Raw genomic sequence first — 57,671 nt, forward strand, 5'->3', positions numbered from 1 at the left:
TGATCGTCTTTGTCTTCGTTTAGAGAACGACCGACTTACTGAATAATTCTAGTTCAACTTATATAGATAGTATGGGACGTAAGAGAGCTTACTACACTGTAGCAGGTGAGCACAGCGCTTATATATTAAATCAAAAGGATGCTGTTGGAAGGTTAACTCAGATTAATGATTATTTTTTGAACTTTTATACAAACTACCAATACGATAAGCAACGGATTAGTAAAATCCAGATCAATGGTAATCAAGCTATTGACAGTTCAAGTTCTGCTAATGTTGTGTACAATTATTTTCCAAACGGATTAGTTCAATCTATCACATTTCCAACATTGACTGACAATACGACCTTAAAGACGGAATGTACTTATAATAAGGCTTTAAATTGGGTTGAAAGTGTGACTAATAAAAAGGGAGAGCAGATTTTATCTCAATTTCAGTACACATATGATAATAATGGTAACATTATTTCAATAACGGAAACGAAATCTGATGGAACGAAACAGATTAGCAATTATTCATATGATGCATTAAATCGGATAATTACATCAAATCGTAATGGGTTGTCTAATAAAATAATTTATACCTATGATTTAAAGGGAAACCGTAAAACTATAGAGACAAGTGATGAGATAGAAAAGGAATTTACAGATTCCAGCCATGTTTACGATCTCCAAAATGTCTTAACATCGGTGACAAAGGGAACCAGTAAAACTGATTACTACTACTATGCCGATGGTTTAAGATTCAAGAAAATAAATGGGAATAATGAGACACAATATAATTATAACTTCAATGCTGAAGTCATTTCTGAAGAAAAAAATAATGGCCAGCAAGCTAATTATGTTCGTGGAGACCGTGTACTCGTTAAGAAAGAGAAAAAAGACAACCATTACTTAAAGGACTATTATTATCTTTATAACGGTCATGGTGATGTTATACAGATTGTGGATACCAGTGGTACGATTGTTAACAGTTATTCATATGATGAATGGGGAAATATTAGTAACCAAATTGAAAGAATCTCCAATCCATTCAAATATACGGGAGAAGTATATGATGAAGAGACTGGATATTACTATTTAAGAGCAAGGTATTACGATCCTAGTGTAGGGCGCTTTTTGAATGAGGATACGCATGAGGGGCAGATTGATAATCCTCTGAGTTTGAATTTGTATACTTATGTGCATAATAATCCTTTATTCTACACAGATCCAACGGGACATGAGGCATTACCCAAAACGGTTGAGCAAATAATAAGAGACTTTAAAGTTATCACTGGTGGAGCAGCTTCTGGAGCAAAAAAAGGTTCAAGAACGGGAATAGTAGGTACAGTAATTTCAGTATTTATGAGTGCATTACTAGCAGCAACGCCTGCTGGTGAAGATCAGCAATATATTAACAAAAAAATTGCAGAAAGTTTAAATATGCCTATACTTAGTGTACAACAGGCAGAAAAATTTAGAGAAGATGGTAGTAAAAATATTGTTTTCAGGGCTCTTAGTAAATATGATGTTGGTAATTTAGTTGCTGGAAGAGGAATAGTTTCCAAGCATACTCCACCGCACAGAGAATGGTCATTACTTGAACATATACTTGATGGTAATAAGAAGTCCGAAGATGGGGAGGATATTTCTATGGGATTTGATCCTTGGATTGCAACAACTAGAGATATTCAGATAGCACTTAAACGGTTTAATAGTGGTCATGGAATAGTTGTTATTGACTTGAATAAAGTTCAATCTATAAAAAAATCTGCACAATATGAATTTATGGGTGTTTACGAACCATTTGGTGCTGAATATGCAGCAGAAATGGCAGAAAGTGATAGTGAGGTTTCAGTATATAAGTATATTCCAATAAATGCGATAGTGGGGTTGATACCATGAAAAATGAAATTCAATTAATCAATGATATTTCTATGAATGTTCATAAAATTGTAGTTTTAATGAGAAAAGAAAGGATCATACCTAAAGATCAATTATTAATTCTACTGAGTGATTTAGAAGATTATAGAATAATATCAAGAGAGCAAGAAGTTATATCAAAAAAAATAGCTTACGAATTATTTTATTTATACAACTGTGTAATTAGTCAACTGTCATTTCAAGAAAATAAGGAAACCAGTCTAGTCACTGAACTATACATGAAAATTTCTTCGGTGTTCAATAAGGGACTTTATCAATAAACTTTTCACATCTGCATTGTTCGTAAATAGTTTTGAGAACATGAATCTTGTTAAGGGTGCTTGCAGCAGAGTTGCTAATTGGATGCCTCATCCAAGGTATGTAATTGTATAAGGCAAAGGGCTCAAAATGTTTGAAGCAATTTCTTATTGAAGCCTTCGTACTGAACCACATGTGAGTATTTATTCCATGTGGTTTTTTTAATGTAAATAAAGGATTCCCTTCCTAAAAGGATTTGTTTATATCTAAATGTGACTAAAACATTACACAATCGACAAAGAACAATCTTTCTTAGCGTAGGTCAACTGCCTTATGATGGGTGAGGAAGTTAATGTGGGAGAGTGATCGATTTGAAAAACGTTAAAAAGTCCTTACGTCTACGATGCGCTAAACCGGCTAATCTCATTTAACCGCCCAGATGGCGGCCAAGCGACGTATACGTATGATGTTCGAGGCAATCGCTTAACGTTGTCCAATACGAGCACCGGAAGCCTGGACTACCGATACCAGATTCAGCTATAATCAGCAGAATACATTGGCAAGCGTCACCAAGGGCGGAATCAGTACCAGCTTCCAGTTCTATGCGGATGGAATGCGGTCCATGAAGACCAACGGCAACACTCAGACTCAGGTCAACTACAAATTTCAGGGTCAAGTCATCTCAGAAGAGAAAATTGTGAACGGTCAGTTTGTCGAGCAAGCGAATTTCGTGCGCGGTGACCGGGTATTAGTGAAGAAAGATAAAAAAGCGGCTAAGGATTATTACTACTTGTACAACGACCATGGAGACGTGGTGCAGATTGTCGATACTAGCGGAACAGTAGTGAACAACTACGCCTATGATGAGGAAACGGGACTGTATTACTGGCGGGCACGGTACTATGATCCGAGCATTAGGCGCTTTCTTAATGAGGATACGCATGAAGTGCAGATTGATAATCCTCTAAGTCTGAATCTTTATACGTATGTGCATAATAATCCGTTGATTTATAATGATCCGACCCGGACAACGTATTGATGAGTATTAGTATTGGAGCAAAGCGGACCAGAAGTTGATTGATCAGTATACGACTGAGTTTAATAAGGCTAAATCAGCAGGTAATACTGCTGCTATGCAAGCCGCACACGATAAAGCAATTGCAATAAGAGTAGCAAAGGGTGCTGAAGTTATTGCAAAAACTGACTATTCAACTGGTAAGACTGCATCCATACGCACACAAAACGAAGGAGTTCATGAGGACTATCTTTCACAAGCCCTCGCTGTTCCTGCCCTAGCTGCTGGAATATTCTACGCACCTATTATAGCTCCCACAGCCCTAGCCGTTTCGGATGTTGCAACAATGGGAACAACATTTTCAACAGGCACAGTTATAGCAGCGCAATCACTTAATGCAGGGGCCAAAATGGTCACTCTGTAGGGGAAATGGTTTGCCACTACACTTAAGGATGCAAAAGCATGGTCGAAAATGCCTGGTAATTCACGAATTGTATCTACAACTGTTAATGAAAATATTTTAAATGGAGCGTTTTCCATGCCAAATCTTGATAATATTGGTCCTGGATACTATTTTGAGCTAGAAGTTCTAAACGCTAATTTTGGAAAGGTGACATTGGTGCAATGATATGGACAACAAAGTTTTTGCTAGGATTAACTGGGTTCCAACAGAAAAAGGTGGGAAAAAGAGGTTTCCTTTAACGAAATATTCAACAGCTGCGCATTTCCAGGATGATTTGGAAGGACAGGATTGGAGCGTTGTACTGAGTATTATTTCAAATCATGATAATTATGAAACACTTTGTAGTGTGGAATTTTTGTTTCCTGAAAAAGTACCTGGAAATTTGCTTTTCGTAGGAAGCAAATTTGTACTTTATGAATTTGGAAAAGTTGCAGATGGAGAAATAATTGAATCATTATCATAAGAGAAAGACTTTGTGCCACATGGTAGAACAATAACTCCATGTGGTATTTCTCTAAAACCACCGCCCAGTGTCTAATGGAACACATGGCATATTTCCGATAATAAACGATGATCAAGAAGTAATCACATTAAAGTGTTAAATCTAAAAAATTAAGAACAAAGCCCCTTCGCTTCCTTAGCAGGAAGTGAAGGGGCTAATTTCCTTACTTGAAGCTTCTACTCGATCAATCCAGTCTTGTTCAGCAGTTCGTAAAGAGCAGCGGCCGCTGTCTCACGGGTTGCCGGAGCGGTTGGATTGAAGGCAATTGCTGATTCGCTGGCGAAGATGCCGGCTTTGGTCAGGGCTTGCAGGCTGTCCTTGGCGTAAGGGGCTACCTTAGCGCTGTCGGTGTAGGTCGTGAACGAAGGATTGGCCACAGCCTTCAGTTCCGTTCCGGTCAGCTTCAGGGCTCTGTCCAGAATGACGGCCAGCTCCTGACGGGTTACCTTCTGGGTTGGGGCAAACTTGCCATTGCCGATACCCAGAATCAGACCGGCCTTGGAAGCGGCAGCTACATCCTTGGCATACCAGTCAGATGCCTTCACATCCGAGAAGGTTACAGCAGCATCGGTGCGCAGACCCAGTGCGCGGGTCAGCAGTGCTGTGAACTCAGCGCGGGTCAGATTGCTCTGCGGCGCGAAGGTTGTTGCTGAGGTTCCTTGGATAATCAGCTTGTCGGCCAAGGTCTGAATAGCGGCAGCCGACTTGGAGTTAGCGATGTCCGTGAAGGCGGCAGCCGGTTTGCTGACTGCGGCATATACGGAGAAGCCTGGACGGCTAACGGTAACCAATGTTGTTTCATCGGCCTGTGGTGTGAAGACCGAAGCAACCGGAGTCACCAGTCCGTCTTTTTCAAACAGTACGCCAGCAGTTTTCGATTCAATCTTGCCAGGTACAGTGAAGGAACGCTTGATGAACACGTTGGTTGGAACGTTCAAGTATGTGCTGCCCGTTGCTGTAGTCCAAGAAGCTTCATAGGATACCGGGGTTCCAATCACCTTGGCACCCGGAGTACCTGCAATCAGCTTGCTTGCTGCATCCGGCTCTTGCTTGATTACAAGCTTGAGGCTCTGGCCCGCAGGAGAAGCGGCCAGCAGGGATATCGGCAAGGATACAGCTGATCCGGCGATATTCACAATAACGGTGCTGCCTGCTTGAGCACCCGCCAGCAATTTGAGCTGCTCAGCCGTCAGGCTCAGCTCAGCCGACTTGTCGGCGATACTGCCCAGAGAGATCACAATGGCTGTCTTGGCCTTAGCGGCTTTGTCCAGAGCAGCCTTCAGATCGCTGTCACTGACTGTTACAGTGGTTACTCCATCCTTCGAGGCGGTTAGAGGTGTTACAGATACCTGTTGAACGCCATCTTCCACAAGAGATTTAACCGCGGCAGGTACTGTCACTGGAGTCGGCGTTACTACTGTACCGCCACCGCCGCCGCCGCCGCTTCCGCCACTACCATTGTCAGAAGCAGTGATAAAGCGGAATGAAGTATAGGCGCTGTAGTATTCATCTTTGTAATAGTCGATCTTAATTGGTGTCTTCGTATTATCTTTGGCTTTAATGCCGAGAATCTCAAGCTTGTAGACCCCATCGGTCAGGCTGGCTACTGCGGGGTTGCCGCTGGCATCCAGAATTGGATCACCGTTGTGGTCATACGGATGGTAAGTAGATGATATAACCGTGCTGTAATTCCCAGGCTCGAAGAACTTATCCGGTGCTCCGGTTGTGGATACCTGGAAGGAACCTTTCTTGATATCATCAAGGCCAACCAGATTCACTTCATAGTAGTTAATATCTTTGGCTTTCAGTTTGTAGTTCAGAACGGCACCTGAATTGGTGTAGACAATTGGCTGGCTCAGCGTTGCCTCTTGAATGCCTGTACCCCAGCTAGGCTGTTCTGTAGTCTTATCTACACTAATTGCGAATGGCAAGTGCAGAGTAGGCTGCCCGTCTGCTTTCAGTACAACATTGCCTTGCAGCGACTGCGGCTCAGTATCACCTGCAACGTTAACCTTCAGGTTGAAGGTGGAAGCACCTTTCGCAGCAGCAGTTACCGATGATTTGTCTAGTGTCACAGATACTTGATCTGGATCCCCAGAGTTCAACTCCACCGAAGCAGAATAGGTGAGAGTGCTATCGCTCATATTCTTCAATTGCAGCACTTGGCTAGCTTCAGAACCGGGAAGCAGGGTGCCAAAGCTTGTAGACGGATTGTAGTTAATCACATTCTGCGGGACAAAGTTCTTGTCCAGAATAGTGATCGGCTCTATCGATTGCAATAGCGCTGGAGTAATGATCGCATTCTCTACATTAGCGCGTCCAGGGCCTTGAAGATATAAATCTTCAGGAGCACCCTGGTAGAACACAGGATCTGCCGTGTTCGCCAGGGCGGCACGAATGTCTAAAGGTGTATAGGTTGGATGTGCCTCTTTGATCAGCAGTGCCAAGCCTGCTACATGCGGTGTTGCCATACTTGTACCGCTGCTGCGAGCATAGGCCTTGGAATAATCCGTTTCGGGATGGTCTTTGCCATAAGCAGGGTAGGTAGAGAGCACTCCATAGCCAGGAGCAACGATATCCGGCTTGATGCTAAGTTTGCCGTCGAAGTTTGGACCCGCTGAGGAGAAATAGGTAACTTCATCGCCTAGTGTCATTTCTACCGGGTAATCAGAGCCAAATGTAAATGTTGCAGTTTTATCCGCAGTGGCATCGATGGCTCGTGCCAATTGACGTCCGAACATACCTTGAATATCTAATGTTGGGACATTCTGATATCCATCACCGAAATTCGATCCGATAAAACCATCCCGGTCTTTGATGCTATCACTAAGGTCTGGAACAATCTTGCCATCAATCTCTTTTGCATTACCATTGAATATGGCTAGTGCTTTTACATTACGGGCTTTGGCATTGGCGATCTTAACATCAAAAGTCAGATCACCACGCGACACCAGAACAATGGTATCACTAAGATCGCCTTCAGGGTAATCCTCAGGTTTTCCTAGTTTAGCATAGGCGACCTTAACAGGTCCTGTGCCAAAAATAGAAGCGAAGTCAGATTTGCCTAACTCATAGGCCATAACGTGGAACGGTTGATAAGTGTCATAAGTCACTGAAGTGACTGAGTTCGGGATTTCTGCCCGGAATTCACCTGAGAAGGCTTTGATAGGGCTGTCAACGGCACCTACCGAGATTCCGAGTTGGGAGGCAGCAGGGGAACCCATAGAGAAATAACCTGCTTCTCCATTATTCCCATTGGCAATTACAGCAGTTACTCCAGAGAGTACGGCGTTGTTTATCGCAATGACATCCGGAGAATTGACATCCTTCTCGGAATCGGAGCCGAGCGACAAGTTGATAACATCCATGCCGTCCTTCACCGCGTGTTCGATACCATCAATAACTTGAGCAGATGAACCGGAGGCTCTGCTTGGATTCTCAAGATTACGTCCCAATACTTTGTAGACGTACAGCTTGGCTCCAGGCGCTACACCCTTTTGGGCCACGTCTCCCTTAGCTGCGTATTGTCCAATAATGGTGCCGGATACGTGTGTACCATGGGAGGTCCCTTCATATCCTACACCGTAAGGATCTTTCTCCGGAGTCAACGGCACTTCTTCATAAGGATCATTATCCTGATAGAAGGAGTCATAACCGCCTTTATAGGCATCAGCAATATCAGGATGCGTATAGTCAACACCGGTGTCGATTACGCCGACCTTCAGTCCCTTACCGGTAAGGCCATGATCGGCAGCCCAGTTCGCACGGATCTGTTTTAGGGGAGCATTATCGTTTCTGTACGTTGCTTCGGTCACTGTCTCATCAGGAAGCGCGTACCAGGTGCTGTTCGGATAGATGGAAGTAACGCCGGGGATCTTGGCCAGATCAGGAATCTTGTCTGCCGGAACCGTGACCTCGAAGCCGTTCAATACCGTGTCGTATTTGTAATTGACGGACAGGTCAATGCCCTTCGCTTCGGCCTGGTCCAGCACATCAGTCTGCTGGCTCTTCACCGCTGCTTCAGTCGCTGTTCTGGCGAGTGCACTGATCCCTTGTCTGGCCGCATATTTGCCGACCGCTGCAGGCTGGCTGCTCAGCTGGACGATAACCCGGACCTGATTCGAGGATTTGGTATTGATCTGAGGAGAAATGTAAGGCTGATTGGCTTGAATTAAGGTTGGCAGCTGTTTGCCTGCCACAGGTGTCTTCAAGCTGCTGGCGGCGGAGGCCGCGCCCGGAATCATACTTGCAGCTACACCTAAGGATAAAGTTAGTAATGATAGCTTACGAGGTAATTTTGACCACTCCAAATGTAATCCCCTCCACAATATGATGTTGGTTCTGGCTCACATCTCTCCTGCTTCACGGGCAGTCAGCGGATTCTCCTTTTCTATTAATCCGGTTTATTTCCGTCAAGATTACTAGGAAAAATATTAAGAAGATTTTACCACTGGTTATTTGTAAAATCCACACAAAATTTTAGAAGGTTTCGGGGAAATTCTTGGTTTCAATGGAATGTTATATGACGCAATAATACTAGAGAATCAATGGTGTAGAGAATAAAAGACAAAAAAATACAAAATGACAGATGATAAAACAAAATTCGTCATATATTTCGTTATATATTATGACATGAAATTTAATCGAAAACAGAAAGATAGTTTACAAATTCCGCTCCTGATTTCCTCCATTTAAAGGGATTGATATGTAAGAAATGTATAAAATCCAGCTCTGAAATCCAAAATAGCCAAGAAAGCCAGTGTGTAATGCAAACGAGGCAGAAAGCGGGGAAATCCGATGTCTGAACAAAGCATTTTGGCCTATTTCAAAACCCCCGAGGAAGCAGAAGGTGTATCGCGCAAGCTGCAGGCGCTGCGTGCAGAGGAAATCACGATCAGCCGGTTCAGCCGGTTCGGCGGGGGCGGGCAGCAGGCGGGCGTGAATCCGGTCACCGGCAATTTGGCCAGTATGGATTCCATGACGGCCGTAAGTGACCATACAGGTATTCTGTCCGCCGCGCATACGAGCGGCAGCGGAATGAGCCACGGCGGGGATGGCGGACCGACCGGCAGGGATATTCTGCTGACAGTCATTGTGGATTCGGCGGTTCACGGACAGGCGCTGGCACTTATTGAAGAAGCCGGCGGAATGATCTAAACGTCTGGTTAAATACAAGGAAAGGCAGTGACAGGCATGGACAGAGAGAACTCGAAGATTTTCTCCAAAACCGAAAAAATGAAAATGCTCTATGAAGCAAAGCTGGAGGATGTTGAATTCTCGGCTGCTGAAGCGGATCAGGATGATCTTGAGGCGATGGACCGTTCACGGGAGGCGGACAAACGGCAGCTCGATGAAATCATGAAGAAGGAGTAGCGCCCCCTGTCAGAAGCAGGAAGAGATTGGCAGGGAAAAAGGTTGGCGATGCCCCGCGCGAGCGGGGTGTTTTTGTGCATTGGCGTGTATAATAGAGGAATACAAAAATCGAGATTCATAGGGAGCAGTCAACATGGAGAATCCAGCAGGCCAAGTAGTAGTTACAGATGCACTGGTTGTCAAAGCTTTGGAGAAAAACCTCGCCCTGATCCGCTTCGATCTTGACCGGCGTGTTGCTTATGTCAATGAGATCTTCGCGAGCTCTATGAAATACAACGTGGAGGAAATGTACGGTATGGAGCACCGGCAGTTGTGCCTTCCTGCATTCGTGAACAGCCCGGACTATGAGATCTTCTGGCAGAATCTCTTCGCCGGACAGAGCTTTCAGGATAAAATTGAACGGATGGACGCCGAGGGGAACTCGGTCTGGCTGGAAGCTACATATATGCCGGTTTTCGATGAGACTAATAGCCATGTCATTGGCGTGTCCAAGGTCGCAACCAATATTACAGCCAGACAGAACAATATGACCCACGTCGTTGAGCTGCTGCAAGGAATGGCCTACAGTCTTAATCAGCGTTCGGACAAAGGCATAGATCGGAGCCAGGAGCTGCTGCAGAGCATTGATAGAATAGCAGAGGTATCGAGCGAAAATACCGAAACGCTGCAGAGCCTGCAAAAGCAGGCGGCCGCGATCCGCGGTGTGGTGCAGACGATCCGTGATATTGCCTCCCAGACCCACCTGCTGGCTCTGAATGCAGCAATTGAGGCGGCTCATGCCGGAGAATTCGGCCGTGGCTTCGACGTTGTCGCCAAGGAGGTCAGGAAGCTGTCGGCGATGGTGCAGGATCAGATTATCGAGGTTCGGGATAGTGTTCAGGCTATTACTGAAGAAGTAGGGAGAATATCGAACGGCCTGAATCTGGTGCAGGAGAATGTCGAGATAAGCCAGCAGCAGATCCAGGTTGCCCTGGATGAATTCACGCGGATTGCCAGCTCTGCACAGGAGCTGGACAGCCAGGCGCGCGAAGTTATGAATATGATCTGAAGGCTCGCTGCCGGGGAATGATCCTGATCATACAATAATTATGCTATGTAAGCAGCATGTAGCCGTTAGATCCGGCAGACGTGCTGCTTTTTTTGGAATCGCACAGGATGCTTAGGCTATAAATGAACCTTTTGCCGCCCGGGATTGTTATAAGCATTAGATTCTACAAGAAAGGAGGGCGATCCAGTGGACAACAGGGAATTGTTCCAGACCTACAGCAAGGAGGTATACCGTACCTGCTATTATATGGTGCACGATGCTGCCGATGCCGAGGACCTGTGCCAGGAGGTGTTTATCACTCTTTTCCGCAGCGAATGGCAGAGCATTGAATACCTGAAGGCCTGGATTATGAAAATTACCGTCAACACCTGCCTGAACCATCTGAAGCGCCGGAGCAGCCTGCAGCAGAAGCTGGCAGACCACCTTCATATGTTCAGGGAGAGTCCGCAGCCGCCGGTTGACAAGCTGGTGGAGCAGAAGGAGACGAAGCTGGAGTGGGCGGGATATATGTCCCGTCTGCCAATAAAGCTCAGAGCGGTACTGACTCTGCGGTACATGCATGATTTCAGTCTGGAGGAGATCCGCCGGATGCTGGACATCCCGCTGGGAACCGTCAAATCGAGGCAGCACAAAGGGCTGCGCATGATGAAGAAGATTCTGGAAGAAGAGGGTATTGAGCCGATCACGAGGGAGGATGAAGAATATGGACAGAACCGAAGCGCAGTTAAAGCGTCGCTTAAATGAGGATCAGGAGCTGATCTATCCGGATTTTGAGCAGATGTGGGGCAGGATTGAGCAGGCGGGATATGCTTCATCCAAGAGCAGCAGCCGTGCCGGAGCAGGGAGTGCGGTCCGCCACCGCAATTGGCGCAAGGTCACAGTGATTGCCTCATTCAGCGTAGTCCTGATGGCGGTTCCCGTATATGCTGCTGTGCAAGTTGATTGGGGCAGCCTGCTTAATGACCGTAGCGGGGTAGAGGCGGCGCTGTCGCAGAACCTGGGCCAGCCGCTGGGCCAGACGATTACCAAGGATGGGGTAACGCTGACACTGCATACGGCGCTCTCTGATGAGAACCGTACAGTGATTCTCTACAGCCTGGATGTCGGGGGAGACAAGGGCAACGCCATGTGGAATGTAAATGGAATGTCCCTTAAGGATGCCAATGGCAACGGCAATGACATGGAATCCAACTACCAGCAGTGGGACGAGACAAACAAGCGGTACAACGGTTATTTCGAGACAGACTGGAGTCCGGACCAGGATACGGTCAAAGTAAGCCTGACTGCAAAAGGGATTCAGTCCTACTCCCAGCAGGAGGTAGACTTGAAGCTGGATACGGAATCACCGGAGCGGCAGAGCTTCCCGGTCAACCGGGATGGACTGGAGTCCTTCAGTGTTCAACCCTTTAAGCAAGGGAATGAGCGTCTGATGCTGTCCACGGATACTATTTTTTCCGATCCTGAAGCGAGAAAGCTGGCATTCCCGCAAATTATAGCTTACCGGGGCGGACAGCAAGTCAAGAACTCTCAGGCAGGCGTAATGGGCAAGCCGGGAGATCACGGAGAATATACTTCCCTTGAGTACTTCAAGCCTGCTGATGTACCGAAGGACGAAACCACGTATAAACTCAGTTACACCAAGCTTGAACGCAATATTGATGGTCCCTGGACGTTCGACTTCGAGCTGAGCAAGAAGCAAATGGCTGGTGCTACGATGAAGACCGCTCTGAATCTGCCGCTGGAGGCAGGAGACTCGTTGAACACGATTGAGCAGATGGTGGTAACGCCGACACAGATTCGTGTGACTGCCCGGAGCCAAGATAAGTTTCCTCAATTGCCGTATGTTAAATATGCACTTGAGGTGAACGGCCAGAAGCTGGAAGGCGGATTATGGTATACGGGATCTAAGGACCCTAAGCAGGTCACACTGCGTTTTGAGCGGCCGGCGGATCTTGAGATTACCAGAGACACACCAATAACGCTTGTGGGAAAATATAAAGTAACCTTGCATGAGGATGACAAGGCGCCGCTTGAATTAAAGAACATCTCCAGCGAGAAGCAGACGCTAATCCGGCAGACCGGCGGTTACCCTGTGCAATGGACCTATTATATGCAGGGGGCAGACCTCTATGTGGAGACAAAGAGTGATGATCCGAATTTTGGCGGCGTGAATCAGACCTACATCGGTAAGGGCAAAGACCGGCTCATCGGCAGCATTGTAACCACAAATTTCAGAGGTGAAGGAAAAAACCACAGTATCGATAAGTACAAGGATTTCAAAGGCACAGAAGCTTCGATATACATGTTCTTTTACTCCACCAATGAGCCGGACAAAGAGACGCGGGTACAGCTGCAAGGCCAATAGTGACATTATTTTAACGGGAAGAACCTTGTGTTCTTCTCTTTTTTTCGTATACAGTTAGAAGATACGGCTATAGAAATGATGAAGGAACATAAGGCAGAGGAGAGAGACATGGTGGAACTAAAGCGCTGCGATTGGGTGAACTCGGACCCGGTATACATAGCTTATCATGATGAAGAATGGGGCAAACCGCTGACTGATGACTTGAAGCTGTTCGAGCTGCTGATGCTGGAGGGGATGCAGGCAGGGCTAAGCTGGTATACGGTGCTGAAGAAGCGGGAGGGCTTCCGTGAGGCCTTTGACGGCTTCGATCCGGAGAAGATAGTGCTGTACGGGGAGGACAAGGTCGAAGAGCTGATGCAAAATGAGGGAATTGTCCGCAACCGCCTGAAGATTAATGGAGTCATTACCAATGCACAGGTGTACCGGCAGATCTGCCGCGAGGAAGAGGGAGGCTTCTCCGGTTATCTGTGGAGCTTCATCGGCGGAAAGCCGGTTGTCAACCAGTGGAAGAACAGGGCGGAGGTCCCTGCAACCACTCCTGAGTCCGATCAGATGAGCAAGGCGCTGAAGCGCAAAGGGATGAAGTTCGTCGGCTCAACGATCTGCTATGCGTTTATGCAGGCCTCCGGGATGGTGGATGACCATGCGCTGGATTGTTTTTGCCGGACCAGTGGGGCTGTGCAGGAGAGCTGAACCGGAGTTTGGCGCTGCATGGGGTAGAAATGCTATACTATCCTAGATATGCTTCATATTTGTTGTTAACACCTTTAGGAGGATCTATTAATATGTTATGGCACGAACTGACGGTACATACAACCGAGGAAGCGCAGGAGATGATCTCCAATCTGCTGTATGAGGCAGGAGCGGGCGGAGTATCTATTGAAGAATCGGGTACGCTGAATAAAATACGGGACACCCGTTATGGTGAGTTATACGATGAGCCGCTCAATGACATCCCCGAGGGCGAGGCGGTCATCAAAGGTTATTATGCTGAATCTGAAAATATGGAGGAGATTGCGGCAGCGCTGGCGCCCAGGCTTGCGGAGCTGAAGGATTTCGGCATCGATCCCGGCAAAGCGCAGATCTCCTGGCAGACGGTGGATGAAGAGGACTGGGCCCATGCCTGGAAGCAATACTTCAAGCCGCTGCGGGTCTCGAACCGGCTGACTATTAAGCCCGTTTGGGAAGAGTACACCCCTGTCTCTGCGGAGGAAAAGATTATTGAGATCGATCCCGGCATGGCCTTCGGAACGGGTACGCACCCTACAACGGCGCTGTGCCTGCGTGCATTAGAGAAGCATGTCGCCCCTGGCGATGAAGTGATTGATGTCGGCACAGGCTCCGGTATCCTGGCGGTGGGTGCAGTGCTGCTGGGGGCGAAGTCAGTACTGGCACTGGATCTGGACCCGGTGGCCGTGGTCAGTGCCCGCCAGAATGTGACCCTGAACCGGCAGGAAGACGCGGTGACCGTGAAGGAGAGCGACCTGCTCTCCCTGCTGGGGGGCGAGGGAGCGGCGGATACCGCAGCCGGAGAGATGTGGCCTTCGGCGAGGTCCGGCCAGCCTGCGGAACCGGCTGACGGACCATCGGCTGACGGACTGGGCGTTACTCTGCCGGTGCGGATCGTCGTAGCGAACATTCTGGCCGAGATTATTGTACTGTTCACGGATGATGTCTACCGTGCGCTTCAGCCGGAGGGGCTGTATATCACCTCCGGGATTTATAAGGACAAGGAAGAGCTTGTGGCAAAGGCGCTTGAAGCTTCCGGTTTCGAAATCTTAGAAATAACCCGTGAAGAAGACTGGGTGGCGTTTACAGCCGGAAAGAGGTAGAGATGGGTTCCCTGGATCAAATTTTAGTATATCCCTTGCAGCAGCTTCCCTTTTTCCTGATTACGATTGTTATTGCGTTTACAGTACATGAATTTGCCCACGCTTATTTCGCCAATAAGTTCGGTGATCCCACTGCGCGCCTGCTGGGCCGCATGACCCTGAATCCGGCGGTGCATTTCGATCTCTTCGGCATTATTCTGCTGCTGATTGCCGGCTTCGGCTGGGCGCGTCCGGTTCCGGTGAACCGCGACAACTTCAGCCGTCCCCGTCTGATGGGTGTAATTGTATCGGCGGCCGGCCCGGTCAGCAATCTGCTGCTCGGTATTCTGGGGGCGCTGATTTATGCGATCCTGCTGGGCACCGGCACGATGGATTCGATTAAGAATGAGCAGCTCCTCCGGGCGCTGATCTGGTTCTTCGGCATGTTCATTCACTTCAACTTCTTCCTCTTCGTATTCAATCTGATCCCTCTGCCGCCGCTGGACGGCTACCGGATCGTAGAGGATATCGCGCCGCGTCCGATCCGGGGCAGACTGCAGCAATATGAGCAGTGGACCGTGTTTCTGTTCCTGCTGATTATCTTCATTCCAGGCTTGCGCGCTTATACGATTGAACCGCTTAGCATCTGGGCGACCCAGACAGGCAATGATTTCATCCGGCTCTTCCTGAGAATGTTCGGGGTCTAAAGGGACTTGGGACTGGTCAGTGCAGGACAAACGTTGTAGAATGTAATGAGGTTATTAATAGGATGAATCAAGTGTGAAGCGGCGGCCGGAACCTGAGTTTGACGGGAACGGCGCCGCTTTTACGCTGAATAACGGATTAGGATGATGAAGAGATGCAGCGTTATTTCGTAGCTCCGGCACAGTTCGGGGCAGAGAAGGTTACCATAGAAGGCGAAGATGCCCGCCACATTGCCAGAGTGATGCGCGGCAAGGCCGGCGACAAGCTGATCGTCAGCGACGGGGTATCCCGCGAAGCGCTGGCCGAGATTGCTGAGATTGAGACCGGTCTTGTGACCGTGAGCATACTGGAGCTTCTGCCCATGACCCATGAGGCACGCATCCGGGTGACGGTGGCGCAGAGTCTGCCCAAGGGGGACAAGCTGGAGACCGTTATCCAGAAATGCACCGAGATCGGGGCAGCAGCCTTCATACCGTTCCTCTCCGAACGGACCATCGTGCAGTACGATGAGCGCAAGGAGGGCAAGCGTGTAGAGCGCTGGCGCAAAATCTGCAAGGAGGCTGCCGAGCAGGCCCACCGGAACATCGTACCGGAGGTGCACACGCCGCTGAGCTGGAAGCAGCTGCTTCAGAGCTTCAGCGGGTATGATGCGGTCTACTTCTGCTATGAGAAGGAAGAGGGCTTGCAGCTCCGGAGCGCAGCCGCGCCGTGGCTGGCATCGCTTCCGCAGGAGGCCGCCGCCAAGGTACTGATCGTTGTCGGACCGGAAGGCGGCTTCAGCCCGGAGGAATGCCGGCTGGCTGAGGAAGCCGGAGCAGTCTCTGTCGGGCTGGGACCGCGGATTCTGCGCTGTGAAACTGCAGGTATGGTCGCCGCCGCCTGCATCCTATATGAATCCGGAGAAATGGGGGGAGCTTGAACAATGCCATCCGTAGCTTTTTATACGTTAGGCTGCAAAGTCAATTTCTATGATACTGAAGCCATCTGGCAGCTATTTAAGAATGAGGGGTATGAGCAGGTCGATTTCGAGGGCAACGCCGATGTCTATCTGATTAATACCTGCACAGTAACCAATACAGGCGATAAAAAAAGCCGGCAGATGATCCGCCGGGCGGTACGCCGCAATCCTGACGCCATCGTAGCGGTTACCGGCTGCTACGCGCAGACCTCTCCCGGCGAGATTCTGGATATTCCCGGAGTCGATCTGGTAATCGGTAACCAGGACCGCGAGCAGATTATGACCCACGTGAAGAACATCCAAGAATCCCGCCAGCCGGTGAATGCGGTCCGCAACATTATGAAGACACGCGAGTTCGAGGAAATGGATGTGCCCGGCTTCGCCGACCGCACGCGGGCGTTCATGAAGATTCAGGACGGCTGCAACAACTTCTGCACCTTCTGCATCATTCCGTGGTCGCGCGGCCTCTCGCGCAGCCGTGATCCGAAATCAATCGTCGCCCAGGCCCATCAGCTGGTGGAGGCCGGATACAAGGAATTCGTCCTGACCGGCATTCATACCGGCGGATACGGGGATGATCTGGAGAACTACCGCCTCTCCGACCTGCTCTGGGAGCTGGATAAGGTGGACGGGCTGGAACGGGTGCGGATCAGCTCGATTGAAGCGAGCCAGATTGACGGGAAGCTGCTGGAGGTGCTGAACCGCAGCACGAAGATGTGCCGTCATCTTCATATTCCGCTGCAGGCCGGACATAACGAGGTGCTGAAGGCGATGCGCCGGAAGTATACGACCGAGGAGTATTACGCCAAAATGCAACTGATCCGCCAGGCCATGCCGGATGTGGGGATTACCACAGACGTGATCGTCGGCTTCCCGGGCGAGACGGACGAGATGTTCCGGGCCGGTTATGAGTTCATGAAGGCGGTCAACTATTCCGAGATGCATGTCTTCCCGTATTCCAAGCGGACCGGAACACCGGCAGCGCGGATGCTGAACCAGGTCGATGAAGAGATCAAGAATGCCCGTGTCCAGGAGCTGATCGACCTCTCCGAAGAGATGCAGCTGGCATATGCCCGGCGGTTCGTTGGACAGACCCTGACTGTCATTCCTGAGCGGGCGGCTAAGAGTTCGCCGGGACGCAGTGTGCAGCACGGCTTCAGCGACAATTATCTGCAGATTCTGTTTAATGGAGAGGATTCGCTGCAGGGCGAGCTCTGCCAGGTCAAGGTAACCGAAGCCGGCGTCAATGAATGCCGAGGCGAGCTGGTGAGTGTCGGCCGTGCGGTAGCGTCGGTCTGACCGGTTAAGTTGTTGCAGGATGTCTTCCGGGCCTTTCAGGGCGGGAGACATCTTTTTTCATAATTATATAGATTGAACTAAAAATTTAAGTTAAAGGAAAAGTGGCGGAGGGGAATTGTGTATAGTCACAAAGACCCGAATTTAACCGATTGCCGAAATGGGGTAAAGACTTGGGCTGTATTTGTCGATATAGTGGAAGAGAGTGGCAAAAGTCCACCGATAATCAAACCGTCTAAGGAGAGAACAGATGACCGTGTACAGGAAAATGACCAAAACGCTCCTCATTATGATATTGCTCGTGGCTGCAGCTTTTCCGGTAAACGTCTTCGCGGCTAACGGGGACACGATCTCGATTGAATTCGACAGCTCAGCCAAAGTTGAGCTTACCGTCGGCCAGTCGCCGAAGCAGCTCAAGGTATATGCCAATGTCGAGGGCTCCGCGTCCAAACGGGATGTGACGGCCGCCGCCACATGGACCTCTTCCAAGAATGAAGTAGTTACAGTACTGAACGGCCAGCTTAGACCTGTGGATACCGGGACGGCAATGATTACAGCGACCTATAATAATGCTGTAGCTTCTGTGGAGGTATCCGTAACCTATCCTTTTAAAGAATTGAAGCTCAAACGCAGCACAGAAGGCAACTACAAGCTGGGCGATAAGGATGAATTGCTCCAGATTACCGCAACTGCTATCGGCGGGGCTTCGGCCACATCCGAGAAGGATGTCACGAAGGATGCGGAATGGAGCAGCTCGAACACAGGCGTGCTGACAGTAGCCGCAGGCAAGATTACGCTGGTAGGCGAAGGGAAGGCCACCATAACAGCCAAGTACAAAGGATTAACCGAGACCTTCAAGGCGGTTGTAGAGCTGCCTTATTCCGCCATTGTCCTTAAAGATAAGAACGGCACTGCCGTCAAGGAAATGGAAATGCTGGTCGGGGACAGCCCGGTGCAGTTGACCGCCAAGACGAAGACGGGATCGGAAGGACAGGAGATTACGCTGAGTGACGGTGTAGAATGGAGCAGCTCCAGCGAGAGCGTGGCTACAGTCAAGAACGGTGAAATCACCATTCTTGCCGTAGGCAAGGCAGTTATTACAGCCAGCTACCTGGGTGTAACCAAGTCCGTTGATGTCTACGTGCGCGCCCCTTACGAAGCGCTTCTGCTGACGCCTTCCGGCGATCAGTCGCTGTTCCTGGGCGAGAGCCTGAATGTAACGGCAGAGATGCGCAATGCGGTCAATTCAACCTCGAACGAGACAGCGTCTGCTACCTGGACCTCCGACAACATTATGAATGCTACAGTAACCGCGAATAAGGCTGACGCCGGCAATGCATTCGCAACTGTAACAGGTAAAGCGGTTGGAACCTCCATCATTAAGGCCGATTATCTTGGGATTAGCAAAAGCTTCAAAGTCACGGTGCTCCCAACCCTGACAGAGTTGAAGCTGGACAAGACAGAACTGGAATTATATACGGCCGATTCGGTAAGTCTGCCGAAGGTCAACGGAACTAAGTATGATGCAAGCAAGCTGGATATCAGCGAGGAGATCGAGTGGACCTCCGCGAATGAGGATATTGCCTCCATTAAGGACGGTAAGATTACAGGCGGAAAAGCCGGTACCGTGGTGCTGACCGGAAAGATTAAATCAGGCAGTGTAAGCCCGGCGTCCGCCTCCGCCATCCGCTCCAAGACGGTTCAGCTTAATGTTACCGTTCAGAATAAAGTGCTTGTCCTGCTGGGACCGGATATGCCTCTGAACGTAGTGATCGGGGAGGAGCTTAAGCTGCCCGCTGTCCAAGCTGTGCTGGAGAACGGCGATGAGCTGGATGTATCGGATAGCATCAAGTGGGAGCTGAGCGGCAGCAACGCCGTGCTTAAGCAGACCGCTGCGTCCAAGACGATCAAAGGGCTGCTCAAAGGCACAGCCTCTCTGAAAGGCACTTATTCCAACAAGACCATCACTATTCCGGTTACAATAGAGCAGAAGGTTGTGAAGCTGGTAGTGGAGCCGGCTGCGCTGGATATGAACATCAAGGCGTCGAAGTCCATCAAGGTGACCGGATATTTCTCGAACGGCAAATCGGCGAATTTCTCAAGCGCCATGAATTGGGAATCATCCAACCCTGCAGTAGCCTCGGTCAACAAGACTTCTGTTAAAGCGCTGGCTGAAGGCACAACCATACTGAGCGGCTCGTACCAGGGGATTCAGGCGACCGTTAAGATCAATGTTGTTCCCAAGCTCCTGAAGATCACCGTCAGTGAGAACCGGCTGAGCCTTGCACCCGGTGCAGGCAAGGGCGTCGTTGTTACCGCGCTCTATGATACCGGCCAGACTGCAGTGGTCACAGGCAGCATGGTGTGGACCAGCTCCAAGACCTCTGTAGCCAAAGTCAATGCTTCCGGGGTGATTACTGCGGTAAGCAAGGGCAACGCGTCTATCAAAGGGAAGCTGGGCACGAAGACAGTGACGGTATCTGTCAGCGTGAAGTAGTTCAATGCCTGTGGTAAGGCATTCTATAGTGTATTCAGACCTGCACATTCGTCTTTAGGACGGGGTGCAGGTTTTTTATCATTAGGGGAATACAAGGATTGGCGCTGGAGTGGAGGATAAGCACATCTTGATACGAATGTATGTTCCTTTCATCATATGAAATTCCAGTTTGATGGAATATAATTACACACATGAAGTCTGATACTTGACCTGGGAGGCGACAGAGATTTCTATACCGCATGATGAGGCTTTTAAGAAGCTGCTGGAGACATTTTTTCAGGAATTCATTGAGCTGTTCTTTCCTGAGCTGGATGCTATGCTCAACTATAGTGAGACCCGGTTTCTGATGCAGGAATTGCTGGTGGACATTGTCGGCGAAGAGGCGCGAGAGCTGGATCTGCTGCTGGAGACGCGCTACAAAGGGCTGGACGGCTATATTCTGATTCACCTGGAGCCGCAATCATACAAGGATCATGAATTTCGCGAAAGAATGTTTATCTACTTCAGCCACCTGTTTGAGCGCTACCGCAAAGATCATAAGCTGATTATCCCTATTGCCATCTTTACTTCAGATGTGGTTAGAGAGGAACAGGATACGCTGGAGATGTCCATTCCAGAACACAATATTCTGCGCTTCCAGTTTCTTTAGGTGGAGCTGCGCAAGCAGAACTGGCGGCGGTTCATCGATTCGGATAATGCGGTGGCTGCTGCGTTATTGGCCAAGATGGGGTATACTACAAGAGAAGCGAGAGAAGTGCGCCGGGAATTCCTGCGAATGTTCATGAAGCTGAGGGCACGGCTGGATCAGGGCAGATTGGCATTGATAATGTCAGTAGCGGATCTGTACTTCAAGCCGGACCGGGCGCAGGACGAAGAGATTCTAAGAGAAATAATCGATCACTATCCGGAGGAGGAGGAAGCTATTATGGAATTGATGCCAGCCTGGAAGCGTTGGGGTTATGAAGAGGGTATTGCGGAAGGTATAGAGAAAGGCAAAGCGGAAGGCAAAGAAGAAGGCCAGGCGGAGACGATCCGTAAACTGCTGATCCACGGATTTGCCCCCGAAGAGGTATCCAAAGCGGTTGATTTGCCTCTGGATGAGATTAAGAAGCTGATGTAAAATACAGACCCGGGTGCACATCATGCTGCCTCGGGTCTTTGTTTGTTCCTGGGTGCAGAGAACGGGAGAGAACTGGATTAGTACTATAGCACGGATTGAAGTATAATGAGTGCGGCGATTACGGTTCTTCCGGAGGCTTAGGACTGCAGCCGCTGCTCCAGCCTGGACCATACGGGCAGGTAGCATAACGGCAATACAGCAAGTGAGCAGAAGACATTGAATATAGTCTGGGCATGGGCCAGTTGAGCGGCAGGTCCTCCGCCAATCCAGGCGGACAGGGATTGCAGGGGCTGGATGAACGGCAGGAAGAGCAGGGCGCCGCCGACATTGAGCGTCACATGCGACCAGGCGACAAAAACGCCTGAGGGTGTGCTGCCGATGGCGGCGATGACGGCAGTGACGCAGGTACCAATGTTTGCGCCAAGGACAATGGCGATGCCAAGCGCCGGCGGCATCACGCCGCTGGCGGCGAGGCCCATCGCCATGCCGATGACCGCCGCGCTGCTGTGTACCATGGCGGTCAGCACGGCTCCGGCGGCCAGGCCCCACAGCGCGCTGGTGGCGGCATGATCAAGGAACCAGCGGAACAGCCCGCTGTCTTCGAGGGCAGGTCCGATGGACTGCATGACCGCGATGCCCCACAGCACCAGCGCGAATCCGGCAACCGCCAGGCAGATGAACTGCAGCGGTCCCGCAATCCGGCGGCAGACCTCCGGCAGCCGCCCGGACGGCAGTTCGCCGGCCATGACGGCGGCGGCCCACAGGCAGAGCGCCGCCGTCAGCAGCGGCGGCGCCAGCGTGCTGATCTGCAGGCTGATCAGCTCCGTCGTCAGGCAGGTGCCAATGTTGCTGCCGAGAATGATGCCCAGCGTGCGGGCATAGGTCAGCAGCCCGGCATTCACCATGCCGATGGTCAGCACCGTCACGGCGGTGCTGCTCTGTAGCAGCGCGGACAAGAGGGCGCTGGCGATCAGGCCTTTGGCCGGGGTGGAGGTGGCCTTGTGTAAGCTGCGCTTCAGCAGCGGGCCGGCCAGCTTTGCCAGCGAGGCTTCCATCACCTTCATCCCGGCCAGGAAGATCACAAGACCGTAGAAGACAGGGAACAGCAATTCACGGATCATAAGGACAGGCTCCTTTGTGAACAAGGGTTGTACCCAATATATGAAGCTGGCATGTAGGACATGTATACGAATCGAACAACAAGAACAGGAGTTGAACGTATTGGCATCGGTAATTCTGGAACGCAACCGTAAAAAAAGACTGGAGCAGGGCCATCCCTGGGTCTACGCCAGTGAAGTGGCCTCGATGGACGGTGAGCCGCAGGCAGGGGGGCTGGTGGAGGTGCTGACCCATCAGGGCCGGTATCTGGCTACAGGCTATTACAATCCGGCCTCGCAGATCCGGGTAAGAATTGTATCGCAGGAGAGGCTTGCGGCGATGGACACCGCTTTTTTTGTGCAGCGGTTCGCAGACTGCCTGAAGCACCGGGAACGCTTCCTGCCGGGGGCAGACGCCTACCGTCTGGTGTACGGGGAAGCGGACTTCCTGCCGGGCCTGATCATCGACCGCTTCGGCGAGGTGCTTGTGGTGCAGCTCTTGACCCTGGCGATGGATCAGCGCCGCTCTGAGATCGTGGAAGCGCTGGTGCAGGTGATGGCGCCGCGCGGCATCTATGAGCGCAGCGATGTCAGTGTGCGCGAGCTGGAAGGGCTGGAACAGACCACAGGGGTGCTTTACGGCGAATGCCCGCGCCATATTACCGTAAGCGAGAACGGACTGAAGGTGATCGTAGATATTGAAGAGGGGCAGAAGACCGGCTACTTCTTCGATCAGCGGGAGAACCGTGCGTCTATCGCTCCGCTGATGAAGGGCTGGGGCGCCCGCAGCGGGATTACGATGCAGAATGTAACCGCAGAGGACGGATCGCAGCAGCAGCTGCCGGTCAATAAAAGCGGCAACCCGGTCACCTTCCCTTACTGGGACGGGGCCACGGTGCTGGAGTGCTTCGCGCATACCGGAAGCTTCACGCTGCACGCCTGCAAATACGGGGCCAAGAAGGTCACCTGCCTGGATGTCTCCGCCCATGCGATTGAGAGCGCAAAGGCCAATGTGGAGATCAACGGATTCACCGACCGGGTGGAATTCGTAGTGGAGGATGCGTTTGCCTACCTGCGCAATCAGGTCAAGGGCCAGGAGGAACGTGCGGAGCGTGCGGCGGGCGGGTCTGCGGCAGCGAAAGGGAAGCCCGGGAACAAGGCAGCAGCCAAGCCGGATACGGCGAAGCCGATGATGGCCGGGGGCGGGCGTACCTGGGATGTCGTCATTCTGGACCCGCCTGCTTTTGCCAAGACCAAGAGCGCGGTGGCCGGAGCCTGCCGGGGCTACAAGGATATCAATCTGCAGGGCATGAAGCTGGTGAACGAAGGCGGGTATCTGGTTACCGCCAGCTGCTCGTACCATATGCAGCCTCAGCTGTTCCTGGATACGATCATGGAAGCGGCCAAGGATGCCGGCAAAGTGCTGAGATTAATTGAGTGGCGGGCCGCCGGCAAGGACCATCCGCAGATTCTCGGCGTGAACGAAGGGCATTACCTGAAGTTCGCCATCTTTGAGGTGCGCAGCAAATAAGAAGCGTAAGATCCGGCGGTATAACGGGTTGAGCAAGGAGAGTCTCTGTTATAGAGGCTCTTTTTGTTGTTCGCAGTCATATCTTCCCCTCTGAAAAGCAGATCCCCCTGTCCCGGACGCTCCGGCTGTCCCTCTATAGTCAATTGATAATAATTCTCAATGAAGATATAATGAACCCATGTCAGAGGGGGTGAGCAGATACATGGCAGAGATGAACAGCTTCAATGTGCAGGCAGAACGGATAAATGCAAGCAAGACACTAATCGGTGAAGGATTCCGGCAGACCTACTGCATGGATGGCAACCATTTCGAGATCAGACCGCCCGCCGGACTGGGGGAAGGGAGCTGCCGGAGTCTTGTGACCCGGGGTTCGGTTCAGATGACAGACTTCAACCTTACTTTTAACCGCGATATCGATGCCTCCGGCGAGTTCAGAACACCGCGTACCGAGCTTGTCTTTTGCCTGGGAGAAGGAATTGAATGGGGAACCTCGCTGGAAGGCGGCGGCTTCGGCATTCAGACAGGGGAGATGGCGCTGCTGCACGGGGGAAGGCGGGCGGAGAATTGCCGGTACCACCAGAATGCGCGCTACCGCTTCATCAGTATGGATATGAGCCCGGAGCATTTCAGGCGGCTGACTTCGTCCTTAAGCGGAGATGAGCGGTTGAACCGTCTGACAGGGGAAGGAATTTATTTTGCCAAAAGCAGAATTACGCCAGCCCTCCGTCCGGTTCTCGCACAAATTGCGGAATGCTCTTACAGCGGAGGAATACGCGAGCTCTATCTGGAGGGGAAGATGCTGGAGCTGTTCGCGGTCTACCTCAACGAGTCGCTGTATCAGGAAGAGCGGGTGCCGGCTGCTGTGAAGCTGTCCAGAGATGATATGCAGTGTCTGGAGCTGGCCCGGATGATTCTGCAGCAGGAATACACACACCCGCCCACACTGTCCGGCCTGTCACGGAGAATCTGCCTGAATGAATTCAAGCTCAAAAAGGGCTTCAAGGAAATGTTCGGCACTACGGTTCACGCGTATGTGATTGAGCAGCGGCTGCAGCAGGCCTATCGTTTGCTCTGTGAGGACAGGCTGAGTGTCAGTGAGACCGCTTCACGCGTAGGCTACGGGAATGTCAGCCATTTTGCTGCAGCCTTCCGCAAGCGATACGGGTTCAATCCCGGAAATATACCAATTGCGGCCATGAGACTCCCCTTTTGAGTAGGAAAACTCCCGGAAACGGTAGAGTGCTTCAGTCAGGATAGCCTACACTTGTGCACAGAGAATCATTCTCAGTGCACTTTTTGGTATGCTGGAATGTTCAGAATGGAGGGAAGTAATATGAGCAAGAGCAAGACGAAGAGCAGGACAGGAATACTGAGACTGCTGGAGATTGCCGGGGAGAAAAAAGGGCTGCTGCTCCTGTCCGGACTGTTGTCATCCGCCAGCGCGGTACTGATGCTGCTCCCCTTCGTATCCGTATACTATATTCTCGCGGAGCTGCTGCGTCATGCCTCAATGCCGGCCGGAGTAGACAGCGGCCTGATGATGCGCTGGGGGCTGATCGCGCTGGGAGGGCTGGTGCTGGGATTAATCCTGGCCTATGGCGGAATTATGTGCTCGCATGTGGCAGCCTTCCGTATCCAGTATAATCTGCGGATCACGATGACGGAGCATCTCGGCAGACTGCCGCTGGGGTATATGAACAGTACCTCTACAGGCGCAGTCAAAAAGACACTGGAGCAGAATGTGGAGAAGGTGGAGAATTTCATCGCCCATCAGCTGCCGGATATGGTCAGTGCATCCGCAACGACCGTGATTATGATTACGGCGATGTTCTGGCTGAGTCCGCTGCTGGCGGCTGCCTGCCTGCTGCCCATCCTGTTGGGCGTGGCAGTGCAATCGCTGCTGATGATGGGAAGCAAAGGCGAGGACAGCGTGCAGAATTACCATCAGGCTCTCGAACAGATCGGCGCTTCAGCGGTACAGTATGTCAGGGGAATGCCCGCTGTGAAAGTATTCGGCCAAACGGTGCATTCCTTCCGTAAATTTTATGGAGACATGATCCGCTACCGGGATTACTGCCTGAAGTACACTGATCATTTTCAGAACGGCTATATATCCTTCAAAACGCTGCTGGCCTCCGTTCCGGTCTTCGTTCTGCCGGCGGGCGTCTATCTTCTGACCCGTGAGCCGGATTCGCTGTCCGCAACGCTGAAGCTGCTTTTCTTCATGATAATGGCGCCAGGTGTCTCTGCTCCGCTCTACAAGCTGCTTATGCTGGCAGCCAGTACAAGGGATATCGGCGAAGGTGTCCGGCGGATAGATGAGCTGCTGTCCCGGCAGCCGGTTCCGGAGACGGATGCTCCGCTGGCACCGTCTTCCTACGATATTGAATTTGCTGAGGTGAGCTTCTCATACCATAACGATCAGGAAGCGTCGGCTGCGCTGACCGGCATCTCGTTCACCGCCAGGCAGGGTGAGGTCACCGCGCTGGTCGGGCCGTCCGGCTCGGGTAAGTCTACTATCGCGAGCCTGGTGCCGCGCTTCTGGGACCCGTCCTGGGGAGTAATCCGCATCGGGGGCGTGGACATCCGGGACATGAGTGTGGACGTTCTGATGAACACGGTCGCTTTTGTATTCCAGGAAACTTTTCTGTTCTATGACACGCTGTATGCCAATATTGCTGTGGGCTTGCCGGGGGCAACACTTCAGCAGGTGCAGGCCGCTGCCCGGGCAGCCCAGTGCGATGAATTCATCGGCCGGCTGCCGCAGGGCTACGATACGCTCATCGGTGAAGGCGGGGTATACCTGTCCGGCGGGGAAGAGCAGCGCATTGCTGTGGCCCGGGCAATTCTCAAGAATGCGCCGGTGCTGGTGCTGGATGAGGCGACCGCTTTTGCCGACCCGGAGAATGAGTACCGAATGCAGCTTGCCCTTACGGAGCTGATGCGGGGCAAGACGGTCATTGTTATCGCCCACCGCCTGTCTTCCATCCGGGAGGCTGAGCAAATTCTTGTGATGCAGGACGGTACCATTGCGGAGCGCGGCAATCATAACCGGCTGATCGCCGGGAACGGCTTGTATGCTGCCATGTGGCAGGCTTATGCTGGAGCCGGACAATGGCAGCTGGCGAAGGGGGGATCGGTACATGAAGGTACTGCATAATATTACAGCCGGCAGACCGCAAAAGCTGCTGCAGCCAGTGCTCTACTCAATCCTAAGCAATCTGGTTGCCGCCTTTCCGTTCGTGCTGATTGTCCAGGCGGTGCTGCTGATTTTTGAGCCCTATGTTACGCCGGATACGGAGCTTCAGACCGGGAAGCTGTGGTGGATTTGCCTCGGGCTTGCGGGAACGGCTATCCTGATGTTCCTCGCTGAAATTCCAGCCTACCGCTCAGCCTACCGGGGGGCTTATCATGTCGCAGCTGAAGGCCGGGCTGAATTGGCGGAGAAGCTGCGCAAGCTGCCGCTCGGGGTTCTGACCCGGCGTGATCCCGGGGATCTGGCCAATATGATCATGGGCGACTTCACACTGGTGGAGACAGGAATCTCACATCTGCTGCCGCAGCTGGCTGGCGCGTTTGTTCTGCCGGTCTTTGCCCTTGCCGGTCTGCTGGTACTGGACTGGCGGATGGCGCTCTCCATGTTCGCCGCCCTGCCGACTGCTGTGCTGGTCATGTATGCAACGGCCAGACTGCAGCGCAGGCTGGGCAGCACTCATATGAAGGCGAAGCTGAACGCGGCGAACCGGCTGCAGGAATATTTGAACGGCATTCGCGTCATGAAGGCTTATAGCCTTACCGGGGAGCGCTTCGAACGTCTAGCGTATGCTTTCCGGGCGCTGATGTCAGAGAGCATCCGTCTTGAGGGAATCTTCGGCCCCGTCATTCTGACGGCAATGGGCTTCCTGCGGGCCGGTCTGCCGCTGATGGTATATGTCGGGGTTCAGCTCCTGCTCGGCGGCGAGCTTGGGGTGCTGCAATTCACAGTATTTCTGGTCATCGGTTCCCGCATCTATGAGCCTTTGACCTCGGCGCTGGCGAACTATGCCGAGTTCCGTTATAACGAGCAGGCGGGGGAACGGATTGTGAAGCTCCTGGAGGAGCCAGTTATGTCCGGGAATACCAGGGCACTGCCGGAGGACAGCGGGATTACCTTCGAGCATGTTACCTTCGGTTACCAGGGAACAGCGGTCCTGAAGGGCCTGAGCCTGACGCTGCCTCGAGGGTCGATGACGGCGATTGTCGGACCATCCGGCAGCGGCAAAAGCACTGTGCTGCGCCTGATTGCCCGTTTCTATGATCCAGACTCCGGAGAGATCCGGATAGGGGGCAAGAGGCTGCGCGAGATTGATCCTGAGCATCTGCTGAAGGGGGTATCAGTTGTCTTCCAGGATGTCTATCTGTTCCAGGATACGATCGGGAACAATATCGGCTTCGGCCGTCCCGGCGCTTCGCAGGAAGAGATTCGTAAGGCAGCCGAGCAGGCCCGTTGCCATGAATTCATCATGAAGCTACCGCTTGGCTACGATACGCCGGTCGGTGAAGGCGGCAGCACGCTCTCCGGAGGAGAGAAGCAGCGGATCTCCATTGCCCGCGCGATGCTGAAGGATGCGCCGATTGTGCTACTGGATGAAGCCACCGCCTCCCTTGATCCGCAGAATGAGGCACAGATCCAGCGGGCTATTGACACGCTGATTCAGGGCCGGACAGTTATTGTAATTGCCCATCGGCTGGGAACAATCCGTAATGCGGACAACATCGTAGTGCTTGAGCATGGAGAATTGGCGGAGCAGGGGAGACATGAAGACCTGCTGGCTGCAGGAGGGCTGTATGCCCGGCTGTGGAAGCTTCAGCAGGAATCCGCCGGCTTCCGTATTTCATCATGAGAAGGGGGAATTGAAGTGGCTATTACAATAGATGAAGCCGACTGGCCGCTGGTCCGTATCAGCCTGGAGGAATCTTTCGATCAGCAGACCGTGGGGGAATATATTAACTATTGGGAGGATCTGCTGGCGCGAAGAACGCCCTTCGGACTGCTGATGATCCAGCCTGGTGAACGGGGAGAGCGGCCGGCGAAGGAGATTAGTAAGCAGTATGTGGACTGGTGCAAGGCGCACAAAGCAGAAATCTCCGCAACTTGCGCCGGCATTGCCGTAGTTATGCAGAGCGCCAGGCTGCTTGCCCTGTACAAGCCTGTAACTGCATTGTCGACCAAGAAATTTTACGGTTGCCCGGGCGGCGCCTTCAGCAGTGAAGAGGAGGCTGCAGGGTGGCTGGACATGCTGCTTACGAAGCAGCGGGAATAGGACACAGGCTCTATCAGATATATAGCTCTGCCAGTTTGCCGCTTACCGGCTCTGGCAGAGCTTTTTTTTGCAGAGTTCATATACAAACAATGGCAAACGTACGTTCTGGAGTGTGGCAGCGGAGGTATGATATACTAGGGAAACGAGAATTACATATATTCTAAGTTCACATAGATTACGAGTGTTCATCAAGGAAGGAGTCTGCTGAAATGACGGTTAACTTTCTGATCGGACGATCAGGCAGCGGAAAGACTACTAGAATATGGGAGACGGTGGCTTCGCGGCTGAAGGCGGAGCCGCTTGGCGCGCCGGTCATTCTCCTTGTTCCTGAGCAGGGCTCGTTCGGCGCGGAACGGGGCCTGCTGGCAGCGGGCCAGGTGAAGGGCAGCCTCCGCGCCCAGACACTCAGCTTCTCGCGGCTGGCGTACCGGGTGAAGCAGGAGACCGGCGGCAGCGCAAATCTGCCGATCAGTGGGGAAGGCAAGAAGATGCTGATCTATAAGATTATCGGCCGGCGGAAGGAAGAGCTGAAGCTGTTTGGCCCCTCAGCGGACAGGCCCGGATTCGTCGAGCGGCTGAGCAGCCTGCATACGGAGCTTAAGCGCTGCTGTCTGGGAGCCGGGGATCTGGAGGAGCAGCTTGCCCGGATGCAGGAGGCCGCCACCCGGAGCCCGATTCTGGCCGATAAGCTGGGTGATCTGCATCTGGTCTTCAGTGAGCTGGAGCAGGAGATGTCGCAGCTGTATATGGATGAAGAGGACCGGCTGGCTGAATTGACTGAGCAGATCAGACACTCAGAATATATACGCGGCGCAGAGATTTGGGTGGACGGCTTCCACGGGTTCTCCAGCCAGGAATTTCTCGTGCTGCGTGAACTAATGCAGTATGCTGGCCGGATGACCTTTGCACTCACCTTAGACCGGATTTACCCGTCAGGTGCGGTGCCCCATGAGCTGGACCTGTTCCATCCTGCAGCGGTAACCTATATAAAGCTGCGCGGAATGGCGGAGGAGCTGGGGCTTGAAGTGTGGGATGAGCTGCTGGCTTCTCCTGTGCTCCCGCGGTTTGAAGACCGTCCTGCACTGGCCCATCTGGAGCGAGGCTTCCAGCGCCGGCTGCGCTGGAACGGCGCGGCCGGGCCAGTGGAAGAAGCTATAGCTGTGCGTGCTGCGGCGTCCCGGCGGACTGAGGTGGAGAGCGCGCTGCGCGAGATGCTGAGCCTGGCCAGGGACTCAGGGGCCAAATACGGGGAGATGGCGGTATTCATGCGTAATATCGCCGATTATGAACCGCTGATTGCCCCGCTGTTCCAGGACTTCGGCATTCCGTTCTTTCTCGACCAGAAGAAGAATGAGCTGCATCATCCGCTGGTGGAATTTATCCGTTCGGCCCTGGATATTGTCCGCCGCCGCTGGCGCTACGAGGATGTATTCCGCTGTGTGAAGACAGGGCTGCTGCTTCCGCTGGACGGGAGCCTTACCGCTGAACATATGGATGAGCTGGAGAACTATGTGCTGGCCTGCGGCATTCACGGCTCCCGCTGGACGAACGGAAAGTCCTGGAAGGGCATCCCCCGTCTGTCGCTGGAGGGAAGTGAGGCTGTAGATGAAGCAATGCTGGCCAGAATGGAGGCTTGCCGGAAGGCGATTACGGAACCGCTGAAGATGTTCGGGCAGCGGGTCAAGGCCAGCCGCAGCGGGCTGGAGCTGTGCAGGGCGGTATACGATCTGCTGGTGGATACGGAAGCTGCACAGAAGCTGGAACAGATGGGAGCAGAGGCGCTGGAGCAAGGCCGCCCGCAGACGGCCCGCGAGCACAGCCAGCTATGGGGGGCTGTGCTTGACCTGCTGGACCAGATTGCCGAGATGATGGGCAGGGAGCGGATGGAATTCGAGCTGTTCGCCGGAGTGCTGGAAACTGGACTGGCGGAGCTTAAGATGGGGCTGGTGCCGCCGGCGCTTGACCAGGTGCTGGTCGGAACGATGGACCGTACCCGGGTCTCGGGCGTGAAGTACGCCTTCCTGCTGGGCTTCAATGAAGGAGTAGTTCCGGCGCAATTCAGGGAAGACGGGATCTTGTCGGAGGGAGAGCGTCTGCTGCTGGAGCAGGGCGGCATGGAGCTGGCCCCCGGCTCCTCCCGCAAGCTGCTGGATGAACGCTTCCTGATCTACAATGCGCTTACGGCAGCCAGCCGGAGACTGTGGATCAGCTATGCTGCTGCTGATGATGAGGGCAAGGCATTGCTGCCCTCGGAGATCATCCGCCAGCTGCAGGGGATGTTCCCGGAGCAGCTGAATGAACAATTTATCTCGGGGTTCCCGCAGAGCGGGAATGAGGAGGCTGTGCATATGAGCTTCATCGGCCATCCCGAGCAGACATTGAGGATGCTTCTGCTGCAGCTCCGGCAATGGCGGCAGGGAGCTGAGATTCCCGGCCTGTGGTGGGATGTCTATAACTGGATTGCCGGGGAGCACCAGACAGACATGCCTTTAGACATGGGGACGGAATCTTATGCCGCACCTCCCCTTGCGCTTAAGCTGAAGCTTGAGCAGATGCTTGGCTCGCTCTTTTACCGCAACGAAGGGATTAAGCTGAAGCGGGAGACCAGCTTACGGCTGTATGGGGGCTCCACGCTGCGCGGCAGTGTGTCGCGGATGGAGCGGTTCGTGGCCTGCTCCTTCTCCCACTTCGCTTCCTACGGTCTGCGGCTGAAGGAGCGCCAGCTCTACAAGCTCCAGGCGCCGGACATCGGTCAGTTGTTCCATGCAGCACTCAGTGAAATGGCCAAGGAATTGCAGAAGCAGGGGCGAAGCTGGGGCAGCATGACCGCCGAGGAATGCCGCACGGAGGCAGGGAAGACGGTAGACCGGCTCTCCCCGCTGCTGCAGGGCGAGATTCTGATGAGCAGCAAGCGTTACGGCTATATCTCCCGCAAGCTGAAGAATATTGTCGGCCGCGCTTCCGTGATCCTGGGGGAGCATTCGCGCAGAGGCAGCTTCGAGCCGGTCGGACTGGAGCTGGATTTCGGTCCTGGTAAGGACCTGCCTCCGCTGCGGATCACGCTGCCAAACGGCTGTGTTCTGGAGGTAGTCGGCCGGATTGACCGGGTGGATATGGCCGAAGGCGAACAGGGAATTCTGCTGCGGGTCATCGACTACAAATCCAGCCAGAAGGATCTGAAGCTGCATGAGGTCTACTATGGATTATCGCTGCAAATGCTGACTTACCTGGATGTGCTATTGACCTACTCTGAGCAGTGGCTTGGCCAGGCTGCCCTTCCGGCAGGAGCGCTCTATTTCCACGTCCATGATCCGCTCCTGACCTCCGCCAACGGAATGAACCGTGAACAGGCAGAACAGGAGCTGATGAAGCGCTTTAAGATGAAGGGGCTGCTGACAGCAGACCGCGAGGTCGTCTCGCTGATGGATACCACACTGGATAAGGGGTATTCCTCAATCGTACCTGTCGCCCTCAAAAGCGACGGCAGCTTCTATAGCAGCGCTTCTGTAGCAACGCCTGAGCAGTGGGGCGATCTGCTCTCTTCTGTACGCAGCACGATATCGGATATTGGAACACGTATCACCGAAGGCGATGTGGCGATTCAGCCGTACCGCATCCAGCAGGAGACCGCTTGCACCTTCTGCTCCTTCCGTCCGGTCTGCCAGTTCGATGAGGCGGTGGAGGGTAGCGCCTATAACATGCTCAGCAAGCCGGGCAAGGACGTCATCTGGGACCTGTTGTCCCGCCAAGGAGGAAACAAACCATGAGCATAAGACCTGAAGCGGAGCCGAAGCCGGAAGGAAGCCTATGGAGCGACGATCAGTGGCGCGCCATTGCGGAGAGCGGCAGCGATATTCTGGTAGCGGCAGCAGCGGGCTCCGGCAAAACGGCGGTGCTCGTGGAGCGGATCATCCGCAAGATCAGCAATGAGGACGCAGGCTTCAGTGTGGACCGCCTGCTGGTTGCCACGTTCACTAAGGCAGCCGCCTCCGAGATGCGCCAGCGCATCCGCGAGGCGCTGGAGCGGAAGATTGAGGAGGACGGCGAGACAGACAGCGAACATTTGCGGCGCCAGCTGGCCCTGCTGGGCAGAGCCTCCATTACAACGCTGCATTCCTTCTGTCTTGAAGTGATCCGCAGGTATTACCAGCTGATACCGATTGATCCCGGCTTCCGCATTCTGAACGAGCATGAGGCGGAGATGATGCGCCAGGAGCTGCTGGAAGAGCTGCTGGAGGAGAAATACGGCGAGGTCGCGGAGAACGGGGAGGATACGCTGTTTGTGCAGCTGGCCGACTGGTTCAGCGGCGAACGGAGCGATGATGCGGTGCATTCGCTGATTCAGCGGCTGCATGATTTCGCGCGCAGCCACCCTTGGCCGGAGCAGTGGCTGCTGGATACGGCAGCCGGCTTCACGGTGCCGGATGCCGCGGCTCTGGGCCGTACCCCCTGGGTGCAGAGCATCCTGGCCGAAGCCAGCCTGACTCTGAAGGGCGCAATCAGCCAGCTGGAGCAGGGACGGGAGATGGCGCTTCAGCCCGGAGGGCCGGCCCCGTATGCAGAGAATCTGGCTGCTGATCTGGAGATGGCACAAGGCCTGCTGGAGGCAGTGGAGTCGCAGCCTTGGGCAGAGCTGTATGATATTTTCATGGAGATCTCCTTCGGGAAGCTGAAGCCCTGCAAGAAGGATTCCACCGACCCGGCGTTACAGGAGAGTGTGAAGTCGGTCCGGGATCAGGTGAAGAAGAGCCTGCTGGAGCTGCAAAAGTCTTTGTTCGGGCGTCCGGCAGCGTCCTTTCTGGGCGAGCTTCATGAGGCCGCCCCGCTGATGCAGGAGCTGGCCGGTACCGTCATCGCGTTCGGCGAGCGCTATCAGAAGGAGAAGGCGGGCCGGGGGCTGGTGGATTTCAGTGATCTGGAGCATTATTGCCTGAAGATCCTGCGCCATCCCGACTCTCTGCCGGGGCATTCGCTGCCATCCGATGCGGCGGTGGAATACCGCAGCCAGTTCGATGAAGTGCTGCTGGATGAATATCAGGATACCAACAGCGTACAGGAGGAGATCGTCCGGCTGATCTCCCGTGAATCCCCGGGTAACCGCTTCATGGTCGGGGATATGAAGCAGAGCATCTACCGTTTCCGTCTGGCCGAGCCGGGGTTGTTCCTGGACAAATACCGTAGGTTCAGCTCCAGCCTGACGGCTGAGCAGGCGGGTGACCAGCCGGAAGCTGAGAGCAGCAGAGAGAACTCTGCCGGTAGCGGCACCGTTATCGATCTGGCCCGCAACTTCCGCAGCAGACGGGAGGTAGTCCATGCCGTGAATATGGTCTTCCGGCAGATTATGGACAGCAGTGTCGCGGAGATCAGCTATGACGAACGCGCCGAGCTGGTGTATGGTGCCGGCTTTCCGGGGGCGGAGGCGGCAGGGCCGGATACTTACTTCACGCCGGAGCTGCTGCTGATCGATAAAGGCTCTTCCGCCCAAGGGCCGGCGGAAGAGCTGGCCGAAGGGGACGAACTGCCCTTGCAGGAGAATGAAGCGGCGGAGAGTGAGACCGCGCTGCTCGAAGCACGCGCGATGGCCCGGCGCATCTCGCAGATGACGGGAATGACGGGCAACGACCCGTTGATGATCTATGATAAGGGTCTGCGGGTTATGCGCCCCGTGGGGTACGGCGACATTGTGATTCTGCTGCGTTCAGCCCAGCTGTGGACGCCGGTGATTATCGAAGAGCTGCGGAATGAAGGCATCCCGGCATACGGGGACCAGAACAAAGGATATTTCCAGGCGACCGAGGTGGAGATTGCACTCTCGCTGCTGCAGATTGTTGATAATCCCCGCCAGGATATTCCGCTGGCCGGCGTACTGCGCTCGCCGGTGGTGAATCTGAGCGAGGAGGAGCTGGCGAAGGTGCGGCTCTGCAGCAGCGGAACCTTCTATGATGCGGTGGTGGCTGCAGCCGGAGCCGCTCAGACTCAGCAGAGCCATCTTGCGGATATAGGGCTGGATGAATTTGTGCTGCCGGGACAGAGTGGCGGTTCCGGGAATACGGCAGACGAGACTGCAGCGGCCTATGATCTCTTCATAGCGGCGGAGTCCGGGGCTGAGCGTGAGGTGGCGGCAGCCGGGACCGGGGGCTCTGAGGCGCTGGCGGCGGTTTCACCCAAGCTGCGGAAGAAGCTGAACCGCTTCCTGGAGCAGCTGGAGAGCTGGAGAGAGGCGGCCCGTCTGGGCAGTCTGGGCGAGCTGATCTGGAGAATCTACCGCGAGAGCGGTTATCTGGAGTGGGCCGGCGGCCTACCCGGGGGCTTCCAGCGCCAGAATAACCTGAAGGCACTGTATGACCGTGCGGTTCAGTTCGAGAACGAGACCGCGTCCAGAGGCCTGTTCCGCTTCCTGGTGTTCATCTCGCGGCTGCGGGAGAACGGCGGGGATCTGGGCGTGGCCGGTGGCGGCAGTGAAGAGGCCGGTGGCGTACGGATTATGACAATCCACAAGTCCAAGGGGCTGGAATTTCCTGTGGTTTTCCTGGCAGGCATGAACAAGCAGTTCAACCGGCAGGACCTTCATGCCCCCTTCCTGATGCATAAGGAGCTGGGCTTCGGTCCCCGCTTTGTGGAGAGGGAGAGCAGGGTCAGCTATCCGACGCTGCCTTATCTGGCGATCAGCCGCCGTTCGCGGCTGGAGCTGCTCGCAGAGGAGATGCGTGTGCTCTACGTGGGACTAACCCGGCCGCGTGACAAAATGATTCTGGTCGGAACAGTCCGCGACCTGGCGCGCACAGCCTCCGGCTGGGCGGCAATGCAGGGCCGGGAGGAGCTGCTCCTGGCCGATCACTTGCTCGCGCGGGGCCGCAGCTACCTGGATTGGGTGGGGCCGGCGCTGATCCGCCATCCTGCTGCTGCCGTTCTGCGCAAGCTGGCCGGCAGCGAAGGTCCGGTGTCAACGGCGCTGCACCGGGACGAATCGAATTGGAGCATCTCGGTGACGGGCGTGCAGCAGCTGGGCTCCGGCTCCTTCACGGATGAAGGAGGGGGCAGCGATCCGGACGGGCTGCGTCCGCTGATGCTGGAGTCGCTCCGCAAGGCCGCCCCTGTGCCTGTTCCGGGAACACCCGCAGCCGGGGAGATTGCGGACAGACTGGGCTGGCACTATCCTTATCAGGCCGCTTCGGCCATTCCGGCCAAAACCTCGGTAACCGAGCTGAAGGGGCTGCTGTCGATGCAGGAGCAGCCGTCTTATGATCAGCTCGAGGAGCGGGTGCTTCCTGGAGTACCTGGTGCACCAAGCAGCGGCGTTTACAGGGAGAACCTGCATCTCCAGCGGCCGAAATTCATGGAGCAGCGGGGGCTTACTCCTGCCGAGCGCGGAACGGCTTATCATACCGTCATGCAGCATATTCCGCTGGATAAGCCGGTAGATCTGCCAGAGCTGGAGGCTACCGTGGAGCGGCTGGCCCGCCTGGCTATTCTGAGCAGGGAGCAGACGGATGCGGTGGAGCTGGAGAAGATTGCAGCATTCTGCCGGAGTGAGCTGGGCACAAGGCTCCTGCATTCCTCCTGGAAGACACGGGAGCAGCCCTTCAGCTACACAGTGCCTGCACATGAAGCCTATCAGGGGCTGGCTTATCTGGATGCAGCGGCAGCCGGCCTGGCTGAGGGAAGCGGCAATGATTTTACAGAGACTGTGCTGATCCAGGGGGTAATCGACTGCCTGTTCCGTGAGGAAGGGCGTCTGATCCTGGTCGATTACAAGACAGATTATGTTCCTGCACGGGAAGGCGCGCTTGAGGCGCTGGCCGGGAAATACCGCTTCCAGCTGGAGCTGTACAGCAAGGCCCTGCAGGATATTCTGGGCGAGCCGGTCAGCGAGATATGGCTGTACTTCTTCGACGGCGGACACGCTGTCAGGCTGTGACGAATACTATTAATCTATGAATGCCGCTGACAGGCGGGGAAAAGAGGGCGTAATGCGCATATTGCATACGGGAGACTGGCATCTGGGACGGACGCTGGAGGGCAGAAGCCGGCAAAAGGAGCAGGAGCAGTTCGTGGACGAACTGGCGGAGATTGCCGATGCCTCCGGGGCAGATCTTATTCTGATGGCGGGGGATGTGTATGATTCCGTCAATCCTCCGGCCGCGGCAGAGCAGCTGTTCTATGAAGCAGCAGCCCGGCTGACTGCAGGCGGCAGGCCGCTGGTCGTCATCTCAGGCAACCACGACCAGCCGGAACGTGTGGCTTCTGTATCCCCGCTTGTCCGCAGACAGGGGATCACCCTGGTGGGGATGCCGACGACGGAGCCGGTTACCATACATGCGGCCAGAACCGGCGAGACGGCCAAAATCGCTGCGCTCCCTTACCCCTCCGAGGCCCGGCTGGGCGAGCTGCTTGCCGGAGACAGCGGAGAGGCCGAGCTGCGGCTGGCCTACAGCGCCCGGGTCGGGCGGCTGATGCAGCATCTTGGACGGGAGTTCACCCCGCAGACCGTCAATCTGGCCATGAGCCATATTTATGTATTAGGCGGCGTAGAGAGTGACTCGGAGCGGCCGATCCAGGTTGGAGGGGCGTATACCGTTGATCCCTCTGCTCTTGATTGCGGGGCGCAGTATACAGCACTCGGGCATCTTCACCGGGCGCAGCGGGTCAAGGGCGGCGGCATGATCCGCTATAGCGGTTCGCCGCTGGCCTACAGCTTCTCCGAGGCCGGACAGGCCAAGTCGGTGGCGCTGATAGACGTTGCTCCGGGCGGCGAGCCTGTGTTCGAAGAAATCTATCTGCGCTGCGGGCGTCCGCTGGTCAACTGGAAATCAAGCGGCGGCCTGCAGGAGGTCTACGGCTGGCTGGATGAAGGCCGGGACGCCGGGGCCTTCATTGATCTGGAGCTTCGACTGACCGAAGCGATGTCCATGCAGGATATCCAGCGGCTGCGCAAAGCAAGGGAAGGCATCGTACATATCCGTCCGATCTATCCGCAGATGGAGCAGGAGCTGGAGGAGATGTCGCGGTCACGGATGCCGGTACAGGAGCTGTTCCGCAGGTTCTACCAGCGCCAGACCGGCGGGGCGGAGCCGGAGGACAGCCTGATTGAGCTGTTCCTGGAGCTGGCCGAGGAAGAGCGGCCGGGAGCTGCGGAAGGAGAGGAAGCTTAAGATGAAGCCGATATTGCTGAAATTATCCGGGCTGCAGAGCTACCGGGCGGTGCAGGAGATTGATTTTGCCGCTCTGACCGAGACCGGGCTGTTCGGGATCTTCGGTCCGACCGGCAGCGGCAAATCCAGTCTGCTGGATGCCATTACGCTGGCGATGTACGGCAAGGTGGAGCGTGCCGTGAACGGCACCCAGGGCATCATGAACCATTCCGAGGATCAGCTGAGCGTAGCCTTCACCTTCGAGCTGGCCTCCTCCTTAGGGACCCGGCGGTTCCGGGTGGAGCGCAAATTCAAGCGCACCGGGGAGCAATCGGTCAGCAACACGATCAGCCGGTTCATTGAGGTGAAGGCGGAGGGGGAGACCGTCCTGGCCGACAAGCTGGCTGAGGTTACCCGCTGTGTGGAAGAACATATCGGGCTGAAGATGGATGACTTCACCCGGGCGGTTGTGCTGCCGCAGGGCAAATTCGCCGAATTCCTGTCCCTGCGCGGCGTGGACCGCAGGCAGATGCTCCAGCGGCTGTTCCATCTGGAACAGTACGGTGACGGGCTCGCACTGAAGCTCAGCCGCCGCGTCAAGGAGAACGATGCGGCGCTGCGCGCGCTTGAAGCCGAGCAGCAGGGCCTGGGCAGCGCAGGCAAGGACGATGTGGAGGCGGCAGTGCTCCGCGTGCAGGAGGCGGTACGCCATGCGGCGGAGTGCCGTAAGCGGCTGGCGGAGGCTACGGAGCGCGCCGAGCGCTTCGCCCGCATCCGAGAGCTGCAGGAGGAGCGCGGGCGGCGGGAGCGCCAGCGCCAGGCTCTGCAGGCCCAGGAGGAGGAGATTCTCCTCCTGGAGCAGCGGCTCGGCAAGGCGGACGAGGCCGAGAAGCGGCTGCCGCAGCTGAAGGCCTGGCGCAGCGCGGAGCAAGCCTGGAAGGCCCGCACGCAGCACGCGGAGGGCCTTGAGGTGCTGGCCGCCGCCGCCGTACAGGAGGCGGCGGGAGCAGCAGCGGCGGAGGCAGCGGCAGAGGCCGCGCTGTCCGCCGGCGAACCGGCCCTCCGCGAGGAGGAGGGCCGCTACCGGCGCGCGCTGGAGCTCGAAGGCGAGCTCAGCGGTCTGCGCCGGGAATGCGCCGCCCTGCAGGAGCGGCGCGGGGAAGCCGCCCGGAGCCTTGCGGCCGGGCGGGAGAGCCTTGCGCGGGAGCGTGAGCTTTTGGCCCGTGGCCAAAAGAAGCAGCAGGAGCTGCAGCAGAGCCTGCAGCCGCTCGCGGTCCGCTCCCAGGAGCGGCAGGCGCTGCAGGAAGCCATGCAGCGCCTGCAAGGGCTGCGTGCTGCCGAGGCCCTGCGGGAATCGGCAGAGCGTGAGCGCCGCGGGCGCACAGCGCTGCTCGCGGCTGCGGAAGAGCGGCTGGCCGCGGCTGTAGCCCGGCGGCAGGCGCTGGAGAACGGGCGCGCCGGGCTGCTGGACGCCGCCGCCCGGCACCAGCAAGAGCTGCGCGCGGCCGAAGGGGCAGCGGGAGCCGCTGCCGGCCGCCTGGAAGAGCACATCAGCGCGCTGGAGGCGGCGCTGAAGGAGCAGGAGGTTCACCGGCTGTCGCTGTCGCTGGCCCGTGAACTCCGGGATGGGGCTGCCTGCCCGGTGTGCGGCAGCGAGCATCACCCCGCTCCTGCGCTGCACGAGGAGCAGGACGAGCAGGCGGAGCTGGGCGAGCAGCTCCGCCGGGTCCGCACGCAGGCCCGGGAGGCACTGGAGACGCGTCATCTGCTGCACAGCCTGCTGGAGCAGGACGGCTCCTGGCTGGCCCAGCTGGAGGGAGCGGTCCCGGAACAGGTGATGGACCAATCCGCCGCCACGAATGCCGAACCTGACTGTGAATCCGGGCAGGCCGCTGAATCACTGGCACTGCCGGAGAACCTGGACTTGTCAGGGCTGAAGGAGCAGCTGGCGGCTCTGAAGGGCCGCTCTGCGGAGCTGCGCAAGGAAGCCGCCGGCTGGCAGCGCTCCATGCAGGAGCTGGAGCAGCAGTTCCACAAGGAGTCAGCGGCGGCCGAAGCCGAGCAGACCTGGGTGCGGGGACTGGCCGCCAAGGCGGAGGAGCAGGCCGCAGCGGCAGACAAGCTGAGGCAAGAATGGGACCAGCGCTTCCCGGAGCTTGCCCCGGAGCAGGCCGAGGCGGCCTATCAGGAGATGGTCGGCAAGGATGAGCGGGCCGAGGAGATCCGCGGCAAGCTGGAGATCGCAGCGAAGTTCCTGGACGAGAAAGGTCTTGCCGTGCAGACGCTGCAGGAGCAGCTCGCCGCACTCGACAAGGAGCTGGCGCAGTGGGAGGCGCAGCTTGAGGGGAAGGACGCGCTTATGCGCAACAAGGAGGAGCGGCTGCGGGAAGCGGCCGGAGGCCAGCCTGCAGCCACGCTGCTGGCCGATTGCGGGCGCAGGCTCCAGGAATTGCAGACGGCGCTTGAACGCAGCCGTCAGGGACACCGCCAGGCCGCAGACAAGGCGCAGCAGGAGACCCGTGAGGCTGCCGTAGCCCGCCAAGCGGCAGAATCCGCCATGGAGCGCTATTCGGAGGCCTCAGCCCAGTGGGAAGAGAGCCTGCAGGCTTCGCCGTTTGCGTCAGCCGCTGAAGTGGAGGCGGCGTCGCTGGATGCCGCTGAGCGGGCACAGGCTGACGGGCGGGTCAAGGCCCACCGCGAAGAGGAAGCAGAGTGTGCGCTGCAGCTGCGGCTCATCGGGGAGAAGCTGGACGGTGCGGAGCTTAGCGCTGAAGAATGGCAGGAGAGCCGGGAAGTTCTGCGGAGATGCAAGGAGGACGATGAGGCCTCGCTCCAGGCCCGCGCACGGGCGGAGCGGGATCTGGAGGATCTGCAGCAGCGCCACGTCCGCTGGATGGAGCTGGAGGGCCAGCGGGCCGGGCATGCCGCTCTTCAGGAGCGCCTGTCCAAGCTGCAGACGGTGCTGCGCGGAAATGCTTTTGTAGAGTATATTGCGGAGGAACAGCTGATGCAGGTATGCCAGGCGGCCTCGCAGCGGCTGCGCTTCCTGAGCAAGCAGCGCTATGCGCTGGAGGTGGATTCCGGCGGCGGGTTTGTGATCCGTGATGACGGCAACGGCGGCGTAAGGCGGCCGGTATCCACTCTGTCCGGCGGCGAGACCTTCCTGACCTCGCTGTCACTGGCACTGGCCCTGTCAGCGCAGATCCAGCTGCGCGGGCAGTATCCGCTGCAATTCTTTTTCCTGGATGAAGGGTTCGGCACGCTGGACCCGGAGCTGCTGGACACCGTGATCACCTCGCTGGAGAGACTGCATAATGATCAGCTGTCCGTAGGGATCATCAGCCATGTTCCCGAGCTGCGGGCCCGGCTGCCGCGCAAGCTGATTGTTGTTCCGGCCGAGCAGGGCGGCGGGGGTTCAACCATTCTTTTGGAAAAAATGTGAAAGGCGGGGTTGGATGTGACGATAATCACAGATACACCTCCAACCCCCTGTTATAATACAGCTAAGCCGACATTATTTGAAACACCTCGGCGGACGTATGAAAGGGAATATTCCTTCTCATACGTCCGCCGCCGAAGCAGCTTATAAGCTGTGAAGGGTGTTTCTTTTTTTTGTCTTTTTTAAGAAAAATTCTTCCGTTTCCTGCTGAGCCGCTACCGTCCGAGTGATGCTTGAACCTGAATTCTCTGGACACAGGGAGGGGATGGACCAAATGTAATCGAAAAACCGACTACATTGCGCCGGGTGGCGGTGTGCGGGCCAAATGTAATCGAAAAACCGACTACATTGCCTCGGATGGTGGTGTGTAGGCCAAATGTAATCGAAAAACCGGCTACATTGCCTCGGATGGTGGTGTGTAGGCCAAATGTAATCGAAAAACCGGCTACATTGCGCCGGGTGATGGTGCGATGGTGCAGGGGGATTGAGAAATGTTAGCTAATTGCAGCCACGTTAGCGCTTTTCATTTGTGATAGGCTGGCCCACCTCAGCCCCCCTGTTATAATACAGCGCAGAATTCTGCTTCACCCTTTCGGAACCGCAAGGAATCCTGTATGATAAGAGGCATTAGATCATACAATTGTAAGCTTCTGCATCACAAATGAACTGGGAGGATGCTTGGAATGGAGACTGTGTTCAGCAAAATTATCGAAGGTTCGATTCCGTCGAACAAAGTGTTTGAGAATGAGCGGATTCTGGCGTTCTATGATATTGAGCCTGCCGCCCCCGTGCATGTGCTGATTATCCCGAAGAAATACATCGCTTCGATGAACGACGTTACACCTGAGGATCTGCCGCTGATCGGTGAGATTCATGCGGTTGCACAGCAGCTTGCAGCAGAGCTGGGCATTGCCGAGAGCGGCTACCGGCTGATCAATAACTGCGGGCCGGACAGCGGGATGGCGGTGCCGCATCTGCATTATCATCTGCTGGGCGGAGCCAAGCTTGGCGCACTTACCGGGAATTCCACTTCCCACGCGTAAGCGGCAAACTGCAAACAAAACCTGCCCAAAAAAGAATGACACGAAGGTTGACACCTTATTTAAGTTTGACCTATAATGAAAGGTGATGAACCGTGTTGTTATGCTCTTGGACGGTCTGGTCGGAGGGAGGGAAAACTGGTGTCTGAAACGAAAGTTCGCAAAAACGAGACAATTGATGCTGCACTTCGTCGCTTTAAACGCTCCATTGCTAAGGATGGTGTCTTGGCTGAGGTGAAGAAACGCAAGCATTATGAGAAGCCAAGCGTAAAGCGCAAGAAGAAGTCTGAGGCTGCTCGTAAGAGAAAGTTTTAGGAGGATTACCCACGCATGAATCTTAGCGAACGATTGAACGAAGATATGAAGCAAGCGATGAAGAGTAAGGACAAGTTCACACTCTCCACCATTCGAATGGTTCGTTCTACCATAAAGTATCTTGAAATAGATTTGAAGAGACCGTTAGACGACAACGAAGTGCTTGATATCCTTAGTCGTGAGATCAAACAGCGCAAAGATGCCCTCCAAGAATTTGAAGCAGCGGGTCGCGAAGAGCTTGCCGCGACTACGAAGGCAGAAATCGAGATTATCATTAAATATCTTCCCGAGCAGCTTTCCGAAGAAGAAATTAAAGTAATTGTACAGCAGACCATCCAGGAAACCGGTGCTTCTTCGAAAAGTGATATGGGTAAGTTGATGGGTGCGCTGATGCCTAAGGTCAAAGGTCGCGCCGATGGTAAGCTTGTGAACCAGGTGGTTCAGCAATTTCTGCAATAATATAACGCTAGCACCCCTAGAAATAGGGGTGTTTTTCGTTTCCGCGTGAACTGATATACCGGATATTATGGACCAGGGAATCGCACTGCCATTATTCATAATATGCAGCCTTCCCTGAAATGATTATTAAGAATGAAAAGGGATACAGCAAAGTCTGAATCTGCCTCAACTGGAGGCGGTTTAGGCTTTTTTTCATAAAAAAATGCCCTCCCGCATAAGGTGTACAGAAGGCAGGAAGGGGGAGCGTCTACTTATGACCCGTATCGGCCGCAGGCTGCGGGGATGGACAAACGGGCTACTGGATCTACCGCAGGATGTGCTGCAGGAGATGCCCCGGATCACCCTGATCGGCAATAAGGAGCTGTATATTGAGAACCACCGCGGCGTGCTGCATTTCTCTTCGGAGCAGCTAAGGCTGGCGTTGGCCCAAGGGATTCTGGAGATTAGCGGCCAAGAGCTGGTCATTCGCAACATTCTGGGACAGGAGCTCGCCGTTGAAGGACGAATCGGTGAAATCAGATATAAGGAAAGTGGGGAGAATCCATGAAAGAGCCGCCTCTGGCATCACTGCGGGGGTTCGTTACACTGCATGTGACGGGACCGCAGGTGGAAAGGTTGATCAATGCTGTAACCGGAGCGGGCATCATCATCTGGGATGTGAGGCCTGCCGGTGACGGCGCTTCCCTGAATTTGCTGCTCAGCGACTTCTTCAGGCTTCGTCCGCTGCTCAGGAAGACAGGCTGTAGGATGCATGTGACTGCCCGCTACGGGCTTCCGTTCAGTATCGCGCGGTTGTGGCGGCGGAAGTTTTTTGCAGCAGGTGTACTGGTCTTCGGTGTAGGTCTGCTGCTGTTATGCTCCATGGTATGGAGTGTCAAGGTGGAAGGGAATGCCCGCATTCCTGACGAGGATATCCTGGAGGCCGCACGCCAGGAAGGGGTCTATCCGTTTCAGTGGATCTGGCGCATGAAAGAATCGGACGAGCTCTCCAGAGAGCTCACCAGTCTGGTTCCGGGACTGACCTGGGCCGGCTTCCACCGGACGGGGACGAGCATTACCATTCAGGTTGTCGAGGCCGACCGCCCGGAGGGCAAGCCGCTGCTCAGTCAGCGTCATCTGGTCAGCCGGACCGATGCGGTGGTGACTGAAATCTATGCGGAGCAGGGCAGGCCGGTGGTCAGCCGGAATACGCGCGTCAAAAAAGGGGACATCCTGATCTCCGGCGTACTCGGTGACGAGGAGAACAGGCAATTAGTCGTGGCCAAAGGCGAGGTGAAGGGCCTGGTCTGGCATGAATATAATCTGGAGGTTCCGCTCAAACGAACGGGCAGTGCCTACACAGGGGAACGTAAAGACCGCACGTATCTCGTGCTCGGCAAGTGGGCGGTTCAGCTATGGGGTTACGGGGACGCCGGCTTTGCGAAATCGCGTACGCTGACGGAGCCGGATATGCTGTCTTGGCGCTCGTTCCAGCTGCCGCTGGGGCTGCTGACCGAGAAGGAGCTGGAGATCAAATATACGTCGGAGATGCTGACCCCGGAGGCTGCGCATGAGGAAGGGCTGCTGCGGGCCAAGCAGGATATTTTCGCGCGTTACGGTGCGGACAGCGTGATTAAAAGTCAAAAAATTTTGCATGAGAAGAAAGAGAATGGTAAAGTTTATATGAAAGTGCTGTTTGAGGTGGAAGAGAGAATTGCGGAAGAACTTCCGATAGTAAACCATTGAGGAGATTGAGGCTACTTGTCAGAACAGACTGCAAGCATTCAGATATCTTTACAGAACGCCGGCGAGGCGCAGGCCTTATTCGGCCCTCAGGATGGATTCCTGAAGATTATCGAAAAAGAAATCCCGGCAGTGATCGACTCCCGGGAAGCTGAAATTACGATACGCGGCGCGCAGCGGGAAGTGGACATGCTGGGCCAGCTGTTCAATGTGCTGCTGTCGCTGGTCCGTGGTGGTTACCTGTTAAGTGAACGCGATGTACACTACGCCGTGGAGCTGGCGAAGGATTTCCGCGCTGACCAGCTGCTTGACTTGTTCAAGGGTGAAATTACGACCACCTTCCGCGGCAAACCGATCCGCGTCAAGACGATCGGCCAGAAGCATTATGTGACCACGATCAAGAAGCGTGATATCGTCTTCGGGATCGGCCCGGCGGGCACCGGCAAGACTTATCTGGCCGTAGTCCTTGCAGTAGCCGCGCTGAAGGAAGGCTCGGTCAAGCGCATCGTACTGACGCGTCCGGCGGTAGAGGCCGGGGAGAACCTGGGCTTCCTGCCGGGCGATTTGCAGGAGAAGGTGGATCCGTATCTCCGGCCGCTCTACGACGCCTTATACGACGTTATGGGGCCGGATCAGGTGGCCAAGGCGCTGGAGCGCGGACTGATTGAGATTGCGCCGCTTGCCTATATGCGCGGGCGGACGCTGGAGGATGCTTTTATTATCCTTGACGAAGCCCAGAATACCACGCCAGAGCAAATGAAAATGTTCCTCACCCGGCTGGGCTTCGGCTCCAAGATGGTCATCACGGGCGATGTGACCCAGATTGACCTGCCGCGCGGCAAGAAGTCAGGGCTGATCGAAGCCACGGCGATATTATCCGGCATTGAGGAGCTTGGTTTTGTGTATTTTGCAGAACAGGACGTTGTCCGCCATTCCCTTGTGCAGAGAATTATCGTTGCCTATGACCGCGCTGCCGAAAACCTTCAATAACAAAGGGGATTGTCTTCATGGCCTCCAAGCAACCATCGAAATTAAGCGGATTTGTATATAGCACCAGCGGATGGAAGTATAGTGCGGTTTCGCGCTATGCTCTTTTCCTGTTATTGGGGTTAGTATTCTACTTCAGCCTGTCCTCTGATCTGCTGCCGAAGAAGTATGATATCAAAGAGGGGACACGCAGCGCGAAGGAGATTACAGCACCCAAGCAGATCCTGGACACCAATGCCAAGCTGAAAGCTCAGGAAGCGGCAGCTGAGAATGTGCCCAACCGGTATGCGATTATACCGATGCGCTCCGAGAATCTCGTAACCATGCTGCTAGACCGGATTGACGGGCTCAACCAGGATGACACGATCTCGAAGAGCGAGAAGACGAAGATCTACCGGGAGGAAATTCCGCGCCGTGCCAACGACTTCATCCTTAATTTCGTGGCTGCCAGCTCCAAGGCCGGAACGTATTCCGAGCATCTGCTGGATGAAATGCAGTCCGTGATCCAGGATCAGGCGTATGTGATTCCCGAAGAGACTTATATCAAGATTCCCCGGCTGACCTCTCAGGATATCATCGAGATGAAGCCAGTGGCCCGGGATATTGTCACCAAGCTGATGAATGACCAGATTACCGATGCCCAGACCGCGCGCGCCAAGGTGGCTGAACAGGTCAGCGTGAGTTCACTGGGCCAGCGTACCGCCCGTGAGGTGGTGCAGGAGCTGGTGCGGCTGGTCATCACCGCCAACAAGTTCTATGACGAGGATGCCACCAAGGAAGCGAAGGTGCAGGCCCGTCAGAATACGCCGGATGTGTTCATTGAGCAGGGCGATGTGCTGGTTGCCAAGAACCAGGAGATTACCCCTGAGCTGTATAAGCTGCTGGACGAGAACGGCCTGTTGAGCAAGGAAGTCAACTATTGGCCGCAATTGGGGCTGTTCCTGCTCTCCGCCCTGCTGTCCTTTGGCCTGCTGACCTTCATCCGCTATAACGGTGGAGCCTCGGGTTTCAAGTATAATAACTCCCAGCTGCTAATGCTGGTACTGGTCTTTATCATAACCATTATTATGATGAAGCTGACCGCCTTCCTGCAGACCGATGTCCGGACCTATATCGGCTACCTGGCTCCAGTCGCGCTAGGCGCAATGCTGATCTCCATGCTGCTGGATATGACGCTGGCTTATTTCTGCTCGATTCTGTTCAGTGTCCTGGCCAGCATTCTTCTGAATGTGCAGCAGAACACGGTGTTCGACTTCACCTTCGGATTCTTCGCTCTGATTGTGAGCTATGTCGCCATCTTCTCCACCCACCGTGCGGGGCAGCGCTCTACGCTTCTGAAGGGCGGGATTATGGTGTCCTTGTTCGGCTGCCTGACAGTTGCCATCCTGACCATGCTGGGCGGCGGCGTGTGGAACGAGACCTCCACCCTGTATGCCCTGGGCTTCTCCTTCGCCGGAGGCTTGCTGACGGCCGTCCTCGTCATTGGGCTGATGCCTTTCTTCGAGGTGACATTCGGCATTCTGTCGGCGCTGAAGCTCGTTGAATTGTCGAACCCGAACCATCCGCTGCTGCGCAAGCTGCTCACCGAGACGCCGGGAACCTATCATCATAGCGTGATGGTTGGCAATTTGTCCGAGGCGGCGGCTGAGGCAATTGGTGCGGACGGGCTGCTCTGCCGCGTAGGCTCGTATTATCACGATATCGGCAAGACGAAGCGGCCGTTCTATTTCATTGAGAACCAGAACAATATGGAGAATCCGCATGATTCGATTGAGCCGAAGCTGAGCAAATCGATCATCGTGGCCCACGCCCGCGACGGGGTGGAGATGCAGAAGGAATACAAGCTGCCGAAGCCGATCCGCGATATTGCGGAGCAGCATCACGGCACGACGTTCCTGCATTATTTTTATCATAAGGCATTGAAGCTTGCAGAGGAAAAAGGGGTGGAGCCAGACTTCACCGAGGAGGATTTCCGTTATCCCGGACCAAAGGCGCAGTCAAAGGAATCTGCAGTGGTCGGAATCGCCGACAGTGTGGAGGCCGCAGTCCGTTCGCTCCGCAAGCCTACGGTAGTGCAGGTGGAGACGATGATCGAGAAGATTATCAAAAGCCGGCTGGATGACCATCAGTTCGATGAATGCGACCTGACGCTCAAGGAGCTGGATATTATCTCCCGTACTCTCAAAGAGACGGTGATGGGGATCTTCCATTCCCGGATCGAATATCCCGAGGATGTGCGCAAGCCCAAAAAAGAGGAAGGGGCCAGTTAAGATGAGCCTGAGCGTCGTTTGGAACAATGAACAGGAGGATTATGAAATTACCAGCGGACTGATCGGGCTGCTGGAAACGATCCTGCAGAAAGCCGGGGAGGCGGAAGGGATCGACGAGGGCGAAGTGGACCTGACCTTTGTCAATAATGAACGGATCCATGAGCTGAATCTGGAGTACCGGGGGATTGACCGCCCGACAGATGTGCTCTCCTTTGCAATGAATGAAGCCGGAGAAGACGAGCTGGAGATCCATTACGGCTTGGCCGGCGAAGACGAAGAGCTGGAGGAAGTGCCCCATGTGCTGGGGGATATTATTATCTCGGTTACCCGGGCGCAGGAGCAGGCTCAGGAATACGGCCATTCCCTGGAGCGGGAGCTCGGGTTCCTGTTCGTTCACGGATTCCTGCACTTGCTGGGCTATGACCATCAGGATGCGGAATCGGAAGCGGAAATGATGTCCAAACAGGAGAAGGTTCTGGCTCAGGTCGGGTTGACGCGCTAATGGTCAAAAATACGGCGGCAGGCCACAAAAAATTCTGGCACTCCTTCCGGTTTGCAGCGCACGGCATTGCCGCGGCATTCAAATCGGAGCTGAATATGAAGGTGCATAGCTGTTTCGCTGTTCTGGTGCTGGCCGCCGCCGCGGTGTTCCGGCTTCCCCCGTCCAGCTGGATGCTGCTGCTGCTGGCCATTACTCTGGTGCTGGCGGCGGAGCTGCTGAATACGGCGGTTGAGGCGACGATCGACCTGGTCTCGCCCGAGATTCATCCCTTGGCGAAGAAGGCCAAAGATACCGCCGCAGGCGCTGTCCTTTTAGCGGCGGTGTTTGCCGTGATTACGGGGATTTATGTTTTTTATCATCCCGTGATGGACTGGATCACAGGACTTATGTCATAATCAGTTTACAACTTCAGCTTGGAGAAGAGGCGGACCCGCTTTGTGCGCTCCGTCATCTTTCATTAGGGGGATTACGATGGATGCAGCTTATCTGCTTCAGGAAGCAATCAAGGCCAGAGCCAATGCATATATACCGTATTCCCGCTTCGGGGTAGGCGCTGCGCTGCTGGATCAGGACGGCAAAGTCCACCACGGCTGCAATATTGAGAATGCCGCTTACGGTCCGACCAACTGCGGCGAACGGACAGCCATGTTCCGAGCAATAGCAGACGGTCATAAGCCCGGAACGTTCAAGGCTATCGCGGTCGTGGCCGACACGGAAGGTCCCGTCTCGCCTTGCGGCGTCTGCCGGCAGGTGATGGTGGAGCTGTGCGGCCCCGACATGCCGGTCATTCTCGGTAACCTGAAGGGCGATATTGTGGAGACTACGGTGCGCGACCTGCTCCCCGGCGCCTTCGGCCCCGCTGATCTGGCGCAGGGACAGAGTGCGGAGTAGGGTAACAGGTTGGAACGGGGATAAGGACCGCAACATATTGCTGCTGTTGGACACTCTACTGTATAACGTACATTAGATTGTGCCCGAAGTTGGAGGCAAGATAGGTTCTGTTGTATTTCGTGCAATTGAAAATGGGAAATAACCTGTTTATGGCCTGTTTGCAGCAAATCTGCTGTACAAAATACAATAGAACCGTTAAAAAACCTTGGATTTGCTAATTCTGCTGCACAAAATACAATTACTCGGTGTGAGTGTGAGTGTGAGTGTGAGTGTGAGTGTGAGTGTGAGTGTGCGTGTGCGTGTGCGTGTGCGTGTGCGTGTGCGTGTGCGTGTGCGTGTGCGTGTGCGTGTGTGGGCGCGGAACGGGTGCATTTGCAGGGACATATGCCAGGTGAGCGTTCCGGTATGAGTGTGAGTGTGAGTGTGAGTGTGAGTGTGCTGGTGTGAATGGGGATGCGTTTGCAAGCGCGAGGCCGTGGCCGGGATGGGGTTCGGGTTCCCAACTAATCATCTGCGCCGCAGTCAAGCGTGTTCCCGCAGGGAACGGCAAGCGCTCCGTGCTCCAAAGTTCCTGCGCCGCGTGAAACTCCGGCTACCCGCCACAAATTCGCGCCGCGTGAAGCGCCAGACAACCGCCCATCCCAGTCGCCGTAGTCCGGGTTGTTCCCTCAAGGATCACAAGCGCTACGGATGCCGGAGTTAAATGTATATTGTACAACTAACTTTCCACTATTCCCGCCAAAAGTTGATTTAAGTGTAAATTGTACAACTACATTTTTCAGATATCGCCGACAGTGACTATGCTGAGGAAAATAGATGTATGATTTACAACTAAACTGCTAGAACCGCTAATTTGGAGCAGAATAAGTGTACAAAATACAATTAAGCTAGTAGTTAGTTGTTAAAGTAGTCAGTTGTTAAAGTAACCAGTCTCTTATGCACCGCAGTCAAGCGTGTTCCCGCAGGGAACGGCAAGCGCTCCGTGCTCCAAAGTTCTGCGCCGCGTGAAACGCCAGCCAACCGCCATTACCAGGCGCCGTAGTCAAGCGTGTTCCCGCAGGGAACGGCAAGCGCTCATGCTCCATAAACTCCTTCCCGCGCCAAACGCTGCGCCCACGCTACTTCCGGGTGTCCAGAGGGCCGGGGCCCTTGGGGTCCCCCTTGGCGAAGGGGGATTTAGGGGGATCGAAAATCGCTTTTGACCAAGTTGTTAGACCCATTAGGAAGGAAGATCATATGAAATTCAAATCAGGGTTTGTCGCCATTATCGGCAGACCAAACGTAGGTAAATCAACACTCATGAACCAGGTAATCGGCCAGAAGATCGCGATCATGTCGGACAAGCCGCAGACCACCCGCAACAAAATTCACGGGGTGTATACGGCGAATAACTCACAGATTGTATTCCTGGACACCCCGGGTATCCATAAAAGACAGTCCAAGCTGGGCGACTACATGAACCAGACGGCGATGAGCACGCTGCATGAAGTGGAGGCGGTGCTGTTCCTGGTGGATGCCTCGGAAGGGATGGGCGGCGGTGACCGGTTTATTGCCGAGCAGCTAAGCTCCGTCGAGACACCGGTAATTCTGGTGATGAACAAAATTGACAAGATTGAGCCGGATGAACTGCTTCCGATGATCACTGAATACAATAAGCTGCACGAGTTTGCCGAGATTGTGCCTATTTCCGCCAAGCTGGGCAACAATGTCAATACACTGCTGGAGCAGGTACAGAAATATCTGCCGGAAGGTCCGCAATATTACCCGGATGACCAGATTACTGACCACCCGGAGCAGTTCGTCTGCGCGGAGCTGATCCGCGAGAAGATTCTGCATCTGACCCGGGAAGAGGTGCCGCATTCCATCGCGGTGGCGATTGAGGATATGAAGGTGGAGCCGAATGGGGTGGTGCATATTTCCGCGGTTATTTTTGTGGAGCGCGATTCCCAGAAGGGGATTATTATCGGCAAGCAGGGGGCCATGCTGAAAGAGGTGGGCCGCCGGGCGCGGACGGATATTGAGAATCTGCTGGGCTCGAAGATTTTCCTGGAGCTATGGGTGAAGGTGAAAAAAGACTGGCGCAATCAGGACCGCGTGCTGCGGGATTTGGGCTTCCACAAGGATCAATAAAACTGAACACGGCAGTGCTGGCAGGAATTGCACGGATAGATCCTACAGCATCGCACATCCTATTTTCGAAGAGACATCGTGTTTCCGAAGAGAGGATGAATACGAATGCGGAATTTTTCGTGGAAGTATTTTGCAATGACTGGAGATCTCGATGCGTATTTGCTGTACAGGGAAGCTGGAGATTCGCCGGAGAGCAGCAGTCCGCTGCCGGCGGAGGAAGAGATGAGTATTGATGAAGAAGCGCAATAAGGACTGGTTGCTGGCCGAGTGGTTGGGGGAAGAGGCATGTTATACAGGGTGGAAGGGATCGTCATCCGCAGCATGGACTACGGTGAGGGGAACGCGATTGTTACGCTTTGCACCGAGAACGCGGGTAAAGTAGGGGTTCTGGTCCGGGGCGCCAAAAAGGTCAAAAGCCGCCATGCTGCCCTGATCCAGCTGTTCACAACCGGAGAGTTCGTGTTCTTCCGCAATAACGGGGGACTGGGAACACTGAATGCCGGAGAGATTACGAAATCCCATCATGCCCTGCGCGAGGATCTGGTCAAGGCGGCCTATGCCTCCTATGCCTGCGAGCTGCTCGACCGGGTGCTGCATGATGAAGAGACGGGCAGCTTCTGGTTCCGTCAGCTCAGCGCCTGCCTGAATGCGCTGGAAGAAGACAAGGAGCCCGGCATCATTCTAAATGTATTTGAGATGAAGGTGCTTCAGGCGGCGGGATACGGACCGCAGCTGGAAGACTGCATTGCCTGCGGCCAGGAGAAGCCGGATGAAGAGCTGCGGATCAGTCCCCGTCTGGGCGGGGTGTTATGCCGCAGCTGCCGGCATAATGATCCTCCGGCGATGGAGATTTCACCGCGTGCCCTGAAGCTGCTGCGCGTCTTTGCAAGGCTGGACCTGACAAGGCTCGGCAATGTAGATGTGAAGCCGGAGACCCGCGCCGAGCTGAAGAAGATCATGCGGGCATTCATGGATTACCAGCTTGGGCTGAAGCTGAAGTCGCAGAGCTTCCTGGACCAGCTGGATAAATACAATATTTGACGAAACGCGAAATATCCGTTACTATAAGTTCAGTTTCATTTTTATAACATAGCTGCGTTTGGCTCTGGCTATCAGAGAGCGTGCAGGGATCGGGAAAGTAATGAACAGGATGGCCGCATCAGCGAGCCGGGGAGAGTGGAAGCCCGGCGGGACAACGTTCATGAACAGGGCACCCGGGAGTACGGAAGCGGCAGCATGAAAAGTGGATTTCGCGCAGCGTAATCAAGTAGGGTGGAACCGCGGGAGAAGAATGTAGAGCTCTCGTCCCTATGTCTGTATAACAGGCATGGGGGCGGGAGCTTTTTGATCTGCGGCGGAGATTTTGGAAGGAATTCCACATGCCGCGTGATATAGAAGCCGGTACCGCCTCCATCGCAGGGCAGCAAGCGTCAGTCACAGGGCAAGAGGCAGTACACACTTGTATAGCGAAGGAGACGGTAGTTATGAACTTTCAGCAGATGATTCTGACGCTGCAGCAATTCTGGGCCGCCCAGAACTGCATCCTCGTCCAGCCGTATGATACGGAGAAAGGGGCGGGAACGATGAATCCGATGACATTCCTGCGTTCCCTGGGTCCGGAGCCGTGGAAGGTTGCTTATGTAGAACCATCCCGCCGCCCGTCCGACGGACGTTACGGGGAGAACCCGAACCGCTTGTACCAGCATCACCAGTTCCAGGTCATTATCAAGCCTTCTCCGGACAACATTCAAGAGCTCTATCTGGAAAGTCTGAAGGCACTGGGCGTAGACCCTCTGCTCCATGATGTACGGTTTGTTGAAGATAACTGGGAGAACCCGTCGCTGGGCTGCGCCGGTCTCGGCTGGGAGGTTTGGCTGGACGGGATGGAAATTACTCAATTTACTTACTTCCAGCAGGTGGGCGGAATTGAAACCAGCCCGGTGGCTGTGGAGATTACGTACGGGATGGAGCGTCTGGCATCCTACATTCAGGAGAAGGAGAACGTCTTCGATCTGGAGTGGGTGGACGGAATGACTTATGGTGATGTGTTCCATCAGCCGGAGGTTGAGCACTCTACGTATACTTTTGAAGTCTCCGATGTCAAAATGCTGTTCACTCTGTTCAATACCTACGAAGAGGAAGCCCGCAGAGCAATGGAGAAGCATCTCGTCTTCCCGGCCTACGATTATGTGCTGAAGTGCTCGCATACCTTCAACCTGCTGGATGCGCGCGGCGCGATCAGCGTAACCGAACGCACGGGCTTCATTACCAGAGTCCGTAATCTGGCCCGCAGCGTAGCGGCGACATATCTGGAGGAACGCGAGAAGCTTGGCTTCCCGCTGCTGAAGAAAGAAGGTGCTGACCTTGTCTAAAGATATTCTGTTCGAGATCGGTCTGGAGGAAATTCCTGCACGATTTATCCGTGCCGCCATGGAGCAATTACAGGATAAAACGGCGAAATGGCTGGAGGCTTCGCGCATCAGTCATAGCGGTGTCAGCGCGTATGCTACCCCGCGCCGTCTTGCCGTACTAGTGAAGGATGCCGCCGAGCGGCAAGAGGATGTAAGCGAGGAAGTCAAAGGCCCGTCCCGCAAAATCGCACTGGATGCCGAAGGTAACTGGAGCAAGGCGGCATTGGGCTTTGCCCGCAGCCAGGGCGTAGACCCGGAGCAATTCACCTTCAAGGAGCTGGCCGGCGTTGAGTATATCTACGTGACCAAGAACAGCACCGGAACCGAGACAGCTTCCCTGCTCTCCGAAGGTCTTGCCGGCATAGTTCATGCCATGACCTTCCCCAAAAATATGCGCTGGGGCGCATATGACTTCAAATTCGTCCGCCCGATCCGCTGGATGGTCGCTCTGTTCGGCCAGGAGATTATTGACCTTACGATTACCGGAGTTAAGGCCGGCAATGTGAGCCGCGGACACCGTTTCCTGGGCGGGGAAGCTGTGATCACTGAGCCTGCCCGGTACGTGGAAACACTGCGCAGCCAGCATGTGCTGGCAGATGTGAAGGAACGTGAAGCGCTGATTCTCAGCGGAATCCATAAGCTCTCTGAAGAGAAGAATTGGAAGATTGCGATCAAGGAGGACCTGCTGGAGGAAGTGCTGTTCCTGGTTGAAACACCTACCGTTCTGTTCGGTACCTTTGACCCTGCATTCCTGAACATTCCGCAGGATGTGCTGATTACCTCCATGCGCGAGCATCAGCGGTACTTCCCGGTATTTGGGGCTGACGGTAAGCTGCTGCCGTTCTTCGTTACTGTCCGTAACGGGAATAATGTATCTTTGGACGTAATCGCCAAAGGGAATGAGAAGGTACTGCGCGCCCGCTTGTCGGATGCCAAATTCTTCTATGAAGAAGACCAGAAGCTGCAGATTAATGATGCGCTGGCGAAACTTGAGAATATCGTCTACCATGAGGAGCTGGGCAGTGTCGGCGACAAAGTGCGCCGGATCCGCGCCATCGCAGACCGCCTGGCTGTGAAGCTGGAGCTCTCTGCCAAGGCTTCCGCAGAAGTCAGCCGTACGGCGGATATCTGCAAGTTCGATCTGGTCACCCAGATGGTCGGCGAATTCCCTGAGCTGCAGGGCACGATGGGTGAAGATTATGCCCGCAAGGCCGGGGAAGAGGAGCAGGTAGCAAGAGCGATCTTCGAGCATTACCAGCCGCGCTTCGCCGGAGATGCAGTCCCATCAACAGAAGCAGGTCTGGTTGTCAGTATTGCTGATAAAATCGACACGATAGTGGGCTGCTTCTCCATCGGAATCATCCCGACCGGCTCCCAGGACCCTTATGCGCTGCGACGCCAAGCGGCAGGCATTGTGCAGATTGTGCTGGAGCATCAGCTTAAGCTGAGCCTGCAGGAGATTTTTGCCGCAGCACTGGAGGTTCATGAAAGCTCCCGTCCGGAGAAACCTTTTACCCCTGAACTGCGTATAAGTCTGTACGAGTTCTTCGGCCTGCGGGTCAAACGCCTGTTATCCGACAACAATGTCCGTTATGATGTGGTGGATGCGGCAACGGCGGCGGGATTCGATGATATCGTTGATGTTGTTGCCAGAAGCCTGGCCTTGATGAATGCCGTAACTGATCTGGCAGATTTCAAGCTCACCGTAGATTCACTGACCCGTGTCAGCAATTTGGCCGCCAAGGCTCCGGAGGGTGCTGTTATTGAACCAGCCCTGCTTAAGGAAAAGGCGGAACAGAAGCTGTACGAGACATGGCAGAGTATTCATGAGCCTTACCACGCAGCCCTTGCTTCCAGGCATGCCGCCGAAGCGCTGCAGATTCTGTCAGGACTTGAAGCCGCCGTCACCGGATTCTTCGATTCGGTTATGGTCATGGCGGAAGATGATGCCATCCGTACGAACCGTCTGGCGCTGCTGGCCGGCATCCATGCCGACTCCAGTCAGTTCGCCGATTTCGGCAAGCTGGTGTGGTAAGCAGGACGAATATGGGTATTGTTTGTGAACCGGGTGGTATAGATTGAGTGTTTAGGGTATAAATATACGGAACGGTGCCAATGCGTAAGTTGACATTCGTTCCGTATTTATGCTTTTGCAAAGAAGGATTTTTGCAGCATGGAGCGTAATATATACTAACGGGAATATGGTGATTTCTTGTGGGAACATCCCGGCTTGGTAAAATTGTCGTTGACGGTGATGCCTGCCCGGTCAAGGCGGAGATTATCGCTGCGGCCCGCAGCTTTGGCATACCGGTGCTGATGGTCTCTTCTTATGATCATGTGCTTCGGGCTGAAGAAGGCGTCACGGTGGTACAGGTGGACCGCGGAGCAGACAGCGCTGATCTGTATATTGCCAACCATATTGCTGCCGGGGATATCGTAGTGACGCAGGATTATGGGCTTGCGGCGCTGGGCTTAGGCAAACGCTGCCGGGTGCTGTCGAACCGGGGGCAGGAATATGAGAATGCCACTATGGATTTCATGCTGGAGGGCAGGCATGCCCGGGCGGTTGAACGCAGGCGCGGCCACTATTCCAAAGGCCCGAAAGCGATAACTGCACAGGAAAAACAACTTTTTCAACATAAACTGACAAAACTTTTAACAATTTTGCAGGAGAATGTCCAGCTATAGCGAATTATATTTATTTGTTAAGAGATGAAGGTGGTTGAAGTGGCTAGCGGACACGGTCCAATACCAGAAGAGGTGATTGAGAGCGTACTGGCTCGGCATGATATTGTCGATACCGTCAGTAAGGTTGTCCATTTGTCCAAGCAGGGCAAATATCTGTGGGGTCTCTGCCCGTTTCATTCGGAGAAATCCCCCTCCTTCACCGTCACCCCGGAACGGGGCGTCTTTCATTGCTTTGGCTGCGGTATGGGCGGAAATGCCATCAAATTCAGGATGGAAATCGAAGGATTATCCTTCCCCGAAGCAGTCAGAATTATGGCGGAAGAGAGTGACATTCCGGTTCCCGAGGGCAGAGGCGGGGCACTTGCTCCTCCTGACCCGGAGCGGGACCGGCTGATTCAGGCGTATGAATTAACGGCGAAGTTCTATCATTTCTTGCTGAAGAA

At 54.6% G+C, this 57,671-nt stretch carries 46 protein-coding genes (1 of these 46 running past the window's edge); 44 read left to right on the forward strand and 2 right to left on the reverse strand.

The window, feature by feature from the left end:
* Positions 1 to 71: 71 nt before the first annotated feature.
* The 5 genes from K1558_RS24385 to K1558_RS24410 all read left to right on the forward strand — a co-directional run bounded on the left by K1558_RS24385 (position 72) and on the right by K1558_RS24410 (position 4,100).
* Positions 72 to 1,883 (forward strand): RHS repeat domain-containing protein, encoded by a 1,812-nt coding sequence (locus K1558_RS24385; protein WP_238654562.1) that lies wholly within the window; start codon positions 72 to 74, stop codon positions 1,881 to 1,883.
* The gene (locus K1558_RS24390; RefSeq protein ID WP_238654563.1) at positions 1,880 to 2,182 is read left to right on the forward strand and encodes a hypothetical protein; all 303 of its coding nucleotides are present in this window, start codon (positions 1,880 to 1,882) and stop codon (positions 2,180 to 2,182) included. Before K1558_RS24385 ends, K1558_RS24390 begins: the two co-directional genes overlap by 4 nt.
* Before the next feature lie 533 nt (positions 2,183 to 2,715).
* A complete protein-coding gene (locus tag K1558_RS24400; protein WP_238654564.1) occupies positions 2,716 to 3,198 on the forward strand; it encodes an RHS repeat-associated core domain-containing protein in 483 nt (160 codons plus the stop codon).
* 34 nt (positions 3,199 to 3,232) lie between these two features.
* Positions 3,233 to 3,598 carry a hypothetical protein gene (locus tag K1558_RS24405; protein ID WP_238654565.1) on the forward strand — a complete coding sequence of 122 codons (366 nt, stop codon included), beginning with the start codon at positions 3,233 to 3,235 and terminating at the stop codon, positions 3,596 to 3,598.
* A 205-nt stretch (positions 3,599 to 3,803) separates the two neighbouring features.
* Complete coding sequence (locus tag K1558_RS24410) at positions 3,804 to 4,100, forward strand: hypothetical protein (RefSeq protein WP_238654566.1); 297 nt, start codon at positions 3,804 to 3,806, stop codon at positions 4,098 to 4,100.
* Positions 4,101 to 4,315: 215 nt separating this feature from the next.
* On the opposite strand, the gene K1558_RS32895 is transcribed toward K1558_RS24410, so the two are convergent.
* A complete protein-coding gene (locus tag K1558_RS32895) occupies positions 4,316 to 8,383 on the reverse strand; it encodes a S8 family serine peptidase (RefSeq protein ID WP_274528809.1) in 4,068 nt (1,355 codons plus the stop codon).
* Positions 8,384 to 8,936: 553 nt separating this feature from the next.
* Here K1558_RS32895 and K1558_RS24430 point away from each other — a divergent pair.
* The 13 genes from K1558_RS24430 (at position 8,937) to K1558_RS24490 (ending at position 21,312) form a co-directional block, all read left to right on the forward strand.
* Positions 8,937 to 9,296, forward strand: coding sequence for a hypothetical protein (locus K1558_RS24430; RefSeq protein WP_238654567.1), 360 nt, complete (start codon positions 8,937 to 8,939; stop codon positions 9,294 to 9,296).
* 36 nt (positions 9,297 to 9,332) lie between these two features.
* Entirely contained in the window at positions 9,333 to 9,512 is a 180-nt protein-coding gene (locus K1558_RS24435) for a YfhD family protein (protein WP_238654568.1), read from the forward strand.
* A 133-nt stretch (positions 9,513 to 9,645) separates the two neighbouring features.
* A complete protein-coding gene (locus K1558_RS24440; protein WP_238654569.1) occupies positions 9,646 to 10,560 on the forward strand; it encodes a methyl-accepting chemotaxis protein in 915 nt (304 codons plus the stop codon).
* Positions 10,561 to 10,746: 186 nt separating this feature from the next.
* Entirely contained in the window at positions 10,747 to 11,304 is a 558-nt protein-coding gene (locus K1558_RS24445) for an RNA polymerase sigma factor (protein WP_338019729.1), read from the forward strand.
* Positions 11,264 to 12,925, forward strand: a complete 1,662-nt coding sequence (locus K1558_RS24450) for a DUF4179 domain-containing protein (RefSeq protein WP_238654570.1) — start codon at positions 11,264 to 11,266, stop codon at positions 12,923 to 12,925. The genes K1558_RS24445 and K1558_RS24450 overlap by 41 nt, the downstream gene beginning before the upstream one ends.
* Before the next feature lie 108 nt (positions 12,926 to 13,033).
* Positions 13,034 to 13,618 (forward strand): DNA-3-methyladenine glycosylase I, encoded by a 585-nt coding sequence (locus K1558_RS24455; protein WP_238654571.1) that lies wholly within the window; start codon positions 13,034 to 13,036, stop codon positions 13,616 to 13,618.
* Between the two features lie 92 nt (positions 13,619 to 13,710).
* Entirely contained in the window at positions 13,711 to 14,757 is a 1,047-nt protein-coding gene (gene prmA, locus K1558_RS24460; protein WP_238654572.1) for a 50S ribosomal protein L11 methyltransferase, read from the forward strand.
* A gap of 2 nt (positions 14,758 to 14,759) precedes the next feature.
* Positions 14,760 to 15,443 (forward strand): site-2 protease family protein, encoded by a 684-nt coding sequence (locus K1558_RS24465; RefSeq protein ID WP_238654573.1) that lies wholly within the window; start codon positions 14,760 to 14,762, stop codon positions 15,441 to 15,443.
* Between the two features lie 152 nt (positions 15,444 to 15,595).
* Positions 15,596 to 16,360, forward strand: coding sequence for an RsmE family RNA methyltransferase (locus K1558_RS24470; protein WP_238654574.1), 765 nt, complete (start codon positions 15,596 to 15,598; stop codon positions 16,358 to 16,360).
* 3 nt (positions 16,361 to 16,363) lie between these two features.
* Positions 16,364 to 17,698, forward strand: a complete 1,335-nt coding sequence (gene mtaB, locus K1558_RS24475; RefSeq protein ID WP_238654575.1) for a tRNA (N(6)-L-threonylcarbamoyladenosine(37)-C(2))-methylthiotransferase MtaB — start codon at positions 16,364 to 16,366, stop codon at positions 17,696 to 17,698.
* Between the two features lie 247 nt (positions 17,699 to 17,945).
* Positions 17,946 to 20,192, forward strand: coding sequence for an Ig-like domain-containing protein (locus K1558_RS24480; RefSeq protein WP_238654576.1), 2,247 nt, complete (start codon positions 17,946 to 17,948; stop codon positions 20,190 to 20,192).
* Positions 20,193 to 20,397: 205 nt separating this feature from the next.
* Positions 20,398 to 20,841, forward strand: a complete 444-nt coding sequence (locus K1558_RS24485; protein WP_238654577.1) for an Rpn family recombination-promoting nuclease/putative transposase — start codon at positions 20,398 to 20,400, stop codon at positions 20,839 to 20,841.
* Positions 20,842 to 21,312: an RpnC/YadD family protein gene (locus K1558_RS24490; RefSeq protein ID WP_238654578.1), complete on the forward strand. Its 471-nt coding sequence runs from the start codon at positions 20,842 to 20,844 to the stop codon at positions 21,310 to 21,312.
* A gap of 137 nt (positions 21,313 to 21,449) precedes the next feature.
* On the opposite strand, the gene K1558_RS24495 is transcribed toward K1558_RS24490, so the two are convergent.
* Positions 21,450 to 22,433: a Na/Pi cotransporter family protein gene (locus K1558_RS24495; RefSeq protein WP_238654579.1), complete on the reverse strand. Its 984-nt coding sequence runs from the start codon at positions 22,431 to 22,433 to the stop codon at positions 21,450 to 21,452.
* A gap of 100 nt (positions 22,434 to 22,533) precedes the next feature.
* Between K1558_RS24495 and K1558_RS24500 the strand changes: the two genes are divergently transcribed.
* From K1558_RS24500 to dnaG, 26 genes are all read left to right on the forward strand, one after another.
* Positions 22,534 to 23,940, forward strand: a complete 1,407-nt coding sequence (locus tag K1558_RS24500) for a class I SAM-dependent rRNA methyltransferase (RefSeq protein ID WP_238654580.1) — start codon at positions 22,534 to 22,536, stop codon at positions 23,938 to 23,940.
* A 202-nt stretch (positions 23,941 to 24,142) separates the two neighbouring features.
* Positions 24,143 to 25,153 carry a helix-turn-helix transcriptional regulator gene (locus tag K1558_RS24505; protein ID WP_238654581.1) on the forward strand — a complete coding sequence of 337 codons (1,011 nt, stop codon included), beginning with the start codon at positions 24,143 to 24,145 and terminating at the stop codon, positions 25,151 to 25,153.
* 120 nt (positions 25,154 to 25,273) lie between these two features.
* A complete protein-coding gene (locus tag K1558_RS24510) occupies positions 25,274 to 27,100 on the forward strand; it encodes an ABC transporter ATP-binding protein (protein ID WP_238654582.1) in 1,827 nt (608 codons plus the stop codon).
* Complete coding sequence (locus K1558_RS24515; protein WP_238654583.1) at positions 27,084 to 28,823, forward strand: ABC transporter ATP-binding protein; 1,740 nt, start codon at positions 27,084 to 27,086, stop codon at positions 28,821 to 28,823. Before K1558_RS24510 ends, K1558_RS24515 begins: the two co-directional genes overlap by 17 nt.
* Before the next feature lie 15 nt (positions 28,824 to 28,838).
* Positions 28,839 to 29,243, forward strand: a complete 405-nt coding sequence (locus tag K1558_RS24520) for a hypothetical protein (protein ID WP_238654584.1) — start codon at positions 28,839 to 28,841, stop codon at positions 29,241 to 29,243.
* A gap of 209 nt (positions 29,244 to 29,452) precedes the next feature.
* On the forward strand, positions 29,453 to 33,010 hold the full coding sequence (gene addB / locus K1558_RS24525) for a helicase-exonuclease AddAB subunit AddB (protein ID WP_238654585.1): 3,558 nt from the start codon (positions 29,453 to 29,455) through the stop codon (positions 33,008 to 33,010).
* Positions 33,007 to 37,161 (forward strand): UvrD-helicase domain-containing protein, encoded by a 4,155-nt coding sequence (locus tag K1558_RS24530; protein WP_238654586.1) that lies wholly within the window; start codon positions 33,007 to 33,009, stop codon positions 37,159 to 37,161. The genes addB and K1558_RS24530 overlap by 4 nt, the downstream gene beginning before the upstream one ends.
* A 52-nt stretch (positions 37,162 to 37,213) precedes the next feature.
* Complete coding sequence (locus K1558_RS24535) at positions 37,214 to 38,395, forward strand: exonuclease SbcCD subunit D (protein ID WP_238654587.1); 1,182 nt, start codon at positions 37,214 to 37,216, stop codon at positions 38,393 to 38,395.
* A gap of 1 nt (position 38,396) precedes the next feature.
* On the forward strand, positions 38,397 to 41,816 hold the full coding sequence (locus K1558_RS24540; protein WP_238654588.1) for an AAA family ATPase: 3,420 nt from the start codon (positions 38,397 to 38,399) through the stop codon (positions 41,814 to 41,816).
* 680 nt (positions 41,817 to 42,496) lie between these two features.
* Positions 42,497 to 42,856 (forward strand): histidine triad nucleotide-binding protein, encoded by a 360-nt coding sequence (locus tag K1558_RS24545; RefSeq protein WP_238654589.1) that lies wholly within the window; start codon positions 42,497 to 42,499, stop codon positions 42,854 to 42,856.
* Positions 42,857 to 42,994: 138 nt separating this feature from the next.
* A complete protein-coding gene (gene rpsU, locus K1558_RS24550; protein WP_005547957.1) occupies positions 42,995 to 43,168 on the forward strand; it encodes a 30S ribosomal protein S21 in 174 nt (57 codons plus the stop codon).
* Between the two features lie 15 nt (positions 43,169 to 43,183).
* Positions 43,184 to 43,627, forward strand: a complete 444-nt coding sequence (locus tag K1558_RS24555; RefSeq protein WP_238654590.1) for a GatB/YqeY domain-containing protein — start codon at positions 43,184 to 43,186, stop codon at positions 43,625 to 43,627.
* A 253-nt stretch (positions 43,628 to 43,880) separates the two neighbouring features.
* A complete protein-coding gene (gene yqfC / locus K1558_RS24560; protein WP_238654591.1) occupies positions 43,881 to 44,174 on the forward strand; it encodes a sporulation protein YqfC in 294 nt (97 codons plus the stop codon).
* A complete protein-coding gene (gene yqfD / locus K1558_RS24565) occupies positions 44,171 to 45,352 on the forward strand; it encodes a sporulation protein YqfD (RefSeq protein ID WP_238654592.1) in 1,182 nt (393 codons plus the stop codon). The genes yqfC and yqfD overlap by 4 nt, the downstream gene beginning before the upstream one ends.
* 15 nt (positions 45,353 to 45,367) lie before the next feature.
* Positions 45,368 to 46,339: a PhoH family protein gene (locus tag K1558_RS24570; RefSeq protein WP_238654593.1), complete on the forward strand. Its 972-nt coding sequence runs from the start codon at positions 45,368 to 45,370 to the stop codon at positions 46,337 to 46,339.
* Between the two features lie 17 nt (positions 46,340 to 46,356).
* Complete coding sequence (locus K1558_RS24575; RefSeq protein ID WP_238654594.1) at positions 46,357 to 48,606, forward strand: HD family phosphohydrolase; 2,250 nt, start codon at positions 46,357 to 46,359, stop codon at positions 48,604 to 48,606.
* Position 48,607: 1 nt separating this feature from the next.
* Positions 48,608 to 49,108 (forward strand): rRNA maturation RNase YbeY, encoded by a 501-nt coding sequence (gene ybeY / locus K1558_RS24580; protein WP_238654595.1) that lies wholly within the window; start codon positions 48,608 to 48,610, stop codon positions 49,106 to 49,108.
* The gene (locus tag K1558_RS24585) at positions 49,108 to 49,503 is read left to right on the forward strand and encodes a diacylglycerol kinase family protein (RefSeq protein ID WP_238654596.1); all 396 of its coding nucleotides are present in this window, start codon (positions 49,108 to 49,110) and stop codon (positions 49,501 to 49,503) included. The genes ybeY and K1558_RS24585 overlap by 1 nt, the downstream gene beginning before the upstream one ends.
* A gap of 76 nt (positions 49,504 to 49,579) precedes the next feature.
* On the forward strand, positions 49,580 to 49,999 hold the full coding sequence (locus K1558_RS24590) for a cytidine deaminase (protein ID WP_238654597.1): 420 nt from the start codon (positions 49,580 to 49,582) through the stop codon (positions 49,997 to 49,999).
* A 1,236-nt stretch (positions 50,000 to 51,235) separates the two neighbouring features.
* Positions 51,236 to 52,129 carry a GTPase Era gene (era, locus tag K1558_RS24595; protein ID WP_238654598.1) on the forward strand — a complete coding sequence of 298 codons (894 nt, stop codon included), beginning with the start codon at positions 51,236 to 51,238 and terminating at the stop codon, positions 52,127 to 52,129.
* A 105-nt stretch (positions 52,130 to 52,234) separates the two neighbouring features.
* A complete protein-coding gene (locus K1558_RS24600) occupies positions 52,235 to 52,378 on the forward strand; it encodes a YqzL family protein (RefSeq protein WP_238654599.1) in 144 nt (47 codons plus the stop codon).
* Between the two features lie 36 nt (positions 52,379 to 52,414).
* A complete protein-coding gene (gene recO, locus K1558_RS24605) occupies positions 52,415 to 53,170 on the forward strand; it encodes a DNA repair protein RecO (RefSeq protein ID WP_238654600.1) in 756 nt (251 codons plus the stop codon).
* 443 nt (positions 53,171 to 53,613) lie between these two features.
* Positions 53,614 to 54,501 carry a glycine--tRNA ligase subunit alpha gene (glyQ, locus tag K1558_RS24610; RefSeq protein WP_238654601.1) on the forward strand — a complete coding sequence of 296 codons (888 nt, stop codon included), beginning with the start codon at positions 53,614 to 53,616 and terminating at the stop codon, positions 54,499 to 54,501.
* On the forward strand, positions 54,494 to 56,575 hold the full coding sequence (gene glyS / locus K1558_RS24615; protein WP_238654602.1) for a glycine--tRNA ligase subunit beta: 2,082 nt from the start codon (positions 54,494 to 54,496) through the stop codon (positions 56,573 to 56,575). The genes glyQ and glyS overlap by 8 nt, the downstream gene beginning before the upstream one ends.
* Before the next feature lie 179 nt (positions 56,576 to 56,754).
* On the forward strand, positions 56,755 to 57,228 hold the full coding sequence (locus tag K1558_RS24620; protein WP_238654603.1) for a YaiI/YqxD family protein: 474 nt from the start codon (positions 56,755 to 56,757) through the stop codon (positions 57,226 to 57,228).
* Positions 57,229 to 57,252: 24 nt separating this feature from the next.
* Positions 57,253 to 57,671 carry the start of a DNA primase gene (gene dnaG, locus K1558_RS24625; protein WP_274528812.1) on the forward strand. The gene runs 1,417 nt beyond the window's last position, so 419 of the gene's 1,836 nt are visible here — the first part of the coding sequence; the start codon lies at positions 57,253 to 57,255; the stop codon falls past the right edge of the window.

The sequence above is a fragment of the Paenibacillus piscarius genome, assembly GCF_022234545.1.
GTDB lineage: Bacteria > Bacillota > Bacilli > Paenibacillales > Paenibacillaceae > Paenibacillus_AQ > Paenibacillus_AQ piscarius.

Bases quoted from the DNA above. Each gene is read 5' to 3' on its own strand.
- era (WP_238654598.1), top strand. From the start codon at position 51,236: ATGAAATTCAAATCAGGGTTTGTCGCCATTATCGGCAGACCAAACGTA.
- K1558_RS24545 (WP_238654589.1), top strand. From the start codon at position 42,497: ATGGAGACTGTGTTCAGCAAAATTATCGAAGGTTCGATTCCGTCGAAC.
- K1558_RS24600 (WP_238654599.1), top strand. From the start codon at position 52,235: ATGCGGAATTTTTCGTGGAAGTATTTTGCAATGACTGGAGATCTCGAT.
- K1558_RS24440 (WP_238654569.1), top strand. From the start codon at position 9,646: ATGGAGAATCCAGCAGGCCAAGTAGTAGTTACAGATGCACTGGTTGTC.
- K1558_RS24515 (WP_238654583.1), top strand. From the start codon at position 27,084: ATGAAGGTACTGCATAATATTACAGCCGGCAGACCGCAAAAGCTGCTG.
- K1558_RS24535 (WP_238654587.1), top strand. From the start codon at position 37,214: ATGCGCATATTGCATACGGGAGACTGGCATCTGGGACGGACGCTGGAG.
- K1558_RS24575 (WP_238654594.1), top strand. From the start codon at position 46,357: ATGGCCTCCAAGCAACCATCGAAATTAAGCGGATTTGTATATAGCACC.
- yqfC (WP_238654591.1), top strand. From the start codon at position 43,881: ATGACCCGTATCGGCCGCAGGCTGCGGGGATGGACAAACGGGCTACTG.
- K1558_RS24480 (WP_238654576.1), top strand. From the start codon at position 17,946: ATGACCGTGTACAGGAAAATGACCAAAACGCTCCTCATTATGATATTG.
- K1558_RS24540 (WP_238654588.1), top strand. From the start codon at position 38,397: ATGAAGCCGATATTGCTGAAATTATCCGGGCTGCAGAGCTACCGGGCG.
- K1558_RS24450 (WP_238654570.1), top strand. From the start codon at position 11,264: ATGGACAGAACCGAAGCGCAGTTAAAGCGTCGCTTAAATGAGGATCAG.
- K1558_RS32895 (WP_274528809.1), bottom strand. From the start codon at position 8,383: ATGATTCCGGGCGCGGCCTCCGCCGCCAGCAGCTTGAAGACACCTGTG.
- K1558_RS24510 (WP_238654582.1), top strand. From the start codon at position 25,274: ATGAGCAAGAGCAAGACGAAGAGCAGGACAGGAATACTGAGACTGCTG.
- K1558_RS24435 (WP_238654568.1), top strand. From the start codon at position 9,333: ATGGACAGAGAGAACTCGAAGATTTTCTCCAAAACCGAAAAAATGAAA.
- K1558_RS24455 (WP_238654571.1), top strand. From the start codon at position 13,034: ATGGTGGAACTAAAGCGCTGCGATTGGGTGAACTCGGACCCGGTATAC.
- prmA (WP_238654572.1), top strand. From the start codon at position 13,711: ATGTTATGGCACGAACTGACGGTACATACAACCGAGGAAGCGCAGGAG.
- K1558_RS24495 (WP_238654579.1), bottom strand. From the start codon at position 22,433: ATGATCCGTGAATTGCTGTTCCCTGTCTTCTACGGTCTTGTGATCTTC.
- K1558_RS24555 (WP_238654590.1), top strand. From the start codon at position 43,184: ATGAATCTTAGCGAACGATTGAACGAAGATATGAAGCAAGCGATGAAG.
- K1558_RS24465 (WP_238654573.1), top strand. From the start codon at position 14,760: ATGGGTTCCCTGGATCAAATTTTAGTATATCCCTTGCAGCAGCTTCCC.
- glyQ (WP_238654601.1), top strand. From the start codon at position 53,614: ATGAACTTTCAGCAGATGATTCTGACGCTGCAGCAATTCTGGGCCGCC.
- K1558_RS24530 (WP_238654586.1), top strand. From the start codon at position 33,007: ATGAGCATAAGACCTGAAGCGGAGCCGAAGCCGGAAGGAAGCCTATGG.
- K1558_RS24390 (WP_238654563.1), top strand. From the start codon at position 1,880: ATGAAAAATGAAATTCAATTAATCAATGATATTTCTATGAATGTTCAT.
- K1558_RS24430 (WP_238654567.1), top strand. From the start codon at position 8,937: ATGTCTGAACAAAGCATTTTGGCCTATTTCAAAACCCCCGAGGAAGCA.
- mtaB (WP_238654575.1), top strand. From the start codon at position 16,364: ATGCCATCCGTAGCTTTTTATACGTTAGGCTGCAAAGTCAATTTCTAT.
- K1558_RS24585 (WP_238654596.1), top strand. From the start codon at position 49,108: ATGGTCAAAAATACGGCGGCAGGCCACAAAAAATTCTGGCACTCCTTC.
- addB (WP_238654585.1), top strand. From the start codon at position 29,453: ATGACGGTTAACTTTCTGATCGGACGATCAGGCAGCGGAAAGACTACT.
- ybeY (WP_238654595.1), top strand. From the start codon at position 48,608: ATGAGCCTGAGCGTCGTTTGGAACAATGAACAGGAGGATTATGAAATT.
- K1558_RS24385 (WP_238654562.1), top strand. From the start codon at position 72: ATGGGACGTAAGAGAGCTTACTACACTGTAGCAGGTGAGCACAGCGCT.
- K1558_RS24410 (WP_238654566.1), top strand. From the start codon at position 3,804: ATGGACAACAAAGTTTTTGCTAGGATTAACTGGGTTCCAACAGAAAAA.
- recO (WP_238654600.1), top strand. From the start codon at position 52,415: ATGTTATACAGGGTGGAAGGGATCGTCATCCGCAGCATGGACTACGGT.
- K1558_RS24505 (WP_238654581.1), top strand. From the start codon at position 24,143: ATGGCAGAGATGAACAGCTTCAATGTGCAGGCAGAACGGATAAATGCA.
- yqfD (WP_238654592.1), top strand. From the start codon at position 44,171: ATGAAAGAGCCGCCTCTGGCATCACTGCGGGGGTTCGTTACACTGCAT.
- K1558_RS24590 (WP_238654597.1), top strand. From the start codon at position 49,580: ATGGATGCAGCTTATCTGCTTCAGGAAGCAATCAAGGCCAGAGCCAAT.
- K1558_RS24470 (WP_238654574.1), top strand. From the start codon at position 15,596: ATGCAGCGTTATTTCGTAGCTCCGGCACAGTTCGGGGCAGAGAAGGTT.